Annotated in this window: 53 protein-coding genes and 1 pseudogene; 27 read left to right on the forward strand and 27 right to left on the reverse strand. The window is 69.8% G+C overall.

Features of this window, described 5'->3' with window-relative positions:
• Positions 1-207 precede the first annotated feature (207 nt).
• The 3 genes from ACHAAJ_RS12990 to ACHAAJ_RS13000 all read left to right on the forward strand — a co-directional run bounded on the left by ACHAAJ_RS12990 (position 208) and on the right by ACHAAJ_RS13000 (position 3,099).
• Positions 208-1,089 carry an Fpg/Nei family DNA glycosylase gene (locus ACHAAJ_RS12990; protein ID WP_435728613.1) on the forward strand — a complete coding sequence of 294 codons (882 nt, stop codon included), beginning with the start codon at positions 208-210 and terminating at the stop codon, positions 1,087-1,089.
• 157 nt (positions 1,090-1,246) lie between these two features.
• Positions 1,247-2,434, forward strand: coding sequence for an MFS transporter (locus ACHAAJ_RS12995; RefSeq protein ID WP_435728614.1), 1,188 nt, complete (start codon positions 1,247-1,249; stop codon positions 2,432-2,434).
• Positions 2,431-3,099, forward strand: a complete 669-nt coding sequence (locus ACHAAJ_RS13000) for a FadR/GntR family transcriptional regulator (RefSeq protein WP_435728615.1) — start codon at positions 2,431-2,433, stop codon at positions 3,097-3,099. Before ACHAAJ_RS12995 ends, ACHAAJ_RS13000 begins: the two co-directional genes overlap by 4 nt.
• Here the strand turns inward: ACHAAJ_RS13000 and ACHAAJ_RS13005 are convergent.
• Positions 3,096-3,878, reverse strand: coding sequence for a 2-keto-4-pentenoate hydratase (locus ACHAAJ_RS13005; RefSeq protein WP_435728616.1), 783 nt, complete (start codon positions 3,876-3,878; stop codon positions 3,096-3,098). The genes ACHAAJ_RS13000 and ACHAAJ_RS13005 overlap by 4 nt on opposite strands.
• Before the next feature lie 104 nt (positions 3,879-3,982).
• On the opposite strand from ACHAAJ_RS13005, the gene ACHAAJ_RS13010 reads away from it, so the two are divergent.
• Positions 3,983-4,165 carry a tautomerase family protein gene (locus tag ACHAAJ_RS13010; RefSeq protein ID WP_435728617.1) on the forward strand — a complete coding sequence of 61 codons (183 nt, stop codon included), beginning with the start codon at positions 3,983-3,985 and terminating at the stop codon, positions 4,163-4,165.
• A 201-nt stretch (positions 4,166-4,366) separates the two neighbouring features.
• Here ACHAAJ_RS13010 and ACHAAJ_RS13015 read toward each other — a convergent pair whose 3' ends face one another.
• Both ACHAAJ_RS13015 and ACHAAJ_RS13020 read right to left on the reverse strand, forming a co-directional pair.
• Positions 4,367-5,569: an MFS transporter gene (locus tag ACHAAJ_RS13015; RefSeq protein WP_435728618.1), complete on the reverse strand. Its 1,203-nt coding sequence runs from the start codon at positions 5,567-5,569 to the stop codon at positions 4,367-4,369.
• Between the two features lie 105 nt (positions 5,570-5,674).
• Positions 5,675-6,664 (reverse strand): 2-hydroxyacid dehydrogenase, encoded by a 990-nt coding sequence (locus ACHAAJ_RS13020; RefSeq protein ID WP_435728619.1) that lies wholly within the window; start codon positions 6,662-6,664, stop codon positions 5,675-5,677.
• A 125-nt stretch (positions 6,665-6,789) separates the two neighbouring features.
• Between ACHAAJ_RS13020 and ACHAAJ_RS13025 the strand changes: the two genes are divergently transcribed.
• Positions 6,790-9,312: a S8 family serine peptidase gene (locus ACHAAJ_RS13025; RefSeq protein ID WP_435728620.1), complete on the forward strand. Its 2,523-nt coding sequence runs from the start codon at positions 6,790-6,792 to the stop codon at positions 9,310-9,312.
• Between the two features lie 60 nt (positions 9,313-9,372).
• Here ACHAAJ_RS13025 and ACHAAJ_RS13030 read toward each other — a convergent pair whose 3' ends face one another.
• From ACHAAJ_RS13030 to eat, 5 genes are read right to left on the reverse strand one after another with little or no spacing between them, the layout of a single operon-like run.
• On the reverse strand, positions 9,373-10,179 hold the full coding sequence (locus ACHAAJ_RS13030) for a 3-oxoacyl-ACP reductase (protein ID WP_435728621.1): 807 nt from the start codon (positions 10,177-10,179) through the stop codon (positions 9,373-9,375).
• Positions 10,180-10,222: 43 nt separating this feature from the next.
• Positions 10,223-11,599: an aldehyde dehydrogenase family protein gene (locus ACHAAJ_RS13035; protein ID WP_435728622.1), complete on the reverse strand. Its 1,377-nt coding sequence runs from the start codon at positions 11,597-11,599 to the stop codon at positions 10,223-10,225.
• Complete coding sequence (locus ACHAAJ_RS13040) at positions 11,596-12,342, reverse strand: gamma-glutamyl-gamma-aminobutyrate hydrolase family protein (protein ID WP_435728623.1); 747 nt, start codon at positions 12,340-12,342, stop codon at positions 11,596-11,598. The genes ACHAAJ_RS13035 and ACHAAJ_RS13040 overlap by 4 nt, the downstream gene beginning before the upstream one ends.
• On the reverse strand, positions 12,342-13,739 hold the full coding sequence (locus tag ACHAAJ_RS13045) for a glutamine synthetase family protein (RefSeq protein WP_435728624.1): 1,398 nt from the start codon (positions 13,737-13,739) through the stop codon (positions 12,342-12,344). Before ACHAAJ_RS13045 ends, ACHAAJ_RS13040 begins: the two co-directional genes overlap by 1 nt.
• Before the next feature lie 41 nt (positions 13,740-13,780).
• The gene (gene eat / locus ACHAAJ_RS13050; RefSeq protein ID WP_435728625.1) at positions 13,781-15,217 is read right to left on the reverse strand and encodes an ethanolamine permease; all 1,437 of its coding nucleotides are present in this window, start codon (positions 15,215-15,217) and stop codon (positions 13,781-13,783) included.
• Between the two features lie 224 nt (positions 15,218-15,441).
• On the opposite strand from eat, the gene ACHAAJ_RS13055 reads away from it, so the two are divergent.
• Positions 15,442-16,203: a FadR/GntR family transcriptional regulator gene (locus ACHAAJ_RS13055; protein WP_435728626.1), complete on the forward strand. Its 762-nt coding sequence runs from the start codon at positions 15,442-15,444 to the stop codon at positions 16,201-16,203.
• 164 nt (positions 16,204-16,367) lie between these two features.
• Positions 16,368-16,586 carry a hypothetical protein gene (locus ACHAAJ_RS13060; RefSeq protein WP_435728627.1) on the forward strand — a complete coding sequence of 73 codons (219 nt, stop codon included), beginning with the start codon at positions 16,368-16,370 and terminating at the stop codon, positions 16,584-16,586.
• A gap of 298 nt (positions 16,587-16,884) precedes the next feature.
• On the opposite strand, the gene fdhA is transcribed toward ACHAAJ_RS13060, so the two are convergent.
• The 4 genes from fdhA to ACHAAJ_RS13080 all read right to left on the reverse strand — a co-directional run bounded on the left by fdhA (position 16,885) and on the right by ACHAAJ_RS13080 (position 22,297).
• Positions 16,885-18,105 (reverse strand): formaldehyde dehydrogenase, glutathione-independent, encoded by a 1,221-nt coding sequence (gene fdhA, locus ACHAAJ_RS13065; protein WP_435728628.1) that lies wholly within the window; start codon positions 18,103-18,105, stop codon positions 16,885-16,887.
• A gap of 69 nt (positions 18,106-18,174) precedes the next feature.
• The gene (gene glpK / locus ACHAAJ_RS13070; RefSeq protein WP_435728629.1) at positions 18,175-19,692 is read right to left on the reverse strand and encodes a glycerol kinase GlpK; all 1,518 of its coding nucleotides are present in this window, start codon (positions 19,690-19,692) and stop codon (positions 18,175-18,177) included.
• A 46-nt stretch (positions 19,693-19,738) separates the two neighbouring features.
• Positions 19,739-20,473, reverse strand: a complete 735-nt coding sequence (locus tag ACHAAJ_RS13075; protein ID WP_435728630.1) for an MIP/aquaporin family protein — start codon at positions 20,471-20,473, stop codon at positions 19,739-19,741.
• Between the two features lie 69 nt (positions 20,474-20,542).
• Positions 20,543-22,297 carry a glycerol-3-phosphate dehydrogenase/oxidase gene (locus ACHAAJ_RS13080; RefSeq protein ID WP_435728631.1) on the reverse strand — a complete coding sequence of 585 codons (1,755 nt, stop codon included), beginning with the start codon at positions 22,295-22,297 and terminating at the stop codon, positions 20,543-20,545.
• A 299-nt stretch (positions 22,298-22,596) separates the two neighbouring features.
• On the opposite strand from ACHAAJ_RS13080, the gene ACHAAJ_RS13085 reads away from it, so the two are divergent.
• From ACHAAJ_RS13085 to ACHAAJ_RS13095, 3 genes are all read left to right on the forward strand, one after another.
• On the forward strand, positions 22,597-23,667 hold the full coding sequence (locus ACHAAJ_RS13085) for an extracellular solute-binding protein (protein ID WP_435728632.1): 1,071 nt from the start codon (positions 22,597-22,599) through the stop codon (positions 23,665-23,667).
• 97 nt (positions 23,668-23,764) lie between these two features.
• On the forward strand, positions 23,765-24,802 hold the full coding sequence (locus ACHAAJ_RS13090) for an ABC transporter ATP-binding protein (RefSeq protein WP_435728633.1): 1,038 nt from the start codon (positions 23,765-23,767) through the stop codon (positions 24,800-24,802).
• A gap of 44 nt (positions 24,803-24,846) precedes the next feature.
• The gene (locus tag ACHAAJ_RS13095; protein ID WP_435728672.1) at positions 24,847-26,574 is read left to right on the forward strand and encodes an ABC transporter permease; all 1,728 of its coding nucleotides are present in this window, start codon (positions 24,847-24,849) and stop codon (positions 26,572-26,574) included.
• On the opposite strand, the gene ACHAAJ_RS13100 is transcribed toward ACHAAJ_RS13095, so the two are convergent.
• Both ACHAAJ_RS13100 and ACHAAJ_RS13105 read right to left on the reverse strand, forming a co-directional pair.
• Positions 26,571-28,481, reverse strand: coding sequence for an FAD-binding monooxygenase (locus tag ACHAAJ_RS13100; RefSeq protein WP_435728634.1), 1,911 nt, complete (start codon positions 28,479-28,481; stop codon positions 26,571-26,573). The two genes, ACHAAJ_RS13095 and ACHAAJ_RS13100, sit on opposite strands and share 4 nt — an antisense overlap.
• Before the next feature lie 107 nt (positions 28,482-28,588).
• A complete protein-coding gene (locus ACHAAJ_RS13105) occupies positions 28,589-29,374 on the reverse strand; it encodes an IclR family transcriptional regulator (protein WP_435728635.1) in 786 nt (261 codons plus the stop codon).
• Between the two features lie 38 nt (positions 29,375-29,412).
• On the opposite strand from ACHAAJ_RS13105, the gene ACHAAJ_RS13110 reads away from it, so the two are divergent.
• The gene (locus ACHAAJ_RS13110; protein ID WP_435728636.1) at positions 29,413-29,862 is read left to right on the forward strand and encodes an SRPBCC family protein; all 450 of its coding nucleotides are present in this window, start codon (positions 29,413-29,415) and stop codon (positions 29,860-29,862) included.
• A gap of 52 nt (positions 29,863-29,914) precedes the next feature.
• Here ACHAAJ_RS13110 and ACHAAJ_RS13115 read toward each other — a convergent pair whose 3' ends face one another.
• Positions 29,915-30,580 carry an alpha/beta hydrolase family protein gene (locus ACHAAJ_RS13115; protein ID WP_435728637.1) on the reverse strand — a complete coding sequence of 222 codons (666 nt, stop codon included), beginning with the start codon at positions 30,578-30,580 and terminating at the stop codon, positions 29,915-29,917.
• Positions 30,581-30,599: 19 nt separating this feature from the next.
• Positions 30,600-31,250 (reverse strand): LysE/ArgO family amino acid transporter, encoded by a 651-nt coding sequence (locus ACHAAJ_RS13120; RefSeq protein ID WP_435728638.1) that lies wholly within the window; start codon positions 31,248-31,250, stop codon positions 30,600-30,602.
• A 72-nt stretch (positions 31,251-31,322) separates the two neighbouring features.
• Between ACHAAJ_RS13120 and ACHAAJ_RS13125 the strand changes: the two genes are divergently transcribed.
• Positions 31,323-32,231, forward strand: a complete 909-nt coding sequence (locus tag ACHAAJ_RS13125; RefSeq protein WP_435728639.1) for a LysR family transcriptional regulator ArgP — start codon at positions 31,323-31,325, stop codon at positions 32,229-32,231.
• On the opposite strand, the gene ACHAAJ_RS13130 is transcribed toward ACHAAJ_RS13125, so the two are convergent.
• Both ACHAAJ_RS13130 and ACHAAJ_RS13135 read right to left on the reverse strand, forming a co-directional pair.
• Complete coding sequence (locus ACHAAJ_RS13130) at positions 32,228-33,376, reverse strand: N(5)-(carboxyethyl)ornithine synthase (RefSeq protein WP_435728640.1); 1,149 nt, start codon at positions 33,374-33,376, stop codon at positions 32,228-32,230. The genes ACHAAJ_RS13125 and ACHAAJ_RS13130 overlap by 4 nt on opposite strands.
• 6 nt (positions 33,377-33,382) lie before the next feature.
• On the reverse strand, positions 33,383-33,520 hold the full coding sequence (locus tag ACHAAJ_RS13135; RefSeq protein WP_435728641.1) for a hypothetical protein: 138 nt from the start codon (positions 33,518-33,520) through the stop codon (positions 33,383-33,385).
• 230 nt (positions 33,521-33,750) lie between these two features.
• Here ACHAAJ_RS13135 and ACHAAJ_RS13140 point away from each other — a divergent pair, with 230 nt between their 5' ends.
• On the forward strand, positions 33,751-35,313 hold the full coding sequence (locus ACHAAJ_RS13140) for a carboxylesterase/lipase family protein (RefSeq protein ID WP_435728642.1): 1,563 nt from the start codon (positions 33,751-33,753) through the stop codon (positions 35,311-35,313).
• Positions 35,314-35,323: 10 nt separating this feature from the next.
• On the forward strand, positions 35,324-35,755 hold the full coding sequence (locus tag ACHAAJ_RS13145) for an acyl-CoA thioesterase (protein WP_435728643.1): 432 nt from the start codon (positions 35,324-35,326) through the stop codon (positions 35,753-35,755).
• 30 nt (positions 35,756-35,785) lie between these two features.
• On the opposite strand, the gene ACHAAJ_RS13150 is transcribed toward ACHAAJ_RS13145, so the two are convergent.
• Positions 35,786-36,055, reverse strand: coding sequence for a DUF3253 domain-containing protein (locus tag ACHAAJ_RS13150; protein ID WP_435728644.1), 270 nt, complete (start codon positions 36,053-36,055; stop codon positions 35,786-35,788).
• A gap of 36 nt (positions 36,056-36,091) precedes the next feature.
• On the opposite strand from ACHAAJ_RS13150, the gene ACHAAJ_RS13155 reads away from it, so the two are divergent.
• Positions 36,092-36,421 (forward strand): 2-polyprenylphenol hydroxylase, encoded by a 330-nt coding sequence (locus ACHAAJ_RS13155; protein WP_435728645.1) that lies wholly within the window; start codon positions 36,092-36,094, stop codon positions 36,419-36,421.
• Between the two features lie 21 nt (positions 36,422-36,442).
• Here the strand turns inward: ACHAAJ_RS13155 and ACHAAJ_RS13160 are convergent, their stop codons facing one another.
• The 4 genes from ACHAAJ_RS13160 to ACHAAJ_RS13175 all read right to left on the reverse strand — a co-directional run bounded on the left by ACHAAJ_RS13160 (position 36,443) and on the right by ACHAAJ_RS13175 (position 39,194).
• Complete coding sequence (locus tag ACHAAJ_RS13160; RefSeq protein WP_435728673.1) at positions 36,443-37,267, reverse strand: DNA-formamidopyrimidine glycosylase family protein; 825 nt, start codon at positions 37,265-37,267, stop codon at positions 36,443-36,445.
• Between the two features lie 133 nt (positions 37,268-37,400).
• Positions 37,401-37,946: a YceI family protein gene (locus ACHAAJ_RS13165; RefSeq protein ID WP_435728646.1), complete on the reverse strand. Its 546-nt coding sequence runs from the start codon at positions 37,944-37,946 to the stop codon at positions 37,401-37,403.
• A 133-nt stretch (positions 37,947-38,079) separates the two neighbouring features.
• Entirely contained in the window at positions 38,080-38,658 is a 579-nt protein-coding gene (locus ACHAAJ_RS13170; protein WP_435728647.1) for a sugar O-acetyltransferase, read from the reverse strand.
• Positions 38,659-38,684: 26 nt separating this feature from the next.
• Positions 38,685-39,194: a metallophosphoesterase family protein gene (locus ACHAAJ_RS13175; protein WP_435728648.1), complete on the reverse strand. Its 510-nt coding sequence runs from the start codon at positions 39,192-39,194 to the stop codon at positions 38,685-38,687.
• 180 nt (positions 39,195-39,374) lie between these two features.
• Here ACHAAJ_RS13175 and ACHAAJ_RS13180 point away from each other — a divergent pair, with 180 nt between their 5' ends.
• The 11 genes from ACHAAJ_RS13180 to ACHAAJ_RS13230 all read left to right on the forward strand — a co-directional run bounded on the left by ACHAAJ_RS13180 (position 39,375) and on the right by ACHAAJ_RS13230 (position 49,995).
• Positions 39,375-39,785: a hypothetical protein gene (locus ACHAAJ_RS13180; RefSeq protein WP_435728649.1), complete on the forward strand. Its 411-nt coding sequence runs from the start codon at positions 39,375-39,377 to the stop codon at positions 39,783-39,785.
• A gap of 130 nt (positions 39,786-39,915) precedes the next feature.
• Positions 39,916-40,671, forward strand: coding sequence for an SDR family NAD(P)-dependent oxidoreductase (locus ACHAAJ_RS13185; protein ID WP_435728650.1), 756 nt, complete (start codon positions 39,916-39,918; stop codon positions 40,669-40,671).
• A gap of 117 nt (positions 40,672-40,788) precedes the next feature.
• Positions 40,789-41,283, forward strand: coding sequence for a glutamate-cysteine ligase family protein (locus tag ACHAAJ_RS13190; RefSeq protein WP_435728651.1), 495 nt, complete (start codon positions 40,789-40,791; stop codon positions 41,281-41,283).
• 349 nt (positions 41,284-41,632) lie between these two features.
• Positions 41,633-42,037, forward strand: coding sequence for a LexA family protein (locus tag ACHAAJ_RS13195; protein ID WP_435728674.1), 405 nt, complete (start codon positions 41,633-41,635; stop codon positions 42,035-42,037).
• Positions 42,030-43,376, forward strand: a complete 1,347-nt coding sequence (locus ACHAAJ_RS13200; protein ID WP_435728652.1) for a Y-family DNA polymerase — start codon at positions 42,030-42,032, stop codon at positions 43,374-43,376. The genes ACHAAJ_RS13195 and ACHAAJ_RS13200 overlap by 8 nt, the downstream gene beginning before the upstream one ends.
• 90 nt (positions 43,377-43,466) lie before the next feature.
• The gene (locus ACHAAJ_RS13205; protein WP_435728653.1) at positions 43,467-43,691 is read left to right on the forward strand and encodes a hypothetical protein; all 225 of its coding nucleotides are present in this window, start codon (positions 43,467-43,469) and stop codon (positions 43,689-43,691) included.
• Positions 43,692-43,781: 90 nt separating this feature from the next.
• Entirely contained in the window at positions 43,782-44,765 is a 984-nt protein-coding gene (locus ACHAAJ_RS13210; protein WP_435728654.1) for a GmrSD restriction endonuclease domain-containing protein, read from the forward strand.
• Positions 44,766-44,950: 185 nt separating this feature from the next.
• Positions 44,951-46,450, forward strand: coding sequence for a CoA-acylating methylmalonate-semialdehyde dehydrogenase (locus ACHAAJ_RS13215; protein ID WP_435728655.1), 1,500 nt, complete (start codon positions 44,951-44,953; stop codon positions 46,448-46,450).
• Positions 46,450-47,547: an enoyl-CoA hydratase/isomerase family protein gene (locus ACHAAJ_RS13220; RefSeq protein WP_435728656.1), complete on the forward strand. Its 1,098-nt coding sequence runs from the start codon at positions 46,450-46,452 to the stop codon at positions 47,545-47,547. Before ACHAAJ_RS13215 ends, ACHAAJ_RS13220 begins: the two co-directional genes overlap by 1 nt.
• Positions 47,540-48,499: a 3-hydroxyisobutyrate dehydrogenase gene (mmsB, locus tag ACHAAJ_RS13225; RefSeq protein WP_435728657.1), complete on the forward strand. Its 960-nt coding sequence runs from the start codon at positions 47,540-47,542 to the stop codon at positions 48,497-48,499. The genes ACHAAJ_RS13220 and mmsB overlap by 8 nt, the downstream gene beginning before the upstream one ends.
• Before the next feature lie 128 nt (positions 48,500-48,627).
• On the forward strand, positions 48,628-49,995 hold the full coding sequence (locus tag ACHAAJ_RS13230) for an MFS transporter (protein ID WP_435728658.1): 1,368 nt from the start codon (positions 48,628-48,630) through the stop codon (positions 49,993-49,995).
• Positions 49,996-50,141: 146 nt separating this feature from the next.
• Here the strand turns inward: ACHAAJ_RS13230 and ACHAAJ_RS13235 are convergent.
• The 4 genes and pseudogenes from ACHAAJ_RS13235 to ACHAAJ_RS13250 all read right to left on the reverse strand — a co-directional run.
• Positions 50,142-50,276: pseudogene (locus ACHAAJ_RS13235) on the reverse strand (LuxR C-terminal-related transcriptional regulator); the annotation flags it as partial.
• A 21-nt stretch (positions 50,277-50,297) separates the two neighbouring features.
• A complete protein-coding gene (locus ACHAAJ_RS13240) occupies positions 50,298-50,996 on the reverse strand; it encodes a GAF domain-containing protein (protein WP_435728659.1) in 699 nt (232 codons plus the stop codon).
• Positions 50,997-50,999: 3 nt separating this feature from the next.
• Complete coding sequence (locus ACHAAJ_RS13245) at positions 51,000-51,506, reverse strand: MarR family winged helix-turn-helix transcriptional regulator (RefSeq protein ID WP_435728660.1); 507 nt, start codon at positions 51,504-51,506, stop codon at positions 51,000-51,002.
• Positions 51,507-51,547: 41 nt separating this feature from the next.
• Complete coding sequence (locus ACHAAJ_RS13250; protein ID WP_435728661.1) at positions 51,548-53,278, reverse strand: AMP-binding protein; 1,731 nt, start codon at positions 53,276-53,278, stop codon at positions 51,548-51,550.
• Between the two features lie 282 nt (positions 53,279-53,560).
• Here ACHAAJ_RS13250 and ACHAAJ_RS13255 point away from each other — a divergent pair, with 282 nt between their 5' ends.
• On the forward strand, positions 53,561-54,694 hold the full coding sequence (locus ACHAAJ_RS13255; protein WP_435728675.1) for an acyl-CoA dehydrogenase family protein: 1,134 nt from the start codon (positions 53,561-53,563) through the stop codon (positions 54,692-54,694).
• Positions 54,695-54,711 lie beyond the last annotated feature (17 nt).

Below are 54,711 nucleotides of genomic sequence, written 5' to 3' on the forward strand. Positions count from 1 at the left end.
GGACGGTTGGAGCATTTCCTGGGCGGTTGGGTCAGGGGGTGCAAGACGTACCTCCGGTGTGGTGACTACCAGCCGGACGGGTCGCCGGCCGGTCCCACCGTTCCAACCGCAGGTGAACTGGGTGCCACGAGAAGGTCATCGTGGCTTGGACCGGGCGTGAAGACACGCTACCTATTGCTTCAAGCCGCCGTCCCCTATCGTGGGGCCATGCCCGAGATGCCCGAGGTGCAGGGACTCGTCGACTTCCTGCGGCTGAAACTCGTTCCGCCCGGCGCCGCGCCGGCCGTGATCGCGCAGGTGGAGGTGCTTTCCTTTTCCGTGCTGAAGACCGCGGGCGTGCCGCTGGAGGCGCTGGGCGGCGGGCCGGTGACCGGCGTCGAACGGCGGGGAAAGTTCATCGTCCTGACCGCCGGCGGCGCGCACCTGGTCGTGCACCTGGCCAAGGCCGGCTGGCTCCGGTGGTCCGACGCCCTGAAGCCCGGCCCGCTGCGGCCCGGCAAGGGGCCCATCGCGCTGCGCGTGCGCTTCGCGGCCGACGGCCCGGAGCAGCCGGGGTTCGACCTGACGGAGGCAGGCACCACCAAGTCGCTGGCGGTGTACGTCGTCGAGGATCCGCACGATGTGCCGGGCATCGCGCGGCTGGGCCCGGAGGCGCTCGACGTCGGCCACGAGGCCTTCGCACGCATGCTGGCGGCGCACAACGGCCAGCTCAAGCGCCTGCTGCGGGACCAGTCGGCGATCGCCGGGATCGGCAACGCGTACAGCGACGAGATCCTGCACGCGGCCCGGATTTCGCCCTTCGCCATCGCGTCGAAGCTCGGCCCCGACGAGGTGGCGCGGCAGTTCGAGGCCATGCGCGCGGTCCTGCAGTCCGCGGTCGCCGGCGCATCCGGCCGCCCGGCGACCGAACTCAAGGACTCCAAACGCCGGGCGATGCGCGTGCACGGCCGCACGGGGGAGGCCTGCCCGGTGTGCGGGGACACGGTGAGGGAGGTGTCCTTCGCGGACTCCTCGCTGCAGTATTGCCCGACCTGCCAGACCGGCGGAAAGCCGCTGGCGGACCGGAGGACGTCGAAGTTCCTCAGGTGAGCCGGGCAAGTGCCCAATCGGCGCGCAGGGCGATCCTCAGCCCGGGTACCCGGGCTGCACCGTGCGCCGGAAGGCCCGCTGATCGGATGCCGCGCGGGCCAGAGGGGACGCTCCTCCGAATTGTCCCCGCAAACATCAAACGTCTAATGTTTGGCGCATGGGTTCCGGGATCGGCGAGCAGCCGCGCAAAAGGTGGGCCGCGGGATTCCTGGCGATCGCCGCCGTCGTACTGGTGGGGCTGAATCTGCGCGGAGGCATCGCGTCTGCCGCCCCGCTGTTCCTGGACCTGCAGGAACGGCTCGGCTACGGCCCGTTCGTCGCGTCGCTGCTGCCCACCATTCCGGTGCTGTGCTTCGCGTTCGCCGGCGCGGCCACCGCCCGGCTGGTCCAGCGCGCGGGGCTCGAGCGCGCCATCGGCCTCGCGCTGCTCCTGCTCGTCGCCGGGCTGGCGGTCCGCGCGTTCGAATCCACCGGCGTCCTGCTCGCCGGAACGGTGATCGGCATGTGCGGGCTGGCGATCTGCAACGTCGCGATGCCGTCCTTCATCCGCGTGCACCACGCCCACCGCACGGCGGCCATGACCGCCACCTACACCGTCACCATGTCCGTCGGGGCGACCACTGCCGCGGCCGTCAGCGTCCCCGTGGCCGCGGGGCTCGGCTCGCCGACCCTCGGCTTGGCCGCCTGGGCAATGCCCGCGGCCGCGGCCCTGCTGCTGTTCCTGCCGCTGACCGTCCGCCGCACCCGCGTGCCCGGCCCCGCCACCGGGCACGTCTCGCCGTGGGCGATGCTCGCCACCCGCAAGGGACTGCTGTTCACCTCCGCGTTCGGCGTGCAGGCCCTGCTGGTCTACACCGTGATCAACTGGTTGCCGAACATCCTCATCGAACGCGGGCTGACCCCCGCGGAGGCCGGCTTCATGCTGGGGCTGCTGCAGTTCGTCGGGATCCCCGGCGTGGTGCTGCTGCTGTGGATGGCGGCGCGGACGCGGTTGCTGCGACCGGCGTTCATGCTGGTCTGCCTCTCCTCGCTGGCCGGGTTCACCGCCCTGCTGCTCCTCCCGGCCGGGTTCACCGCCGTGCCCGTCGTCCTGATGGGCTTCGGATTCGGGATCTTCCCGCTGATCATGCTGCTGATCAGCCGCAGCGGCGAGAGCGCGGAGGAGACCACCGCCCTGTCCACCGTGGCGCAGTCCGTCGGCTACCTGATCGCCGCGGCCGGGCCGTTCGGGCTGGGGCTGCTGCACGCCGGTCTGGGATCGTGGACGGTGCCGCTGGCCATCCTGGTGGTGCTGTCGGCCGTGCAACTGGTGCTCGGTTACCGGCTGAGCGGGGCGGGCAAGTGAGCGCGCCGCTGGGGGACGGGGTGACCGCGCTGCTGCGCGAGGCCGTTGCCTCCGGCCGCTGGCCCGTGGGGGAGCGGATCCCGCCGGAGCCGGAGCTCACCGCCGAGTTCGGGGTGTCCCGCGGGACGCTGCGCGAGGCGGTCCGGGCGCTGGCCCACGCGGGCATGCTGGAGGTGCGTCGCGGCGACGGAACCTACGTGCGCGCCGTCAGCGAATTCTGCGGGACCGCCCGGAAGGCCTACGGCCGCCACGCGGACGAACACGTGCTGCAGGTGCGCTTCGCCCTGGACACCCAGTCCGCCAGGCTCGCCGCCGCGCTGTCCGATGGCGCCGCCGTCGTGAGCCTGCGCGGGCTGCTGGAACGGCGTCGTGCGGCGTGGGAGGCCCGGGACTACGCGGCGTGGTCCGGCGCGGACTGGGAATTCCACCTCGCAGTGGCCGAGGCCTCCGGCAACCCGTTGCTGCACGAGCTCTACGCCAGCTTCGGCGACGTGTTCCACGGGACCAAGATGGCGCAGCGGCTGAGCGCGGGGTTCGACGGCCGCCAGCGGGCCGGCCACGAGGACCTGCTGGAGGCCATCGCGGCCGGCGACGGCGACGCGGCGGTGCGCACCGTCATCGCCAACCTGGACTACTGCCTGGGTTGGATGCCCCAGACGCCCTAGCGGCCGGCCGGAATCACCACGGAGCCGAGCGTCGCGAACTCCGCGGCGAACTCGGAATCCGGGCTCATGGCGACGGCGTCCGTCAGCCCGCCGGTCAGCACCAGCGAGCCCGCCGGGATGGTGATGCCGCGGCGGGCCAGCGAATTGGCGGCCAGCGCCAGCGCGGCGGCCGGGTGCCCCTGGACGGCGGCGCCGGTCGCGCGGTCCACCTCGCGGCCGTCGACCTTCACCACGACCTCCTCGGCCGCCAGGTCCAGGTCCCCGACGCCGAACGCCTGCTCCGAGACCACGAAGTACGACGACGACGCGTTGTCCGCGATCACGTCCGGCAGGCGGAAACGGAAATCGCGGAAGCGGCTGTCGATGATCTCGAAGCCCGCGTGGACGGTCGCGACGGCCGCGAGCGCGGTCTCGATGTCCACGTCCGGGCCGCGGAGGTCCTTGCCGAGCCGGAACACGATCTCCGGTTCCACGCGCGGGTGGATCAGGCGGCCGTACGGCGCCGGGGCGCCCGCCGGGATCCGCATCGCGTCCGTGACGACGGCGGTCAGCGGGCTCTCGATCCCCATGCGCTCCTGCTTCGCCCGCGAGGTCAGGCCGAGCTTGACGCCCACCACGCGCTCGCCGCCGGACAGCCGCAGCGCGATGAGTCGGTCCTGGATCGCGTACCCGGTCTCGGCGTCGAGCTCTGGCCACTCGTCGGTCAGCGGCTCGACGTCGGTGCGCGAGCGTTCGGCGCCCAGCAGATATTCGGCGGCGGTGTCGATGGTCCAGGCCATGGCGGGTTCTCCCGTGGTTCGGTGGGTTCGGTGCGGGCGTCTGAAATCAGGATAGGCTCCGGATCAGCCGAACCCGGCGAGTGTGAACCCCCGAGGAGACGTACATGCCGATCATCGAAGTCAAGGTCATTCAGGGCCGCGACCGCGCCGTCCTCGGTGCCGCGGCGAAGGAAATCGCGAAGGCCGCGGCCAAGGCGCTCGACGCTCCCTTGGACACCGTCCGGGTCCACGTCGTCGAGGTGGCTCCAGATCTGTGGGCCGTCGGAGACCGGCTGAAATCGGAGTGACCACACCCCTGACTACCGCTTGCGGGAGCCGGCGCCACATTGGACCCGCACTCCGGCTGGATGGCAAGCCACTAGCCGGCTGACTGCGCGGATTGCCGGGAAACCCCGCAATGTGGAGCCACTATGCACAGCGGCCGCCCAGACCGTGCCGCGAGTCTGGACCAATGTGGCGCCGGCTGTCCGGGGTGACCGGCCGGCCGCCTACCTTTTCTCGGCCAACCGCGCGGCCAGCAGCCCGCCGACGGTGAACGTCAGGGTGGCGGCCAACACCAGGAGCAGGGGAGCGGTCCAGCCGCCGGAGACCGTGTTGAGCCAACCGGCCAGCGGCGGCGCCACCGTGGCGGCCAGATACCCGGTGCCCTGGATGCGGGCCGAGAAGCCGGCGGCCTCGGCATCCGAGCCCGCGATGCGGGGGATGATGGAGAAGATGGCCGTGAAGCCGCCGCCCTGTGCCACTCCACCGATGATGGACCAGAACACGTATGCCTCCGGCGCGACGAGCAGCCCGATCGGCAGGGTAATCCAACAGGCCGCGACGGCGGCCATCGGCACCCACGCCCGGGACCGCGCGGCCAGCAGGGGCACCCCGAGCGCGCCGACGATCGCGGCGACCTGGAAGAGCGACGCCGCCGCCCCCGACGCGGCCAGGCCCAACCCGCGCGTCTCGGACAGCAGGAGCGGCAACCACGTGGTGGTGGCGTAGTAGGACGACGACTGGCCGCAGAACGCGAGGATCAAGAGGGCCACGATCCGCCGGTTCCGGGCCGCCTCGCGCGCCAACTGGGCGGCGGCCCCCGGCCCGTCGGCGGGGTCGGCCGTGGGCCGGCCCACGGTGTCCCGCGGACGTGCGAGTCCGGCGCGGGTCAGCTTCCGCCCCCACACCAGCCAGTACGCCAGGCCAGCGGCCGCCACCACGCCCCACGCGGCGATCGCCACGCGCCAGCCGACGATCTCCGCCAACGGCGCGGTGCCCAGCAGCACGGCCATCGAGCCGACGTTCATCGTCGCGGAGTACACGCCGGTCGCCGCGGACACCCGATTCCAGGGCACGTCGCGCCGGATCAGCACCGGCACCACGATGTTGCCCATCGTCATGGCGGCGCCGATCAGCACCGTGCCGGCCAGGACGACGGCGGAGGGCCCGGTCGAGCGGATCACGGTCCCGGCCAGCACGCCCGCCAGACACAGGAGCACCGTGGCCTCCGGCCCGAAGCGGCCGATGGTGCGCGTGGCAAGCGGGGTGGCGACGGCAAACAGGAACACGGGTAGGCCGGTGAGCAGCCCGGCGCCGATCGCGCTCAGGCCGGTGTCCACCCGGATGTCGCCGATCACCGCGGTGGGCGCGATGATCGGGGCGCGCAGGCTCAGGGCCAGCACCACGATTCCGACGATCACCCACGGCAACGCCGGGCGCAGGCTGGATGGGCGGTCCGTGGCGGGCTCCTTCTTCGGTGGTCTGTAAAAACCCTATGCCACGGCCCGCCCGGGGTAGCGGTCCGTGTCGCCGTCCTACCCGAGCGCCTCGGGATTCACGGCGTGCGGGGGAACGCCGCCGGCCGCCATCGCGATCGCGTTGAGCGCGCTCAGCCGGGACATCTCGGCGCGGACGGAGACGGTCGCGCTGCCGACGTGGGGGAGCAGCACCGTGTTGGGCAGCTCCGCCAGGCCCGGCGCGAGCCGCGGCTCGTCCTCGAACACGTCCAACCCGGCGCCCGCGATGGTCCCGGACCTCAGCGCCTCCACCAGCGCGGCCTCGTCGACGACCGGCCCGCGGGCCGTGTTGATCAGGATCGCCGAGTCCTTCATCCGCGCCAGCACGGATGCGTCCACCAGGTGCCGGGTATCCGCGTTCAGCGGCACGTGCAGGGACAGGAAGTCGCTGGCGGGAACCAGTTCCTCCCAGGAGACCTGCCGCACCCTCCCGGCGAACTCGCCGAGCTCGTCGTCGCCCACCACCCGGTGCCCCGGGGGACGCGGCGCGAACAGAACCTCCATGCCGAAGCCCAGCGCCCGCCGCGCGGTAGCCCGGGCGATGCGCCCGAAACCGGCCAGTCCCAGGGTCCGGCCGGAGACGTCGGAGCCGAGCATCAACTCGGGCTCCCACCCGTGGAAGCGCCCCGCACGCACGAACGCGTCCGCCTCCACCACGCGCCGCGCCGTGCCGAGGATCAGCAGCAGCGCGATGTCCGCCGTCGCGTCCGTCAGCACGCCCGGGGTGTTGCCCACCAAGATGCCGCGCGCGCTGGCCGCGGCGACGTCGATGTTGTTGTACCCGACCGCGAAGTTGGCGACACCCCTGATCTTCGCGGAGGCCAGCAGCGGTGCGTCGATCCGGTCGCCCAGTTGCGTCACGACGACGTCGTACTCCCCGCCCGCGCACAGCGCCGCGAGTTCGTCGTAGCCCGGCGACGCGGGAAGGACGGTGACGTCGCCGGCGGCCGCCAGCAACGATTGCGCCGGTTCGGGAACGGGAGTGGTGACCAGGAAACGTGGGCTCATGAATCCATCCTGCAACATCGGCCACGTGGGGCCTATAATGTGCGTGGGGAAGCACGCGGATGCCACCCATTGGCTGTGCCGGGGGGCTCTGTCTCCGATGGCGCCCTGCTTCCTGGAGACCGTGCATGAACCGCACGCCACAACGGCGCCGCATGACCGCCGTCGCATCCCTGACCCTCGCCTCGCTCGTCGCCGTGCTCCTGCAGGCCCTGCCCGCGCACGCGGAAACCCGCGCCGCCGAACCGCCGAAAGCCACCGAAGCCGCCCCCTGGATGCCGGATCGCGCCGCGGTCACCGACCGGATCATCGTGAAGTTCCACGCCGAGCCCGGCCGCAGCGCCGAGGCCCGCACGCAGGCGTACGGGCGCGCGGCCAAGGCCGTGGGCCTGCAGCGCGCGCAGTCGCCGCGCGAACTGCGTGGCACCGGCAACGGCGCGCGGGTGGTAAGGGTGCCGATGGCGGCCGCGGGTCGGAACATCGCCAAGCTTGTGGCCGAACTGGAGGCGGACCCGGCGGTCGCCTACGCGGAACCGGACACCATCATGTACCCCGCGGCCGCCCAACCCAACGACGAGTACTACGGCTACCAATGGAACCTCTGGGACCACGACGCCGGCATCCGCGCCGCCGACGCCTGGACCGCGACGCGCGGCGAGGGCGTGGTGGTGGCCGTCGTCGACACGGGCATCACCCCCCACCCGGACCTGGACGCCAACGTGCTTCCGGGGTACGACATGATCTCCGACGCTGCGAGCTCACGCGACGGGGACGGCCGCGACGCCGACCCGCGGGACGAGGGCGACTGGTACGAGCCCCTCGACTGCGGGTCCTACGACGCCGCCTCCATCTCCTCGTGGCACGGCACGCACGTCGCGGGGATCGTCGCGGCCCGCGCGGGCGACGGCCTCGGCGTCGCCGGCGTCGCCCCCGGTGCCAGCATCCTGCCCGTCCGCGCGCTCGGCGCCTGCGGCGGCTACACCTCGGACATCGCCGACGGAATCACTTGGGCCGCCGGCGGCGACGTGCCCGGCGTCCCGGCCAACGGCACGCCGGCGCGCGTCGTGAACCTGTCCCTCGGCGGCACCGCGACGTGCTCCGCCACGTTCCAGACGGCGATCGACGGCGCCACGGCGGCCGGCGCCGTGGTGGTCGTCGCGGCCGGAAACGAGACCGCCAACGCGGCGACCAGCAGTCCGGCCAACTGCGGCAACGTCATCGCCGTCGCCGCCAGCGGATCCCGCGGGGCGCTGGCCCCGTACTCCAACTTCGGCGCGCTGGTGGACGTCATGGCACCCGGCGGGGACATGGCCCGGTCCGACTTCGGCGGTGTGCTGTCCACGCTGAACGACGGCGACACCGTTCCGGGCGCGCCGGCCCACTACTTCTCCGCGGGCACGTCCATGGCCGCGCCGCACGTCGCGGGCACGGCGGCCCTGATGCTGGCGGCGGCGCCGTCGCTCACCCCCGCCCAGGTCGAAAGCCGCATCAAATCGGCCGCGCGGGCGGTTTCCTGCGCCAGCGGGTGCGGCGCCGGGCGGCTCGACGCGCCGAGGGCCCTGGGCATCGAAGCGACGCTCGGAACGGCGATGCGGCGCGGCACGACGACGGTGTTCGGCATCCCGAGCGTCGGCCGCACGCTGACCGCGCGGCCGGGGACGTGGGAGCCGGCCGACGCCGCGTTTACTTACCAGTGGTACTCCGACGGATTCCTGGTTTCCGGAGCCACGGGACGTCAGTACGTGGCGACCGAGGACGACTTCGGCACCGACATCACCGTGCGGGTCCGGGCCACCAAGACCGGCTACCGGACGCTCACGCAGCGGTCCGCCGACTTCGGGCCGATCCTGTACCCGCTGGCCACCTCGACGCCCACCGTATCGGGGACACGCACGGTCGGCCACACGCTGCGGGCCGTGCCGGGCACGTGGACCACGGGCACCTCCCTCACGTACCAGTGGTACCGGTCCGGCGTGGCGGTTTCCGGAGCGAAATACGCCACCCACCGCCTCACCGCGTCCGACGCCGGCAAGCGGCTTTCGGTCCGCGTCACCGGAAGGAAAACGGATCACACCACGGCGTCGCGCCTGTCCGCCGCCACCACCGCGGTGGCCAAGGGGACGCTGACGGGGGCCGTGCCGACCATCTCCGGGACGCGCAAGGTGGGGTACGCGCTCAAGGCCGTGCCCGGAACGTGGACCTACCGGACGACGCTGCGCTACCAGTGGTACCGCTCGGGCGTGGCGATCCCCGGCGCGACGTCCCAGTCCTACCGCCTGGCCGGGGCCGACGCGGGCAAGCGGATGGGCGTGCGGGTGACCGGAACCAAGACCGGCTACAACACGCTGTCCCGGTTGTCGGCGGCGACCGCGACGGTGGCCAAGGGGACACTGGTGGGCGCCACCCCCACCGTCTCCGGGACCGCCCGCGTCGGGTACACGCTGAAGGCGGTGCCCGGAACGTGGACGCCCAACACCACCCTGCGCTACCAGTGGTACCGTTCCGGCTACGCGATCCGGGGCGCGACCGGGCAGTCCTACCGGTTGGTCTCGGCGGACCGGTGGCGCACGCTCAAGGTCCGGGTGACCGGCCACAAGTTGGGCTACGTGTCCACCTACAGGACGTCGGCGGCGACCGCCACGGTCCGCTGACGAAAGGAATCCGGAACGGCGGCATGCCGTTCCGGATTCCTTTCGACGCTTTTTAGCTGGTCACAGGGGCGTGACGTACGACCCGGCGATGCCCCCATCGACCATGAACTGGCTCGCCGTGATGAACGAGGAGTCGTCCGAGGCCAGGAACGCCACGGCGGCGGCGAGTTCGTCGGGCTCCGCGAATCTTCCCAACGGGACATGCACCAGGCGGCGGGCGGCGCGCTCGGGATCCTTCGCGAACAATTCCCGCAACAGGGGAGTGTTCACCGGGCCAGGGCAGAGGGCGTTGACGCGGATCCCCTGACGGGCAAACTCGACTCCGAGCTCGCGGCTCATCGACAGCACCCCGCCCTTCGAAGCGGAGTAGGAGATTTGGGACGTCGCGGCGCCCATGACGGCGACGAACGACGCGGTGTTGATGATGGAGCCGCGGCCCTGGGCTTGCATGTACGGAATGACGTACTTGCAGCAGTAGTAGACGCTGGTCAGGTTCACCTCCTGCACCTTGCGCCAGGCATCGATTCCCGTGTCGAGGATGGAGGCGTCGTCGGCCGGGGAGATTCCCGCGTTGTTGAACGCGATGTCGACGCTGCCGTAGGCCTCGTTCGTGGCGCGGAAGACGTCTTTCACGTCGTCCTCCGACGTGACGTCCGTCCGCACGAACATGCCGCCGACGGCGTCCGCGGCCGCTTGGCCGACGTCGTCCGGGCAGATATCCGCGATGACGACCCGTGCCCCCTCGTGGGCCAGGCGCTTGGCCGTCGCGAACCCGATTCCGGAGGCGCCGCCGGTGATGACGGCGGAGCGCCCGGCCAGGCGGTTGCTGACGAGCCCGTTGTACGGTGCGGTTGCGTTCTCGGTCATGCTGGCTTCCTTCGTTAGAGGTGGATGGTTCGGCCCGCGTGGGCTAGTCGGTGGAGATGAAGACGTTCTTCAGCTCGGTGAAGGCGTCGAGCGCGTCGGGGCCCAGCTCCCGGCCCAACCCGGACTGCTTGACCCCGCCGAACGGTGTGGAATAGCGCACCGAGGCGTGGGAGTTGACCGACAGGTTTCCCGCCTCGACGCCGCGGCTGACACGCAGGGCTCGTCCGACGTCGCGCGTCCAGATGGAACCGGAAAGCCCGTAGGCCGAATCGTTGGCGATCCGCAGAGCGTCGGCCTCGTCGTCGAAGGGGACGACCGCGACCACGGGTCCGAAGATCTCCTCCTGCATGGCCCGCGCCCCGGAACCGTTGGGGGTCAAGACCGTCGGTGGGAACCAGAAGCCTCCTCCGGCGGGGGCGGTGCCCTGGAACGCGACCTCGCCGTTGGGACGGCCGTCGCCGCCGTAGACGAACGAGGACACCGCAGCGCGCTGCGCTTCCGAGATTAGGGGGCCCATCTGCGATTCCTCGTCGGAGGGGTCGCCGACGCGGTACGCCTTGACCGCGGGTTCGAGCAGGCCCAGGAACCTGTCGTAGACGCTTCGTTCCACGAGGATCCGGGATCGGGCGCAGCAGTCCTGGCCGGCGTTGTCGAACACGCCACCCGGTGCGCCCGCGGCTGCGGCTTCCACATCCGCGTCGGCGAACACGATGTTCGCGCTCTTGCCGCCAAGCTCCAGGGTGACCCGCTTCACCTGGTCCGCGCAGCCGGACATGATGCGTTTGCCGACTGCCGTGGAGCCGGTGAAGACCACCTTGCGGACGGCCGGGTGCGTGACGAAGCGTTCCCCGACCACGGACCCCTTGCCGGGTAAGACCGTGAAGACGCCCTCTGGGATCCCGGCCCGCAGGCCCAGTTCGCCCAGGCGGACGGCGGTCAGGGGGGTGAGTTCCGCCGGTTTGAGCACCACGGTGTTGCCCGCGGCCAAAGCCGGTGCGAAGCCCCAAGCGGCGATGGGCATCGGAAAGTTCCACGGGACGATGACGCCGACCACGCCCAGGGGTTCGTGGAAGGTCACGTTGACGCCGCCGGAGACAGGGATCTGTGCACCCGCGTGCCGCTCCGGCGCGGCCGAGTAGTAGGTCAATACGTCCCGCACGTTGCCCGCCTCCCAACGGGCGTTGCCGATGGTGTGGCCCGCGTTGGCCACTTCCAAGGCGGCCAGGTGCTCGAGGTCTCTTTCTACTTCCTCGGCGAATCGCCGCAAGAGGCGGGCCCGGTCCGCGGGAGCCACGGCACGCCACGTATGGAACGCTGCCGCGGCGGCCTCGATGGCACGGTCGGTGGCGCCGGCGTCGGCCATCTCGATGTCCTGCAGGGCTTCTCCGGTGGAAGGGTTCAGGACCGTGTGGATACTCATGCGTGGTTCACCTCAAACTGTTGGATGCGGTTGCGCGCGACGTCGACGAAGGCCTCGAAGAGGCGGGGATCGTCAGGGTTCTCCTCCGGATGGAACTGCACGCCCAGCGCCCAGCCGACGGCGGAGACGCACTCCACCGCCTCGATGGTTCCGTCCGATGCCCAGGCGGTGGCGCGCAGGCCCTCCGCCAGGGAATCGATCGACTGGTGGTGGTAGCACGGTGCGCTGGCCCGTTTCCCCAACACCTCGGCGGTGAGGCTTCCGGAAAGTGTGGCGAACTCGACGGTTCCGAAGACCCCCGGCGCGGGCTGGTAGTTGGAACCGGCGGCGAGGTCCGGCACGTGCTGGTGCAATGTGCCGCCGAGTGCGACGTTCAGGATCTGCGCGCCCCGGCAGATGGCGAAGAGGGGCACCCCGGAGTCCAGTGCCGCTCGGGTGAGCTCCAGGTCGTGCCGATCGCGGTCGGTTTGGGAGCGCGTGAGCGGATGTGGGGCGGCCCCGTAGTTTGCGGGATCCACGTCGGCTCCGCCGACGACGATCAGACCGTCCAGCACCTCCAGGACGGCGGGGTCGGTGCCGACGGGCGGCAAGAGGACCGGCGTGCCACCGGCAGCGACGACGCCCGTGACATACTTCCCCGGAACTATCGCAGCCGTGTTGTTCCAGACGCCCCAGGACGCCTCCTGCCAGTAGGTGGTCAGGCCGATGCGCGGCCTGCGGCCCGGTCGGGTTGGTGTTCCCATTAGTGCCGCTCGAATCCGCGGCGGACTTCCCAGTCGGTCACCGCGGCGTTGTACTGCGCGATCTCCACGTCCGCGTAGTGCGTGTAGTGCGCCACGACGTCCTCTCCGAAGACCTCGCGGGCGATGGCCGAGGAACTGAAGAGTTCGCGCGCCTCCGCCATGGTGTGCGGTACGTGTTCGGCGTCCGAGGCGTAGGCGTTGCCCTCCATGATGGGCGGCAGCTCCAGTTTGTTCTCGATCCCGTAGAGGCCGCCGGCGAGCATCGCCGCGAGGGCCAGATAGGGGTTGGCGTCGGCGCCTGGCAGCCGGTTTTCCATGCGGGCGGATGCGCCCTGTCCCACGAGCCGGACGGAGCAGCTGCGGTTGTCCAGCCCCCATGCGACGGCGGTCGGCGCGAACGAACCTTCGGCGAAGCGCTTGTAGGAGTTGATGTTGGGGGCGTAGAGGAGCGTGAATTCGCGCATGGTCGCCAGTACGCCCGCGATGAAGTGGTTGTAGAGCGCCGTGCGCTCGCCGGATTCGGCGTCCCAGAAGGCCAGCGCCCCGTCCAACCCCCTCAGCGACATGTGGATGTGGCAGGAGGAGCCCTCTCGCTCGTTGGGCTTGGCCATGAAGGTGACCGACTGCCCGCGCTGGGCCGCCATCTGCTTGGCGGACAGCTTGTAGAAGGTGTGGTTGTCGGCGGTGGTGACGACGTCGTCGTACTTGAATGCGATCTCGTGTTGTCCGAAGTTGCATTCGCCCTTGGCGGATTCGACCATCATCCCCGCCTCGTACATGGCGTTGCGGATGTCCCGCAACAGGGGTTCGACCCGCATGGACCCCAGAACGGAATAGTCCACGTTGTAGAGGTTGGCGGGCGTCAGATCCAGATAGTGGCCCTTCTGGGCGTCCTCGTAGCTGGTGTTGTAGACCATGAACTCCAGTTCCGTCCCGGCCACGGCCCGCATGCCGTGTTGGGCCGCCCGCTCCTGCTGGGTACGCAACAGGCTGCGCGGTGAAACCGCCACGCGCTCGCCGGTCGTGTAGTTCAGGTCCGATTGGATCAGTGCCGTCTTCTCCAGGTACGGCACCCGGCGGATCGATTCGAGGTCCAGGTCGAAGACCATGTCCCCGTAGCCGGTGTCCCAGCTGGACATCGTGTACCCCTCGACGGTGTTCATGTCCGTGTCGACGGCGAGCAGGTAGTTGCAGGCCTCGGTGCCGTGGTCCAGCACCGAGTCAAGGAAGAAGCGGCCGTGGACCACCTTTCCCTGCAGGCGGCCCTGCATGTCGGTGAAGGCCAGGATGACGCTGTCGATCTCACCGGACCGGATGTCGGCGCAGAGCCGCTCGACGGTGAGCATCCTTTCGCTGCGGGGGTGTTTGGTGGTGGCTTCCGTGGTGGCGTTGCTCATGGGTGCGGTCTTTCCTTTGGAGGGACGGGGCGGCACGGGGGTTATTTAAGGGATTTCTCGGAGTCCTCGAGGAGCGCGAACTCCTCTTCCGGGGCGCTGGCCACCAGGTGGTGGCGGCTGTAGAACCAGAAGTAGGCGATGGCGAGCAGGAAGACGCCGGCGGTGATGCTGGCCGCGTAGACGTCGACCACGAACGTCGCGACCAGCGCGACGACGGCCAGGACCAGCGCGATGCCGGTGGTGACGACGCCTCCGGGAGTCCGGTAGCCGCGCTCTAGGTGGGGCTCCCTGACGCGAAGCATGATGTGGCTGAGGTTCAGCAGCACGTAGGAGACGGTTGCGCCGAAGACGGCGATGTTGATCAGGAGCCCACCGTTGCCGGTCGCGGCAGCGAGGATGAAGCCCACCGTGCCGGGAACAATGAGCGCGACCCACGGGGTGTGTCGCGAGGACGTGACGGACATGAAACGGGGCAGGTAGCCGGCGCGGGAGAGGGCGAACAGTTGCCGGGAGTACGCATAGACGATCGAGAAGAAGCTGGCGACAAGGCCGGCCAGTCCCGCGTAGTTGACGATGTCCGCCAGGACGGAGTCGCCACCGGCAACCGCGCGCAGCGCCTCGGGCAATGGCGAGTCCGATTCGCCCATGGCGGCGGCGCCGGCCGTACCCGGAACGAGCACCAGCATGGCGGCACCGAACACCAGCAGGATCATCATGGCCGCGATGATGCCCCGTGGCATGTCCTTCTTGGGGTTGGAGGATTCCTCGGCGGCCAGGGGAACGCCTTCGACGGCCAGGAAGAACCAAATTCCGAAGACCAGGGCCGCGAGCACGCCGGAGAAACCGAAGGGCAGGAAGGCGCTGGATCCGGTTGAGCCGTCCGGGACGATGTCGAAAAGGTTCGCGGCATTGAAATGGGGAGCCAGGCCAATCACTGTGAGCACCAATGCGACGACGGCGATTGCGGTGATCCCAAACATCACCTTGAGCGCCTCGCCCACACCCCACAGGTGGATGCCGATGAACACCACGTACGTGACCAGATAGACCGGCCAGGAGTTGGTCAGGCCGAAGAGCCCCAGTGCCTCGATGTAGCCGCCGATGAACGTCGCGATGGCCGCAGGGGCCACCGCGTATTCGATCAGGACCGCCATTCCGGTGGCGAAACCGCCGAGTGGTCCTAGCGCCCGCCGGGCGAAGCCGTACCCCGCGCCCGCAGTGGGGAGGGTCGATGACATTTCCGCGAGTCCGTACACCATGCACGTGTACATGAGCCCCATCAGGACGAATGCGATGAGTAGTCCACCCCAACCGCCGACGGCGAGTCCGAGGTTCCAGCCGGAGAAGTCGCCGGAGATGACGTATGCGACCCCGAGTCCGGCCAGCAGGATCCACCCGGCGGCGCCCTTTTTGAGCTGGCGGTGCTTCATGTAGTCGGCGCCTACGGTGCCGTAGTCGATGTGGGATGAGCGTTCCATAGGTCGCCTCGCTGATCGGTGTTATCGGAAGTGCGATGTCCAACTACTCAAGCGTCACCACCACTCAATGGAATGGTTTTAGACCTTTGAATTGTGTCGATTGTGACTCAGGTCGCGGGTTTAGGTCAAGAGGGATTGAAGTATTAGCCACTAAAGGCACGAATGTGAACCATTGACGATGGCTATATGGGTTGGGATTAGTCGCTTAATGACATGCTGGGGGCATGGAGGAGCCGCTGCCCGAATTCCGGGAACCAGATCCGCGATATCGCCTGCTCGGGTCCGTGCGTCGGGGCAATGCCTTCGAGGACACGGTGGAGCACTTGCTGCGCGGCATCAAGCTGGGGATTTTCGCTCCAGGGGAACGTCTGCCCGCGGAGCGGGAGTTGGCGGAGGCGCTGGGCGTTTCGAGGGCAACTCTCCGCGATGCCCTCGCGGAGCTCCAGAAGGCCGCGTTCATCACCATCCAAAGGGGCCGTTACGGCGGGGCCGTGGTGTCGCGGAACATGCCGGCACCCAAGGGCGGACTCTTGGATAGCAGCGACCAGAGGCTCGTGGAGGATGTCCTTGTCTTCCGCGCGGTTGTGGAGCCGGCCGCCGCCGGCCGGGCAGCGTCCTCGGCACTCACCGCGGAACAGCGCACGCGACTGATGCATGCCCTGCGCGAGGTTTCCTCCGCTGAGCCAAACCAATACCGGCCGCTCGACGCCCGGCTTCATGTGGCCATTGCGGAGGCCTCCGGATCGACCATGCTAGCTGGCGCCGTCGCCGAGGCGCGGGCGGCCACTAGCGAACTGTTGGACCGCATTCCGTTCCTCCCACGGAACATCCAACATTCGAATGAACAGCATCAGGCGATCGTCGAAGCGGTACTGGAGGGTGATTCGGTGCGCGCCGAGGCGCTGATGGCGGAGCATCTGGAGGGGACTGCCGCGCTGTTGCGCGGGTTCCTTGCCGACCCGGCGCGCGTCAACTCGACCGGCTAGACGGAGGATGGGCCGAACGCCCGCGCCTGGCTGCACCGGTTGTGCTCCATGAGGATGCCGAGGGCCAGCGTGATGTTGGTGGGGCTGGATGGCTTCGACGATGTCCCGACAGCTTTCGGTCAGATCCGCGATGAGTGTCGCCAACGAAGCGAGACCGAGGCCTGGTGCGCGTAGCGCAGGGCCGCCGGGTGTCCGCGGCGGTATCCGGCACGTTGATCGCCTCGTGGCTGGTGGCGGCCGCCAGGCAGGGGCCGGTTCCGATCTGCGGCGGCCCCGGAATCCAGCGGTGGGCGCTGGACGTCGTCCATGCCGTCCCGGCGGTTGTGGACTGGTCCAGCGAGGCCGCGAACTCGCGGTCCTTGTCTGTCATCTGTCCCCAGTGAACGCCCGATACCCCGGGAAGGCAAGCGACTCCGAACCGGACGTCACGATTCGGACACACAACGTGACCGCAGTCACAAACTCCAGTATCCTTTCGATGGAAGAACCCGAGGGGGAGCGATTGCGCCACCTCGCCAAGGGTCGCCGTCCTGACCACAGCTAGCGCTGGTTCACCAGCCTGGATCGGGACCAAGCTACCCTTCCACCCACCGCAGGGCCCCCACCCGCGGACCGCCGGTACCGACAACGAGGTCGTTCTCCGGACGGATCCGCGGGCAGGGGCCCGCGTGCTGCCTTCCCCTAGTTCTTCACGTAACCGTTCGGGTTGAGCACGTACTTGGTGGCGGCCCCGGCGTCGAACTCGGCGTAGCCCCGCGGGGCGTCGTCCAGGCCGATCGCCTTCGCGTTGACCGCCTTGGCGATCTGGATCCGGTCGTGCAGGATCGCCATCATCAGCTGGCGGTTGTACTTCATGACCGGGCATTGCCCGGTGGTGAAGGACAGCGACTTCGCCCAGCCCGTGCCCAGCGAGATGGACAGCGAGCCGACCTTGGCCTCCTCCGTGGCCGCTCCCGGGTCCCCGGTGACATAGAGCCCCGGGATACCGAGCGCGCCGCCGGCCGCCGTGATGGACATCAGGGAGTTCAACACGGTCGCGGGCGCCTCCTCCGCCTCCTTGCCGTGCCCGTGGCCGCGGGCCTCGAAGCCCACCGCGTCGACGCCGCAGTCGACCTCCGGCACGCCCAGGAGCTGTTCGATCTGGTCCGCGGGATCGCCGGCGCCGACGTTGATGGTCTCGCAGCCGAACGACCGCGCCTGCGCCAGCCGCTCGTCGTTCATGTCGCCGACGATGACGACGGCGGCGCCCAGCAGTTGCGCGCTGGCCGCGGCGGCGAGGCCCACGGGCCCCGCGCCTGCGACGTAGACGGTGGATCCCACGGTCACGCCGGCGGTGGTGGCCCCGTGGAACCCGGTGGGAAGGATGTCGGAGAGCATGGTCAGGTCCATGATCTTCTCCAGCGCCTGGTCCCGGTCCGGGAACTTCAGCAGGTTCCAGTCCGCATAGGGAACCAGCACGTACTCCGACTGGCCGCCGACCCAGCCGCCCATGTCCACGTAGCCGTACGCGCTGCCCGGGCGGTCCGGGTTCACGTTCAGGCAGATCCCGGTCTTGCGCTCCTTGCAGTTCCGGCACCGTCCGCAGGAGATGTTGAAGGGGACGGAGCAGATGTCGCCGACCTTGATGAATTCGACGTCGGGCCCCACCTCGATCACCTCGCCGGTGATCTCATGGCCCAGGACCAGGTCCACCGGGGCCGTGGTGCGTCCGCGCACCATGTGCTGGTCGGACCCGCAGATGTTGGTGGTGACGGTCTTCAGGATGACCCCGTGGGAAACCTTGCGCCCGATGTTCGCCGGATTCACCCCCGGCCCGTCCTGCAGTTCGAAGGTCGGGTAGGGGGTGTCGATGACCTCGACCTTGCCAGGCCCCTTGTAGGCAACGGCTCTGTTTCCTGCCATGGGATTTCATCCTTCTCTTGTTGTGGGTTGTGTATTGGTGTGTTTCCCGGTCCGCAGTGCGGACCGCGGCTATTTGACGTCGTCGTCGACCCAGTCCAGGGTCTTGGTGACGGCCTTCTTCCACAGGCGGTACTGTCGCTCGCGCTCGTTGGATTCCATCACGGGGCTCCAGCGGTTGCCTTCGCGCCAGTTCGCCACGACGTCCGCCTCGCCGTCCCAGAAGCCGACGGCGATGCCCGCCGCGTAGGCGGCGCCGAGCGCCGTCGTCTCCGCGACCTCCGGCCGCACGACATCGACGTCGAGCAGGTCCGCCTGGAACTGCATGAGCAGCTCGTTGGCGACCATTCCGCCGTCGACCCGCAGTTCGGTGAGGTCGACGCCGGAGTCGGCGTTCATGGCGTCGAGCACCTCCTTGGTCTGGAACGCGGTGGCCTCCAGCGCGGCGCGAGCGATGTGGTTCTTGTTGACGAAGCGCGTCAGCCCGACCAGCGCGCCGCGCGCGTCGGCGCGCCAGTGCGGCGCGAAAAGACCGGAGAACGCCGGCACGAAGTACGCGCCGCCGTTGTCCTCCACCTTGTTGGCGTAGTACTCGATGTCCTGGGACTCCTCGAACAATCCCAGGTTGTCCCGCAGCCACTGCACCAGGGAGCCGGTGACGGCGATCGCCCCCTCCAACGCGTACACCTGCGGGGCGTCCCCGATCTTGTAGCAGACCGTGGTGAGCAGGCCGTTCTTGCTGGCCACCGGCTCGGTGCCGGTGTTGAGCAGCATGAAGTTGCCCGTCCCGTAGGTGTTCTTCGCCGTGCCCTTCTCGAAGCACGCCTGGCCGAACGTGGCCGCCTGCTGGTCGCCGAGGATGCCGGCGATCGGCACGTCCGGGACCATGCCGCGCTTGCGGCCGTGGCCGTACACCTCCGAGGACGATTTGATCTCCGGGAGCATCGAGAGGGGGATGCGCATGTCCGCGGCGATGTCCTCATTCCACGTCAGGGAGTCGATGTTCATCAACATGGTGCGGGACGCGTTGGTGACGTCGGTGACGTGCACGCCGCCGTCGGTGCCGCCGGTCATGTTCCAGAGGACCCACGTGTCCGTGTTGCCGAAGAGCAGGTCCCCGCGCTCGGCCGCCTCGCGGGCGCCCTCCACGTTGTCCAGGATCCACGTGATCTTCGGCCCCGAGAAGTAGGTGGCCAGCGGCAGGCCGACCCGGGACTTGTACTTCTCCGGCCCCTCGTCCCCGCCGAGCTCCTCGACGATCTTCTGGGTGCGCGTGTCCTGCCAGACGATCGCGTTGTAGACCGGCTTGCCCGTGGTCTTGTCCCACACCACGGTGGTCTCGCGTTGGTTGGTGATGCCGACCGCCGCGAGGTCGGTGTGCGGGATGTTGCCGCGGGTCAGGGCGAGGCCCACCGCCTCGCGGACGTTGTTCCAGATCTGCTCCGGGTTGTGCTCCACCCACCCGGCGCGCGGGAAGATCTGGTCGTGCTCCAGCTGTCCGACCGAGTGGATGGTTCCCTCGTGCGTGAAGACGATGGCCCGGGAGCTGGTGGTGCCCTGATCGATCGCGAGGACGTACTTGGTGCTCATGGCGCTTCCTTTTCGCTTGCTGTGCGGGTGCGGGTGGGGGCGGGCATCAGGCGACGCCGGCGGCCAGCAGGCCACCGAGGACGCCGCCGATCAGCGGCCCGACGACGGGGACCCACGAATAGCCCCAGTCGCTGGTGCCCTTGCCCTTGATGGGCAGGAGTGCGTGGACGATGCGCGGGCCGAGGTCGCGGGCGGGGTTGATGGCGTAGCCGGTGGGGCCGCCCAGGCTCAGGCCGATGCCGACGACGAGCATCGCCACGGCCAGGGGGCCGAGCTCGTGCGGCGAGTTGGCGAACTGGAGGATGACGAACACCAGCACAAACGTCCCCAGGATCTCGGTGACGAGGTTCCAGCCGTAGGAGCGGATGGCGGGGCCGGTGGAGAAGACCGCGAGCTTCGTGGCCGGATCGGCGTCCTCGTCGAAGTGCTTCTTATAGGCGAGGTAGGCCAGCGCGGCGCCGACCATGGCCCCGACCAGCTCACCGCTGAAGTACACCAGGGTGTTCACGAGGTTCACCGGGACGCCCTCGGCGAAGTTCTCCTGGCCGTTGGCGATGATCCCGACCGTGACGGCCGGATTCAGGTGCGCCCCAGACCTCCAGGCGCCGAAGACGCCGGCGAAGACGCCGAGTCCCCAGCCGAACGCTATGACGATCCAGCCCCCGTTGAATCCCTTGTTCAGGGGTAGGACGACGTTGGCGACGACGCCCGCGCCAAGCAGGATCAGGAGTCCCGTCCCCATCACCTCGGATAGAAAGATTTGCCATAAGGTGACTTCCATTGTCTCCCTCTCTCGCGGACTTCTTTGTCCGTCCCAGCCCGTGGCGCGGTTGCCGCGGGATCCTGCGTATTAGGTGTCCTTGCCCAGTGACGCGAGCGGCGCGACGTCGGTGGCGCCGAGGCGCACGGACTCGGCTGCGGCGTCGTCGGGCTCCCGTTCGGCCGCGGCCTCGGCCTCGGCGCGCGCGGTGTAGGAGGCGACCTCGCCAAGGCGCGTCGCCTCGTCCCAGCCCAGCACGCCGGCCAGGATGCCGGAGATCTCCCCGAGCGCGGCGAGCCCGCGGTCGGCGACCTCGTAGTTCAGCCGCGTGCGGTGGAGCATCGTGTCCTCGAGGTGGAGCGCGCCCTCGTGGCTGGCCGCGTAGTGGATTTCGGCGCGCAAGTAGGCCGGCGCGTGCTCCAACGGCCTGGCAAGCGAGGCGTCCTGTTCGCAGAGCCACACGATGTCCGTGATGAGCGAGCCGTAGCGGTGCAGGAGGTGGTCGACCATCGGCGCGGACCAGCCGTGCTCCTTCGCGTACCGGCGACTGAAGTTGCGTTGAACGTCCAGGTTCACGGCGCCGACCAGCGGAACGTTGCTGGTGACGGAGGGGTTGGCCGCGGCCTCCTCGCCCAGGGCGAAGTCCACGGCGTCCTGGGCCATTACGCGGTAGGTGGTCAGCTTCCCGCCCGCCGTGACCGTCAATCCGGGGACCGGCGAGGCCGTGGTGTGCTCGCGGGAGACCTTCGCGGAGGACGTCCCCTCCTTGGTGCCCGGCTGCAGGAGCGGCCGCAGGCCCGCCCACGTGCCGATGATGTCCTCCCGGGTGAGCGGCTTGGCCAACACGGCGTTGGCGTGCTCCAGGACGTAGTCGATGTCCGCGGACGTCGCGACCGGGTGCTGGAGCTCCTGCTCCCAGGGGGTGTCCGTGGTGCCGATCAGCCAGTACCGCGACCACGGGATGACGAACAAGACACTCTTCTCCGTCTGCAGGATCAGTCCGGCCTCGCCGCGGATGCGCTCGCGCGGGACCACGATGTGGATGCCCTTGGACGCGAGCACCCGCAGCCCGCCGGTGCCGCCCGCGAGTGCCTCCGTCTCCTCCGTCCAGACGCCGGTGGCGTTGATGGTGTTGCGCGCGTGGACGCGGAACGAGTCTCCCCGTTCGAGGTCCCGCAACACCGCGCCGTCGATCCTGCCGGCGTCGTTCCTTGTCATTTCGACGACCTGCGTGCGGCTGGCGGCGTGGGCGCCGTGCGAGGCCGCGGTGCGGATGAGCGTGGAGACCAGCCGGGCGTCGTCGACCGATGCGTCCCAGTAGCGGATGGCGCCGACGGCGGCGTCGTGCCTGAGGTCGGGGAACAGCCGTTCCATGCCGCCGCGCGTGAGGTGGCGGTGGAAGGGGAGTGCGCGCTTGCCCGGGGCGAGGGTCGCGAGGGTGTCGTAGAGGGCGACGCCGGCGCCGACGTACGCGCGCTCCCAGACGCGGTGCTCCAGGGGATAGAGGAAGGAGACGGGGCGGACCAGGTGCGGCGCCAGGCGGTTGATGAGCTGGTCGCGTTCGGTGAGCGCCTCGTGGACCAGGTGGAAGTCCAGCATCTGCAGGTAGCGCAGGCCGCCATGGACCAGTTTGCTGGAGCGGCTGGAGGTGCCGGCGGCCCAGTCCTGGGCCTCGACAACGCCAGTGCTCAGGCCGCGGGTGACGGCGTCGAGCGCGGTCCCCGCGCCGGTCACCCCGCCGCCGACGACGAGGATGTCGAGCGGGTTGGCCGGGGACGAGGCCCGCATCGCCTCCAGCGCTTCGCCGCGGGCCTCGGGCGTCAGTCGTGAGGAGGGGGCGGGCATCGATGGCGTCCTTCCGGTTTGCGTAGAAACACTGTGCTCAACGTCACATTGGACTCCACCCTTGCACAAAGTCTTCCCGGGCGTAAGGGGGGCGGAATGCATGCTTGCCGAGGGCGTGCGCAGGTGTCGCGTCCAAGCGTGGACCGGCGTCTGTCCGCAGTTAATGTCCAAGACGCATCGCGTTGGTGTTGCGGCGGCATCGTTGACCGGTGCGCTGCTCATCCATCCGGCGCATGCGGCTGTTCGCCTCGTCACAATGGCGCGAGCCGTCGGGAAAGACCACGAGAGGGAGTTCTGCCTTGCTGAAAAAAACAGGCTTTCTGACGATGGCGGTTTCGGCCGCCCTGCTCTTGGCCGGCTGCGGCCAGTCCGGCGGCGACGGGGCCGGCGCGGCGGCCGGGGAGGAGGCCGGCGGCACGCTGGTCGTCTCCACGAACTCCAATTCCGAGGGCCGCGGGGAGTGGTTGGAGAAGGCCGCCGAGGAGGCCGGCTTCGACATCCAGATTGTCGGCGCGGGGGGCGCAGACGCCACGAACAAGCTCATCGCCGAGAAGAACAACCCGGTTGCCGACGTCGTCTACGGACTCAACAACGTGTACTTCGAGCAACTCAAGACGGAGGAGGTGCTGGAGCCCTACACGCCCGCATGGTCCGGGGACGTCGACGAAAGCCTCGGCGACCCGGGAGGCGAGAAGGCGTACTGGCCGCTCGTGGAGCAGGCGATCGTCCTGTCCTACAACACCGCGGCCATCTCCCCGGAGGAGGCCCCGACGGACTGGCCGGACCTCTGGACGAAGGACGAGTTCAAGACCCGCTACGAGCGGGTCACCGGCATGGGGGGAGCGACCACGCAACTCGTCATGGCCGGCATCCTGTCCCGATACCAGGACCCGAACGGCGATCTCGGCGTCAGCGACGAGGGATGGCTGCAGATCGAGCAGTATTTCCAGAACGGCGTTCCGCAGGTCAAGGACCTGGACCTGTTTGCCCGCTTCGCGGACGGCGAGGTCGACCTGGGACAGATGCCGTCGTCGTCCATCCCCGGGCGCGAGGAGGCGTACGAGGTGGAATCGGCCTCGGTGGCCCCGGAGATCGGGGTTCCGTATGCGATCGAACAGGTCGGCATCATCGCGGGTTCCGACAAGCAGGAGCAGGCCAAGAAGTTCGTGGACTGGTTCGGGAGCGCAGAGGTGCAGGGCCAATGGGCCCAGGAATTCGACTCGCTGCCGGTGAACGAGGCGGCGCTCGAGGAAGCGAAGCCGGAGATCGTGGAGTTCAACGCCCAGTTCGAGCGCCAGGACATCGACTGGACGTTCGTCCAGGAGAACCTGGGGTCCTGGATCGAGAAGATCGAACTCGAATACATGTAGTAGGACCGACCCGGCGGGGGGGTGAACGGCATCGCGCCGTCCACCCCCGTCCGCCGCACCGCAATCCGCCTCTTCCAGCAACGCCCGGAGACACCCCATGATTCGATTCGAGAACATCCAGGTCACCTTCGACTCCTTCACGGCCGTCGAGGACCTCAACCTCCAGGTCGACCCTGGCGAGTTCTTCACCCTCCTCGGCCCCTCCGGCTGCGGCAAGACGACCGCGCTCAGGACACTGGCGGGCTTCGTCGACCCAGCGCGCGGCGACGTCTACGTGGACGGCCGGAAGGTCACCCGCCTGCCCAGCGACAAGCGGCAGGTGGGCATGGTCTTCCAGAACTACGCGCTGTTCCCCTCCATGTCGGTCTGGGAGAACATCGCCTTCGGCCTCAAGGTCCGCCGAACCGCGGCCGACGAGCGGAACGAGCTGGTGGCGGACATGGCCCGGCGCGTGGACCTCTCCGAGGAGCAGCTCGGCAAGAAGGTTTCCGACCTCTCCGGGGGCCAGCAACAGCGCGTCGCCATCGCCCGCGCCCTGGTGCTCAAGCCCAAGATTCTGCTGCTCGACGAGCCGCTGTCCAACCTCGATGCCCAGCTGCGGCACCAATTGCGCGGTGAGCTCAAGGCGTTGCAGTCGGAATTCGGCATCACCACCGTCTACGTCACCCACGACCAGGACGAAGCGCTGACCATGAGCGACCGCATCGCCGTGTTCAACAAGGGCCGTGTGGAACAGATCGGTACGCCCCAGGAAATCTACGATGCGTCCTCGACCGAGTTCGTCTGCAACTTCATCGGCGACAGCTCAACGCTCACCCCGCAACTGATCCACCAACTGAACGGATCGTCCGGGACGGCACTGAACCCCCGGCGGCTGTCGTACCTGCGCGTGGAGAAGGCGGCATTCGAATCGCCGGCAGGCGGGGCGGCGCACGACGACGGGAGCGTCGCCGTCGACGGCCGCATCACCGCGCGGAACTACCACGGCCTCCACAGCCGCTACACGGTGCGCAGCCACGACGCGGACATCAAGGTCATCTTCAGGGAAAGCGGGCATGCGAGTCCGCAAGTGGGCGAATCCGTCCGGGTGAGGATCAATCCGGCGCACGTCCTGCAGTTTGGACACGCTGCGTGAGTGGCGGAGGCAAGCTGCTGCGCTCGCCGTCGGTCCTGGTGACCATGGGGATCCTGCTGTGGTTCACGGCGGCGTTCCTGGTCTGGCCAAACATCAGCCTGCTGACCGAGACGTTCTTCCCGGACGGCAGGTTCTCCGGACGCGCCGTCGAAAAGCTCCTGTCCTCGGAGCGCGCCATGACTTCCCTGGGCAACAGCTTCCTGTTGGCCGTCGTCCTGTCCGTGAGCGTCAACGCCGTCGGCATCTTCGTGGTCTTGGTGACGCAGTACTTCCGGATCGCCGGTTCGAGGGTTCTGTGGCTCGGCTATGCCACCACGTTCATCTACGGCGGCATCGTCCTCGCGGCGGGGTACAAGTTCATCTACGGTGCGGACGGGATCGTCACCAAACTCCTGGCCGCATCGTTCCCGGGCATGGACCGGAATTGGTTCGAGGGGTTCTTCGCCGTCCTGGTCGTGATGACCTTCGCGACCACCACCAACCACATGCTGTTCCTGGGCGCAGCCATCAAGAACGTGGATTTCCAGACCGTGGAGGCGGCCCGGAATATGGGTGCGACTCCGTGGACCATCCTGCGCCGCGTGGTGCTTCCGACGTTGAAGCCGACGCTCTTCGCCGTCACCATCCTCTCCTTCCTGACCGGGCTGGGCGCGCTCAGCGCACCCCAGGTCCTGGGCGGACGGGACTTCGAGACCATCACGCCGATGATCCTGACCTTCGCCAACTCGTCCACGTCCCGGGACATCGCGGCGCTGCTCGCTCTCATCCTCGGCGTGGCCACCATCGCCATGCTGGCCGTCATGACGCGGCTGGAACGGGGCGGGACCTACTACTCGGTGGCCAAGGTCGCGGCCCCCCTGCAGAAACAACGGATCGAACACCGGGGCGCGAACATCGCGGTCCACGCGGCGGCCTACCTGCTCTTCGCCGTCTATCTCCTGCCGCTGCTGTTGGTGGTGCTGTATTCGTTCATGGACAGCGCGGCCATCAGCACGGGCGTGCTCTCGGCGGAGCGGTTCACCCTGGAGAACTACGCGCGTGTCCTGACGCAGGACGAGGCGCTGCGGCCGTTCATCGTCAGCATTGTCTACAGCGCGATGGCGGCACTGATCGCCGTGGGCGGCCTGCTGTTCGTCACGCGCATCCTGCAGAAGTACCGGGGGTGGGTGACGGGGACCTTCGAATACCTGCTGCACATTCCGTGGATCCTTCCGGCGGCCATGATCGCGCTGGGGCTGCTCATCACCTACGACAGGCCGAACCCGCTGCTCGGGGGCGCCGTCCTCAGCGGGACCGTGTTGATCCTCCTGGTGGCCTTCGTCATCGTGAAGATCCCGTTCACGCTGCGGATGCTCAAGGCCGCGTTCGCTTCCGTCAACGAATCCATGGAGGACGCGGCCGCCATCATGGGGGCGGGCAGCCTCTACACCTTCCGGCGCATCCTGCTGCCCGCGGTGCTGCCCGCCGCAGCGGCCATCGCCGCCCTGAACTTCAACAGCCTGCTCGATGACTACGACACCGCCGTCTTCCTGGCCCACCCGCTGTATCAGCCGCTGGGACTGCAGATCAAGGCGAACACCGATGGCGGCTCCGGCGTCGACGCCATCGCCAACACGTTTGTGTACACGGTGCTGCTCATGATCGTCATGGGATTGACCATGTACCTCGTCTACGGCCGCGCGGGCCGGGGACCGCGTCGGCGCCGGATGGCCGCACGCGCTGACGTCGGTCCGGCGTTAGCCCCCGCGGGGGAGCCACCCGCTGGCGATTAGGCCCGTGGCGCGTCCAGCAGGATGCCGGCGAAGAACTCCGCCAGCTCCCCGTGCGCGTCCAGCGGCAGCACGTTCGCCACGTACTGGTCCGGGCGGACTACGACGACGGCGCCCCGCGCGCGGTCGATCCCGCGGGCGTCGAAGATGTCCTCGGACGTCGGGTCCGGGGTGAACACCTTCTCGTAGTCGACCAGGCCGAACGGGCCCTTGCGCGGCAGCAGGAACTCCGGCAGGTCCGCGACCGAGAGCTCGCGGTGACCCTGCTGCAGCACCGCGCGCACGTCGAAAACCGCATCCGGATCGGCCCCGGCGGGCGTGTGGCGCCGCACCGGCGAGGCAACGCCGTCGGACAGGAAGCGGACGAGGCCGGCAAAGCCGGAATTCTCGGCGGGAGCCGCCGCGTCCCCGAACACGTAGATGCGCCAGCGGCCGTCCGCCTGGGCGACGTGTCCCAGGCCCAGCGGCTTGGCGTCGGCCAGCCGGATTACCGGGGCGGAGTGGAAGCGCTCGCCGACCGGGAAGCCGGACGCCAGATGCTCGTGGGTGCCCCGTCCGGTGATCATGGACGGGGCGTAGTCGGTGCCGAAGCCCGCGGTGAACCGGCCGCCCTCGGTGAAGATCCGCTGGCGTTCGGCGGCGTCCATTCCGCCGGCTTCCGGGTTCCCCGGGTCCTTCGGCTTCGCGGCCATCGCGGAAGACCAGCGGGTGTCGAAGTCGATGAGCTCCTGGGCAATGACCTGCCTCTCCTCGGAGTAGGTGTCCAGCAGGGTCGCCGGGCTGCGGCCCTCCAGCACGGCCGCAAGTTTCCAACCGAGGTTGAACCCGTCCTGCATGGACACGTTCATGCCCTGGCCGGCCTTCGCGGAGTGCGTGTGGCAGGCGTCGCCGGCGATGAACACCCGCGGGGACCGCGTGCCACGCTTGGCGGGCAGGACGTCGTCGAACCGGTCCGCGACGCGCTGGCCGACCTCGTAGACGGACCACCAGGCCGTGTCCTTGACCTCCAGCGTGTACGGGTGGAGGATCCGCTGGGCGGCCTCGATGATCGAGTCCTGCGTGAAGCGGTTCCGCGCCTCGCGGTCGCCCGGGTCGAGGTCTCCGAGGTCCACGTACAGCCGGACCAGGTAGCCGCCCTCCCGCGGGATGATCAGGATGGAACCGCCGGAGGCCGACTGGATGGCGGATTTCAGCCGGATGTCCGGGAAGTCCGTGACGGCGAGGACGTCCATCACGCCCCACGCGTGGTTGCGCGCGTCCCCGCGCAGCTCGATGCCGAGCGAGGTGCGCACGGCGCTGCGGGCGCCGTCGCACCCCACGGCGTACTTCGCGCGGACGGTGACCTCGGTGTCGTCCGCGACCCGGCGCAGCGTTGCCGTGACCGGGTGGTCGCCGGAGTCCGCGACCTCGAGGCGCTCGAGCTGCAGTCCGTAGTCCGGTTCCAACCGGCTGGGGGAGCGGCGCATGTGCTCCAGGAGGTAGTCCTGCATCCGCGCCTGGTTCACGATCACGTGCGGGTATTCGGAGAGGCCGTCGGCGACGTCCTGGATCCGTCCGGTGCGCACGATCCCGTCGCCCTCCGGGCCCCAGAACGCCGTCTCGTTGACCCAGTAGGCCTCGCGGACGAGCTTCTCGGCGAGGCCGAACGCGTTGAACATCTCGACGGTGCGGCAGGCGACGCCGTCGGCCTGGCCCTTGGCGAGCGGTCCCTCGCGGCGCTCGATCACCATCGTGGAGATCCCCGGGAACGCCGCCATTTGGCCCGCGAGGACGATGCCAGCCGGCCCGGTGCCGACGACGAGGACGTCGACCTCCCGGGGAAGCGCGCCGTCGGAGCGGTCCCGCCGTCCGGGCTCCGCCGGGACGTCTTCGGGGTCGCCGGGACGGTAGCCGTCTACGTAGAACTGCATGGTTCTCCTCGGTGGTTTGGGGGGTGATCGCTGAAGGAAACCCTAGTGAGGCGCATGACGCGCATGCCAGCAAATTCTGCACCGCAGAATTCTCGACGGGCGCGCGGTCAGGGTGTTTCGGGCTGGAGGTCCGCGAGAACGGCCGAGCAGGTGGCAAGGAGGTGCGCGACGGCGTCGTCCGCTTGGATGTCCGCGGCGCGGGAGAGCGGCGCGCCGACGGACAGCGCCAACGTGGAGCCGCGCGGCGTTCGGCCGACGACGGCGCCCACGGCCGCGATGTCCGCCTCCGTCCGTCCGAGGTTGACGGCGTAGCCGCGCGCGCGGATGGTGGCGAGCTCGCGCTGGAGCGTTTCGAGTTCCGCGGGCGCGAGGCGGTTGCCGGAGCGCCGGGCGGCGCGGCCGGTGTAGAGGTGGACGACGGCGGCCTCGGGGAGCGACGCGAGGGCCGCCTTGCCGCCGGAGGACGTGTGCGCGGGAAGGACGGTGCCGGTCCGGTCGCCGATGCGGAGCAGTTGCGGACCCTCGGCGCTGGAGAGGAAACGCGCGGTGACGCCGACGCGCTCGACCAGGTTGACGGTCTCGCGCACGGACCGCGCCAGCGCCTCCAGGTGGGGGCGGGCAAACGCGACGATCCCGTGCGTCGCGGCCTGCGCCGCGTCGGGGCGCAGGCGCGGGCCGGCGCAGTAGCGGCGTTGCTCGTCCTGGAGCGCGAAGCCGCGGTAGACGAGGGTGGCCATGAGGCGGTGCGCCGTGGAGGGCGCGACGCCGAGTTCGCGCGCGGCCTCGCCGATCCGCACCCAGTCCCGCTCCTGCAGCAGGACGACCAGCCGCAGCGCGCTGTCTACTGACTCGACGGCGTATTCGGGGCGTTTGACGATGCTGGTTTTCGGCACAGCAGAATTTTACGTCCGCGGGGCGCTAGTGTGGCGGCATGGTCGACGTCACCACGGAAATAACCATTGACCGCCCCGTCCACGAGGTCGCCGCCTATGCGGCCGACCCGCGGACGGCGACCCTCTGGTACGGCAACATCGTCAGTTCGCACCAGCTCACGCCCGGCCTGCTGGCCGTGGGCACCGAGATCGCCTTCACCGCCGTGTTCCTGGGACGGGAGCTGAGGTACACCTACACCGTCAGCGAATACGACGCGGGCTCCCTTCTGGTGATGCGGACGTCCGAGGGGCCCTTCCCGATGCGCACCACCTACCGGTGGGAGGACGCGGGGGAGGGCCGCACGCGCATGACACTCCGGAACGACGGCGAGCCCAGCGGCTTCTCGCGGGCGATGGCGCCGCTAATGGCGCGCCAGATGAAGGCGGCTAACCGCAAGGACCTCGCGGCGCTGAAGCGCGTGCTCGAGGAAGGGCTGGCAGGAACGTGACGGCAAGGGGCTGGGGCGATCCGGTGTCCAGGGTCGTGACGGACCTGGGGCGTTAGGCGCGCGCGGCCATAAACCGCATCACCGGCTTCGCCAGGGACGCCCCGATGTCCTCCTGGGTCCGCTTGTTGCCCCGGACGACGAAGGAGTGGTCGCCGCCCTCGGTCCATTCGACGGTCGCGTTCGCTCCGATGCGCTCGGCGACCGGGTCCAGTTCCTCCGGTTGGGCGAAGGTGTCGCGGGTGCCCTGCAGGAAGAGCATCGGAAGGGCCAGCCCGTAGAGGTGGGCGTCGCGGGGCTTTTCCGGCTTGCCCGGCGCGTGGAGCGGGTACCCGAGGAAGACCAGTCCGGCGGCCGGCATGCCCTCGGCGACGGCCATCGACGCCATGCGTCCGCCGAACGATTTCCCGGCGGCCCACACGTGCTCGTTCTCCGCGCGGGACACCGCCGCGTCCATGGCCTCCCGCCACGCGGCGATGGCCAGCGGCGGCCGGTCCGGGAAGCTCCGGCCCGCCTCGCGGTACGGGAAGTTGAAGCGCAGGGTGGCGACGCCGCCGTCGTTCAGCGCCTCGGTGAAACCCGTCAGGAACGGGTGTTCCATCCCGGCGCCGGCGCCGTGCGCCACCACCACGGACGCGGACGGGTTCCGGGGACGCGCATAGGCGGCCGAGACCGGGGTTCCGTCGATATCCAGGGCAAACTCTTCGCGGTGCGGTCGCATGCGTCCAATCTACGGCGATTCAGCCTGGGGACAAGGCGGGGATCCCGGCGACGAGGCTCCAGGCGATCGCGATCATCACGGCCGCGACGACGGCGTCCAGGACGCGCCAGGCGACGGGCCGGGCGAACAGGCCCCGGAGCGCGCGCGCCCCGTAGCCGACGACGACGAACCAGACCACGCTCGCGACGACCGCCCCGGCCGCGAACACCCACCGGGCCGCACCGTGCGTCGACGCCACCGAACCGAGCAGCACCACCGTGTCCAGATAGACGTGCGGATTGAGCCACGTCAGCGCCAGACAGGTCAGCAGGGCCGTCATCCACGAGGCGCGCCCGACGGTGCCGTCCGCGCCCGCCGCATCGCCCTCCACCGTGAGCGCGGCCGGACGGAACGCCCGGACCAGCGCCAGCGCGGCGTAGCCGAGCAGGAACACGGCCCCGCAGATGCGCGCCGCGGTCATCGCCCACGGGGCGGCCTCAACGAGCGCGCCCATGCCCGCGGTCCCCGCCAGGATGAGGGCGGCGTCGGACAGGATGCAGACCGCGACGACGGTCCCCACGTGGCGGCGCAGGATTCCCTGACGCAGGACGAAGGCGTTTTGGGTGCCGATGGCGGCGATCAGGGAGATCCCGGTTCCGAACCCGGGCAACGCTGAGGAGAGGAAAGGCATGGATCGACCGTACGGTCGCGGTTCCCATGAAGTCCAGATCATTATTTTCGGTATCCATGAGATTCTTTAATGATGGATGTCTCCTCCGAGCAGTTGCGCACCCTGGCCGCGGTCGTGGACACCGGCACCTTCGAGGCCGCGGCCGCCGTCCTGAACGTAACGCCGTCGGCGGTCAGCCAGCGCATCCGACAGTTGGAACGCTGTGCGGGAACGGTGCTGTTGCGCCGGACCAAACCGGCCGGCACGACGGCGGCCGGCGACGTGCTGCTGCGTCTGGCCCGGCAGCTGGAGGCGCTGTCCGCGGACGCCGCGCTCGGGCTCCGGGGAGCCACCGGGGGGCCCGGCGCGGACCGTGCGCGCCTCGCGATCGCGGTCAACGCGGATTCCCTCGCGACGTGGTTCGAGGGCGTCCTCGCGGACATGGCCGCGGACGCGGACCTGGAGCTCGAGGTGCTCCGCGAGGATGAGGGGATCTCGGCCGAACACCTGCGCACGGGCCGGGTCATGGCCGCCGTCACCACCAGTGACCGGCCGATCCAGGGGTGCACCTCCGAGCTGCTCGGAACGCTGGAGTACCACGCCATGGCCACGCCGGAGTTCGCCGCCCGGTGGTTCGGGCCCGCGCGGACGGCGCGGGCCGGCGGCGGCCATCCGCTCGAGCGGGCCCCGGTGGTCCACTACGACCGCAGCGACGGACTGCAGTGGGGCGTCGTCCGTGGCGTCGCCGGCGCGGAAGCCTCCCCGCCGTCGCACTACGTCCCCGATTCGGCCCTGTTCGTCCGCGCCGTGGCCGCCGGGCTGGGATGGGGGATGGTGCCCGCCGGGCAGGCCCCGGACGACGGCTCGCTGGTCATGCTCGACGACGCGTGGTCGCGCCCCGTGCGCCTCTACTGGCAGCGCTGGAAGATCGAGACTCCCGCGTTGTCGCGCGTCTCGGCCGTGGTGTCCCGCGCCGCGTCCCAGTGGCTGGGCCTCGGTTAGACCGCAGCGACGAGGTGCGGATATTCCGCGGAACGGTCCTGGAACTCGAGGATGGCCGGATTGGCGACTTCGCCGTCGCGGATCTCGATCGCGCGCCGGATGGTCTCGCTCGCGTCCCATCCCGCGGGACCCTCGAGCACGGGGCGCAGGAACGGCATCAGCGCCTCGCTGACCTCCCACGTCGCGGAGTTCCACAGGTACGACGGCGTGTGGTCCACGCCGTAGTAGTGGATGTGGTCGCCGACATCGAACATCGGATCCTGGAAGCTGGTGGGCCGGGCCCAACTGAACCCCATGCCCTCGTCGCAGGATACGTCCACGATCAGGCTGCCCGGCCGGAACTCCGCCAGGTCCTCCTCGTTGAGGTAGGTCAGCGGCGCGTTAGGGTCCTGCAGTGTGCAGTTCACGATGATGTCGTGCTCCGCCAGATACGGGGCCAACGGCAGGCGCCCGCGGTCCGTGATGACCTGGCTGAGGTACGGGGCCTCGTCGGCGTGGTCGAACTGCGTGATCCGCACGGAGTGGATGGGGGACCCGACGGCGGCCACGCCGCGGCTGGTGAGGACCTCGACGTCGTGCACGCCATGCGCGCTCAGCGCGGTCACGGCGCCGCGCGCGGTGGCGCCGAACCCGATGACGACGGCGGTGAGCCGGCGACCGTAGACGCCGGTGGTGCCGATCAGCTCGAGAGCGTGGAGCACCGAGCAGTAGCCGGCCATCTCGTTGTTCTTGTGGAACACGTGCAGGCCGAACCCGCCGTCGGACGCCCAGTGGTTCATGGCCTCGAACGCGATCAGCGTCAGCCGCTTGTCGATGGCCAGCTGCGTGACGGCGCGGTCCTGGACGCAGTGCGGCCAGCCCCAGAGGATCTGGCCGTCGCGCAGCTCGGCCAGATCCTCCGGCTGCGGCTTCGGCAGCAGGACGACGTCGGCCTCCGCGATCAGTTCCGCCCGGCTGGCCAGGCGCCAGACCAGCGGCTCGAGCTGTGCGTCCGAGATGCCGAAACGCTCACCGTACCCGTGCTCCAGGATCATGCGCCCGCGCAGGTCCGCGTCGATGCGCTCCAAATGGAGCGGGTGGATGGGCAGCCGGCGTTCATCGGCCTTGCGCGTGGTGGCCAGGATGCCGATGCTCAGGAGCGACACGGGTGCTCAGCGCTTCTTGGTGACGGTGACGATCTCCGAGGCCGCGGCGCCGGCCGCCTTGGCCTTCTTGTCGTTGCGCTTTTCCTTGATGGACTTGGCGGCGACCTTTTTGGCGGACGACTTGTTGGGGGATTTGTTGGCCATGGTGAGCTCCTCGCGGAAGCAAGTGCTACTGCTTCCTTACAGGAGCAAAAGTTGCTCCCTATCGTTGAGAATACGGCACCGCACCCGGACAACGTGCCGTGGCTAGGATGGACGGCGATGGAAAACCCAACGCTGACCCCCAAGCCGACGCGCGCACCCCGGGCGCTGACCGAGGTCCTCAAGCCCTTCGTCGTCGCGGCGTTCGTCGCGCTGCATCCCGGACGCATTCTGTGAAACACAGTCTCCCGGAGACGGACCTGACGGTATCCACGGCGGCCGGCGCGGTGCGCGGGACGATGATCGGCGCCGGCGCTGCCGGTGGTGGCGACCGTGCCGGTGGCGCCGACGGCAGCGTGCGGACGTGGCGCGGCATTCCCTATGCCGCGCCACCGGTCGGACCCCTGCGCTTCCGCGGACCGCAACCGGTGGCTCCGTGGTCCTCGGTGCGCGCCGCCACCCGTTTCGGCGACGCGCCGCCGCAGCTCGTCCGGTCGCGCAACGTGGGCGCCGGCCGGCATCCCGTCAGCGAGGACTGCCTCACCATCAACGTGACCGCCCCGGCCGACCCCGGGTCCGAACCCCTGCCGGTGATCGTGTGCCTCTACGGGGGCGGGTTCCTGATCGGCTCCTCGGCGGCGCCGGTGTACGGCGGCGGGCGGCTCGTCGCCGCCGGCGGCGTCGTCTACGTGTCGCTGAACTACCGCGTGGGCGCCCTGGGCTTCCTGGACCTCACGAGCTACGCGGACGAATCGCACCCCTTCGAGTCCAACGTGGGCCTGCGCGACCAGCTCGCCGGACTGCGGTGGGTCCGGGACAACATCGCGGCCTTCGGCGGCGACCCGGACAACGTGACGCTCCTGGGGCAGTCGGCCGGAGGCACGTCCGTGTTGACCCTGATGGCGGTGCCCCCGGCGGCCGGGCTGTTCCACCGCGCCGTCGCGCTCAGCCCGGCACCGGCGTCGGTCTATGGTTCCGAACGCCACGCGGCCTGGGCCCGGACGTTCGTGCGGACGCTGGGGATCGACGACGAGGACGCGGCCCGCGCGCTGACCCACCTGCCGTGGCGCGAGCTCGTGGGCGCGCTGGACAAGCTCTCGCCGTGGCTCGGCCGGGCGGTGAACCGCGACCCGATGCCGGCGTCGCCCGTGGTGGACGGGGACTTCCTGCCCCGGCGCGTCATTGACGCCTTCCAAACCGGCACCGCGCACCGCGTGCCGCTGATCGTGGGCAGCACCGCCCGCGAGGGCGCGCTCTTCCGCTACCTCAACGCGCTTCCTACGTCGCCGCAGCGGATCGAGCAATCGATCCTGCAGTCCGAACCCGACGCGTGGGACCGGATCCGCGCCGGCTACCCGCGGTTCCCGCGGCGGGACGCGGTGATCGACATGGTCGGCGACGGCATCTTCTGGCACCCCGGCGTGCAGATCGCGCAGGCGCACTCGCGGTTCGCCCCCGTGTGGTCCTACCGCTACGACTTCGACACGCCCGCCCTCCGCCTCGCCGGCCTGGGCGCCACCCATGGGACGGACCTGCCGGCGCTGTTCGGCGAACTCGAAACGGACACCGGGCGGTTCTTCACGCTGCTCGGCGGCCGGGAGGAGGCGGCCCGGCTCAGCGCCCGGTACCAGGGTGCGCTGCTGGACTTCGCCCGGCACGGCGACCCGGGCGGCGGCTGGCCCACGTACGACGACGTCGCGCGCCGCGTGCGTATCTTCGACACCGAGGACCGCATCGAGTCGGATCCCCGCCGCGGGCGTCGCCTCGCCTGGGGCGACTACCGGGGCTTCCTGTAGAAAGGGAGGCATGACGGAAACAGATCCCGCCGCGCCGCGGCCCTTCGAGGCCGCGCTCCAACTGCGCTGGTCGGACCAGGACCTCAACGGACACGTGAACAACGCCCGCATCGTGACGCTGATGGAGGAGTCCCGCGTGCTGTGGACCCGTTCCCTGGCGGTGAATCCCGCGGCCGCGGGAGGGGTTGTGGTCGCCTCGCTGACCGTCGACTACCGTCGCCAGGTGGACTACGGGCCGGAGCTAACCGTGCGGGTGGCCGTGGAGCGCGTCGGGACGAAGTCGTTCACCGTGCGGCACGTCGGGGTGCAGTCCGGAGAGGTCGCCTTCGAGGGTTCCTCCGTGATGGTCGCGATGGAAGCCGGCGGCAGGTCCTCGCGGGCGTTGACGGAGCAGGAGCGGGCGGTGCTCCGGGAGCATCTCCCGCCGGCGCCCGGGAACTGACGCGACGGCGGGGACCGGGCGCCGGCGGCGCTAACCGGACCGGCGGCGGGCGCCCGGTGGAGCGGCGGCGATCCGGAGCGGGCCCCTGGCCGTGCGGCCGTCCACCACCTCGCCGCGTTGCATCACGACCACCACGCCCTCGTCGGCCAGGGCGAACGCCGCCTCGCGCACCTCGGGCATCAGGCGGCGCCATTCGCTTTCGCCCGTGGCCCTCGCGACCTCGGACGGGCAGAAGGTCTTCCCCGCTGCGCGCGAGCGCGCGAACTCGACGACCAGAGCGCGGAGCCCGGAGTCGTCCATGGTGCCCCCTTCGTTGGAAACTGGCATCATCCTCGCATGGACAGCGAACCGGAGGACAGCGAACCGGACCGGTTCTTCGTCCACGGCGGACGGCGGTGGCGCCGCGCCGACCCGAGCCTCCCGGACGCCGTGCGCCGTGAGCTGCTATCACACCTGGGCCGGGCGCGGGCCGACGTGAAGAAACAGAAGCAGGCGGACCATCGGGCGGCGCTCGCCGCTGCCCGCCGCAGGGTTCAGGCGGCCAAGGAGGGACTGGGGGAGCGCGGAGAGCCGTGGTGGGAGCAGTCGCCCGAGGACCGCAGGAGGCGGTGGAACGCGGCACTCGAGGCGCTGGCAGCGCCGCCGTCGTCTGCGCCGCCGTCGTGACCGCCGCCGCGGGGACGCGCGCTACGCCGGGACGGGCTGGCAGGACGGGCAGAAGTAGATGATGCGCTCCGCCGCGCCTGGTGAGCCCGGGCCCGGCGCCTCGCCCAGGTCCGCCCGTTGGATCCGGCTCCGGCACCGCTTGCAGGCCCGGTGTTCGCGCCCGTAGACCCAGGTGGCGGCGTCGCCGGCCGCGGGTCCACCCGTGGTGCTGCGCCGGCTACGATCCTTGTTGGCCTCCAGGAGGGTCTTCGAGAGCGCGACGATCTTCGCCAGGTTTCCCACGGAACCGACGGGCGTCGCCGGGTGGACGCCCGCCAGGAAGCAAATGTCGCTGCGGAAGACGTTGCCGATCCCGGCCAGGTTCCGCTGGTCCAGCAGGGCGACGCCGACGGCCCGCCCGGGCGCCCCCCGCAGCAGCTCCAGCGCACGGCCGGCGTCCCAGTCCGGTCCCAAGAGGTCGGGACCGAGGTGGCCGACCATGTCCTCCTCCTCGGCCGTGGGGCGCACCTCCAGCAGCCCCAGCGAAAAGCCGACGGCGGCGTGGTTCCGCGTTCGCAAGACGCAGCGGGCCGTGTGGGCGGGCCTGCGCCAGCGTTCGAAGGCGCCGTCCGGCGCGCGCCCGTAGACGTGCCACGTGCCCTCCATTTTGAGGTGCGAATGAATGGTGTGGCCGCCCGCGCGGATCAGCAGGTGCTTTCCGCGGGACAGGACCGCCGAGACGGTTTCGCCGGAGAGGTCCGCCACGGCATACCTGGGGACGCGGAAGTCCGTCGACTCCAGCACGCGCCCCTGGATCGCCGCACGCAGGACGGCGGCCTGCCGGTAGACGGTGTCTCCCTCGGGCATCGGGTCCCCCCCTCCGGTCGTTCCGCCGGGTGCGGACACCAGCCAAGGGTACGACGCCGAAAAGGGCGGCCGCGGCGCAAGGCCGGGACCACCCTTTTTCGGCGCCTCTGCGGACGACCTCCTGTGTCGGGGACTACGCGGCCGCGGGGAGCACGAACGCGGAGTCGATGTTGATGGTGACCTTGTCGCCCACCAGGACGCCGCCGGCTTCGAGCGCCGCGTTCCAGGTGATGCCGAAGGCCTTGCGGGAGATCTGCGTGGTGGCGGAGAAACCGGCGCGGGTGGCGCCGAACGGATCGACGGCGACGCCGCCGAACTCGACGTCGAACGTCACCGGGAGGGTGGTGTCCTTGATGGTCAGGTCGCCGGTGAGCTGGAACTCCTCGGTGGTGCCGGTGGCTCCGGTGGACTTGAAGGTCATGTTCGGGAACTGCTCGACGTCGAAGAAGTCGGCGCTCTTGACGTGGCCGTCGCGGTTGTCGTCGTTGGAGTCGAAGGAGGCGGTCTTCACGACGGCCCCGACGGAGGAGGTCTCGAGGGAGTCGCCGACGACCAGCGTGGCGTCCGACTCGGTGAACTGGCCGCGCACCTTGCTGATACCGGCGTGGCGGACGGTGAAGCCGACCTCGGTGTGGGCCTGGTCGAGGTTCCATGTGCCGGGGGTGAAGTTGATCGTCATGGTGACTCCTTCTGTTGGGTACCGGCTGGGACCGGAATTTGTATGCTTATACATATAGTTTTGCACGGATAGATTGAAGTGTCAATGAATTGCGGGAAAATTCTGCCCTACGTTTCGGTGGCGTGCGGGGGGCTCACAGGGAACGCGCCACACGCGCCGGATTGCCGACGACGACCGTGTTGGCCGGCACGTCCTTCGTGACCACGGCGCCGGCGCCGACGATGCTGTTTTCCCCGACCGCGACTCCGGGCAGGATGGTGGCGCCGCCCCCGATCCACACGTTGTCGCCGATGGTGATCGGCCTCGCGGCCTCCAGCTTGTCCCTGCGCGGCTGCGGCTCCAGGGGATGAGTGGGCGTCAGCAGTTGGACGTTGGGCCCGATCTGGCAGTCCTCGCCGATGGTGATGGGGGCGACGTCGAGTGCCGTGAGGTTGTAGTTGACGAACGTGCGCGCGCCGATCGAAATGCGGGTCCCGTAGTCGACGAAGAGCGGCGGCTTGACCTCCGCACCTTCTCCGAGGTTCCCGATCAGTTCGGCGAGGATGGGCCGGGCCGCGGCGGCGTCGCGGGCGTAGGCGGCCAGGTAGTCGTTGGCCAGGCGGACCGCGCGCTGGGCCTCGCGCGCACTGTCCGGATCGTCGGCGATGTAGAGGTCGCCCGCCAGCATGCGTTCACGGTTGGTCCGGGGGTCGCCCGCGAAGTAGTCGGCCATGGTTAAGACCGTACACACGCGGGCGCTCAGGTGGGGCGGGGCAGCGGCACCAGCTCCACGTCGCGGAGCCGGCCCGCATCGGCGACGGCCGTCATGTAGGTGCACACCGGCTGGCGGCGCCGGTCCGTCGGCGATCCGGGGTTGAGCAGGCGAAGACCCCCCGGTGCCGTGGTGTCCCACGGGATGTGGCTGTGCCCGAACACGAGGACGTCAACATCGGGAAAGAGCGCGGCGCAGCGCCTCTCGCGACCGGTGGCGGCACCCGTTTCGTGGACCATGGCGAAGCGGACGCCCTCGATGTCCACCCGGGCCACCTCCGGCAGGCGCGCGCGCAACCCGCCGCCGTCGTTGTTGCCCCAGACGCCGACCATCCGGGCGGATCGCCGTTCCAGCTCGTCCAGCGTGGCGGTGTCCACCCAGTCTCCGGCGTGGAAGACGACGTCGGCCGCCTCGACCGCCTCCCACAGCTCCGGGGGAAGGGCCTTGGCCCGCTTGGGCAGGTGGGTGTCCGCGACGAGGAGGAGGCGCTGGCTCATGCGGGCATCCTCTCACGCCCGCACCCCGGCGTTTCGCCTGAGGTAGATGCCCCACCCCGCGTTTCGACTGAGGTAGATGCTCGAATCGGGCCCGAATCCGACATCTACCTTCGTCGAAACGGGAGGGGAGGGCATCTGGGTCCGTCGAAAGGTGCCGGGTGCGGGACCTAGACTGCAGCAGTGAGACAATTCCTGGCGACCGTGGGTCCCGCGTTGGACCTGCTGGGCTGGGTCACGCTGTTCGGTGCGGTCACCTTCTTCGCCTGGGCCTGGCTGGCCGGCCGCGGAATGCGGCACTGGCGAGTGGCCGTGGCCCGCGTCGCGACCATGGACGGCGAGCGCTGCGTGGTCTGGGAAGCGTCCGACGGCGCGCCCGTCACCCGCCGTCTGGCCGAGGACCAGCTGCCGGGGGTCGGGGACGGCGAAGCGGCCACAGTCTACCAGCGCGGCACGGGCAGGATGCATTGGAGGACGACGCCCCCGGAGAACCATGCGGGCCTGTTGCGGGTGATCGGCTGGGCGATGTTCGGCCTGGCCGTCGCGGCCAACGCCCTCGGACTGCTGGACGCGGCGCTTCTCGACGGCGTGTAGGGCGTCGGCGGACCGGCACGCGGCCCCGCGATCTTCCCGCTACCTTCCCGTGCGAGACCGGGTGGGGCAGACTCGGGGGTGTGGGCCGGCGCGGTCCCCGAATGAACCCCAGGGTGGAGGGAGCCGCAGCATGGCCAGAGTCGTACTGGTCGCGGGAGCGTCGCGCGGCATCGGCCGGGCGGTCGCTGAGGCCTTCGCCGCCGCGGGCGACGTCGTCGCCGCCCACTATTCGTCCAACCGGGCAGCCGCGGAGGCGACCACGGCAGCCCTGCCGGGCCGGGGGCATCTGAGCGTGGGCGGGGACCTGACCGATCCGGACCGGGCGCTCGGCATCGTGGAGGAGACGGTCCGCCGGGCCGGCCGGGTCGACGTGCTCGTCAATTGCGCCGCGGCCGCCATGGTTCCGCATCCGGTCGCCTCCACCGACTACGACGCATGGCGCGCGGCCTGGAAATCCACGCTGGACGTGAACCTCGTGGGGGCGGCCAACCTCGCGTACTGCGCGGCGCGGCAGATGATCGCGCAGGGCGACGGCGGCAGCATCGTCAACATCGGTTCCCGCGGGGCGTTCCGCGGCGAGCCGGAGCACCCGGCGTACGGGGCCAGCAAGGCGGCGCTGCACGCGATGGGCCAGTCGCTGGCCGTGTCCCTGGCCCCGCACAACATCTCCGTGACCTCGGTGGCACCCGGGTTCGTCGCCACCGAACGGACGGCGGACCGGTTGGCCGGCCCGGAGGGCGAAGGCATCGTGGCCCAGAACCCGATGGGACGCGTCGCGAGCCCCGCGGAGGTGGCCACGGCGGTCCACTACCTCGCCTCGGGCGGGGCGGTCTGGGCCACCGGCGCCATCCTGGACCTCAATGGCGCGTCGCACCTGAGGACGTGATGGACGACGTCGGCGGGTAGGGGGACGGGCGGCCGCGCGCGACCACGGACGTCCCCCAGTTGGCCTTCGAGGTCAAGGCGGAGCAGGTCGAGGTGGTCTCGCCGCCGGCGCTCGAGGTTGCGCGATTGGAGGAGGAGATCCGTCTGGGCCGGCGCATCGCCGCGGAGGCCGCTGTCGCGGCGGGCGCCACCGGAGCGGCGTTGGGGACGTCGCCGTTCCACGATCCGGCCCACCGGGTTCGCGAGCTACCGCTACCAGGCCTGGGGCAGGTGGCCGATGACGGGTCCCAGCGACGTGTTCGGGTCAGTTGCGGGTTACCGCGAGCGCATCGGACGGCTGATGGAGTCGGGCGTCCCGCTAGACGAGGGGATGCTGTATTTCGACGCCCGCTTCTCCGCCCGCGTCCCCACCGTCGAGGTGCGCGTCGCCGACGTCTGCCCGGACGCCTCGCACGCGGCGACGATTGCCGGCGTCGTCCGCGCCCTCGTCGAAACGGCCGCCCGCGATTGGCGCTCCGGACGCGAAGCCGTCCCCGCGCCGTCGGACGTGCTGCGCGTCTGGCAGTTCCAGGCCAGCCGGTCCGGACTGTCCGGCGACCTCGTCGACGCGTAGCTCGCGTCCTTCGAACGCCGCGGCGATCTGGCGGACGTCGTCGCCGACGCGGTGGCCCGAACACTGGGGGACGCGGACTCCTGAACGCGTACAGGACCTTGGACAGGAAGGCCTTGGTGCGCCCGTGCCGCGGGTCGTTCAGGACCTGCCGGGGATCGCCGGACTACTGGGCCCCTGGAAGGCTTCCGGGCCTCTTGTTTTGGGCCCGGCGCTAGTGGCGGAGCCCACTGCGGTCATCGTACGCCCGCGTGGCGCACGCCACTGGCACGCGACACTCGTGGACTCCGTTCCCCGGTGGTATTCTGAAAGTTCGAAACTATGTTCTAAGGGGGTGGGTGGCGTGTTCGGAGTGGACCCCGCGCCGCGCGGCGCGCCGGACCCGGAGGACGGCGCGCCGGGCGAGGCGACCGGCTTCCCCTCGCCCGCGCGCGACTACCTCCAGGGCGGGATCGACCTCAACCGCCACCTGATCCGCGACCGCACCTGCACGTTCGTCATGCGGGTCGCCGGGAACTCGATGGCCGCCGCCGGCATCTCCGACGGCGACGAGTTGATCGTGGACCGCTCGCTCGCCCCGCGCGACGGGTCCGTCGTCGTCGCGGTCCTCGACGGCGAGCTGGTGGTGCGCCGCCTGAGGCTCACCGGGCGCGGCGCGCGGCTGGACACGGACGACGGCGGCCCGGGCACCGAACTCGCGGAGCTGGCGGACCTGACGGTCTGGGGCGTCGCGACCCGCTGCCTGCACCATGTCTGACGGGGAGCGGTTCGAGGACCGGGCCGGGGCGCGGCCGCGGGAACAGATCGCGCTGGTGGACGTCAACAACTTCTACGTCTCGTGCGAGCGCGTCTTCGATCCGTCGCTGGAGGGACGCCCCGTCGTCGTCCTCTCCAACAACGACGGCTGCGTGGTGGCGCGCTCGGCCGAGGCCAAGGCGCTGGGCATCAAGACGGGGACCCCGTGGTTCCAGATCTCGGCGTCCGCCGCGTCGTGGGGGCTGGTGGCACGCTCGAGCAACTACGAGCTGTACGGCGACCTGTCGGCGCGGGTGATGGAGGTGATCGGGCGCTTCGGCGTCTGGCAGGAGGTCTACTCGATCGACGAGTCGTTCCTGGGGTTGGCCGGTTCGGCGGCGGACCCCGTGGAGGCGGAGTCGCGGCTGTTGGAGACGGCGCGGACCGTCCGGGCCGCCGTCGCTCGGCACGTCGGCGTTCCGGTGTGCGTCGGGATCGCGCCGACGAAGACGCTCGCCAAGTTCGCGAACCACATCGCGAAGAAGAACCCGAACATGGGCGGCGCCTGCTCGCTGGCCTCGCTGCCGGCGCGGGAGGTGGAGCGCATCCAGTCGCGCGTGCCGGTGACGGAGCTCTGGGGCGTGGGTGCGCGGACCGGCGCGCGGCTCAACGCGATCGGGGTGGACACCATCGGCGACCTGAGGGCCGCGGATCCGCTGGCCATCCGGAAGCGCTTTTCCGTGGTGCTGCAGCGTACCGTCCTGGAGCTCAATGGGACGCCCTGCATCCCCCACGCGGACGAGCGCGCCGACAAGCAGCAGATCATCTTCTCCCGCTCCTTCTCCACGCCGGTCACCAGCGCCGAGGAGATGGATCAGGTCATGGCCGTCTACGCCCAGCGCGGGGCGGCCCGGCTGGCCGCCCAGGGACAGCGGGCCTCGGTGCTGACGGTGACCGCGGGGACCAGCCGCTTCGCCGCGGGAACCGCGTCCTTCCCGTCCGTCAGCGTTCCGCTGCCGGAACCCACGAACGATCCCATCGCCCTCACCCGCGCCGCGGTGGCCGCCATGCGCGGCCGGCTCGAGCCCGGCGCGTCCTACCTGCGCGCCGGCGTGATGTTCTCCGGGCTCTCGCGCGACGTCGCCGGCGGGGGGCAGGAGCTGCTGGACATCTTCGGCGCCGGGAACGGGGACAAGCACGTCGGCGACCTGCTCGGCAACGTCCGCGCCAAGTTCGGCGAGGCGGCGATCGGCCTGGGCCAGGGTGGGCTGGCGGCACCGGCGTCGTGGTCCATGAAAAGGGAGTTCTCCTCCCCGAAGTACACCACCGAGTGGGCCGACCTCCCCGTGGTGCGCGCCTGACGCATCCGACGCCGCCGCGGCCTGTGCAGGGGCCGCTATCCGGCATAGGCTGGGGCTGCAATGGGGGCACGTCTCTTGGGGAGCGAGCGCATGGATCACTATGGGGTATTGGGCGTCGCCAAGACGGCGACGACGGCGGAGGTCAACCGGGCCGCGCGCGAGGCGCTCTGGTCGGGGGACGCCAAGGACATCGACCGGCAGCGAAGCATCATGAACGCGTGGTTCACGCTGCGCAGCGCCAAGCGCCGCAAGGCCTACGAAGGGTGGCTGGCGGGGCACGACGGCGGGGAGCCGCGGCCGCTGCACCCCGCCTGAGCGGGGCCCGACCGAAGGATTCCCCAACTGTCGGTGCCGCGGCCTAGGCTCGTGGCGATGGCATCGGTGGAAACGTTGGGGGAGTAGCCCGTGGGCACAACAGGCGGAGCCAGGCAGTCCGTGTGGGTCAAGGCGCTCACGGGGTCGCTGGCGGTGCTGTTCGTCGGCGGCATCGTCTCGCAGGCCGCGGCGGATGCGCCGGAAGAATTGCCGACGGCGGAACCTTCCGCGCCGTCCACCGCGCCCGCGACTCCGACCGAGCCGGTGCCAGCGACGCCGACCGAGCCGGTGCCAGCGGCGGAGTCGGCGCTGGCCGTGTTGGCGGGGCTGCCCGTCAAGGGGCGGGCCCCGAAGACGGACTATTCGCGGGAGCAGTTCGGGCGGGCGTGGTTGGACGTGGACCGGAACGGCTGCGACACGCGAAACGACATGCTCGGCGCCCAGCTGACCGACATCGTCTACACCAACCACGTGCCGTGCAAGGTGGAGACCGGCACGCTCGCCGACCCTTACACGGGCTCCACCCTCTGGTTCCAGCGCGGACAGGCGACGAGTTCCCAGGTGCAGATCGACCACATCGTTGCCCTGTCCGACGCCTGGCAGAAGGGCGCCCAGCAGCTGGACGGGGGACGGCGCGCGGCCCTGGCCAACGATCCCTTGAACCTACAGGCGACGTATGGCCCCACGAACGCCGCGAAGGGGGCCTCGGACGCGGCTTCGTGGCTGCCGCCGAACAAGTCGCACCGCTGCCTGTATGTGGCCCGGCAGGTCGGCGTCAAACACAAGTACGGGCTCTGGGTGACGTCCGCCGAACACGACGCGATCTCCCGGGTGCTGGCGACCTGCGAAGGGCAGCGCGTCCCGGCCGCGGCGTTCGCGGCCGTGGTTCCGGCGCCCCCGTCCCCGCCCCCGTCACCGGCGCCGTTGTCGTCGGGCGTGCCCGAAGCGGAGACGGGCGTCTCCTTCGAAAACTGCGCTGCCGTTCGCGCGGCGGGCGCCGACCCGATCCGCATCGGCGACCCGGGCTTCTCCACCAAGTTCGACGGCGACGGGGACGGCGTCGGGTGCGAATAGGACGGGTATCCGGCAAACGGTCCCGGGCCGGCGCGACCGCGCCGACGTGGCTCTCGGGCGTTGCCCGTGGTCGACCTCTTGGGATTTAGTAGGAAGTCCGAGTATATTCACTCTGGAAGATGGCGTGGGTCACATCTGGCCTTGATGCCGCTTCGACCACCACCGGCGCAAAGGAGCACTCCACCATGGTTCGCGAGCTAACGCACTACATTGACGGACAGCATGCCGAAGGCGGCTCCGGACGCTTCGGCGACGTCTACGATCCGTGCACCGGCCAGGTCCAGGCGAGGGTGCCGCTTGCCACCGCCGAGGAAGTCCGCAACGCCGTTTCCAGTGCGGAAAAGGGCCAGATTGGCTGGGCCGCCATGAACCCGCAGCGCCGCGGCCGGATCCTGCTCAAGTTCGTCGACCTGGTCAACCAGAACATCGACGAGCTCGCCACGCTGCTGTCATCTGAGCACGGTAAGACGTTCCCCGACGCGAAGGGGGACATCCAGCGGGGGATCGAGGTCGTCGAGTTCGCCGCGGGCGCCCCGCACCTGCTCAAGGGCGAGTTCTCGGACAGTGCCGGGACCGGCGTCGACGTCCACTCCCTGCGCCAGCCCCTCGGCGTCGTCGCCGGGATCACGCCCTTCAACTTCCCCGCCATGATCCCGCTGTGGAAGGCCGGCCCGGCGCTCGCCGCGGGCAACTCCTTCATTCTCAAGCCGTCCGAGCGTGACCCCTCCGTGCCGCTGCGGCTCGCGGAGCTCTTCACGGAGGCGGGGCTGCCCGCGGGCGTCTTCAACGTCGTCAATGGCGACAAGGAAGCGGTCGACGCGTTGTTGGAGGATCCGCGCGTCCAGGCCGTCGGCTTCGTGGGGTCCACGCCCATTGCGCAGTACATCTACGCCACCGCGGCCGCCAACGGCAAGCGCGCCCAGTGCTTCGGCGGCGCCAAGAACCACATGGTGATCATGCCGGACGCGGATCTGGACATGGCGGCGGACGCCCTCATGGGCGCGGGGTTCGGGTCCGCCGGTGAACGCTGCATGGCGATCTCGGTGGCGGTGCCGGTCGGCAAGGCCACCGGCGACGCGCTCGTGGCCAAGCTTCAGGAGCGGGTCGCCGGACTGAAGGTCGGGCACAGCCTGGCCGAGGACTCCGACTTCGGCCCGGTCGTCGCGGCGTCGGCCAAGGAACGCATCGAGGGCTACATCCAGGCCGGCGTCGACGCGGGCGCCACGCTGCTGACCGACGGCCGTGGCCTCGAGGTTGACGGTTACGCGGACGGGTTCTGGGTGGGCCCCACCCTCTTCGACAACGTCACCGAGGACATGTCGATCTACCGCGAGGAGATCTTCGGGCCGGTGCTGAGCGTGCTCCGGGCGGAAAACTACGACGAGGCCCTGCGCCTGTGCAGCGAGCACGAGTTCGGCAACGGCGTGGCCATCTTCACCCGCGACGGAGACTCCGCCCGCGACTTCGCCAGCCGCGTCCAGGTGGGCATGGTCGGCATCAACGTCCCGATTCCGGTGCCGATCGCCTACTACACGTTCGGCGGTTGGAAGGCCTCCGGGTTCGGGGACCTCAACCAGCACGGGGCGGACGCCTTCCGCTTCTACACGAAGACCAAGACCGTCACCACCCGCTGGCCTTCGGGCATCCGCACGGGTGCCAGCTTCGTGATGCCGGAAGGCAGCTGATGACGGCGGACCAGACGGAGGTTCCGGCGGCGGATGTCCCGGCGCCGGAGATATTGTTCGAACGCCGCGGCCGGCTGGGCATTGTCACGCTCAACCGGCCCCGGGCGGTGAACGCGCTGACCGCCGACATGGCGGCGGCGATGCTGGATCAACTCACGCGCTGGGCAGGGGACGACGCCGTGGCCACCGTCCTCGTGCGCGGCGCCGGCGACCGGGGTCTTTGCGCCGGCGGCGACATCGTCGCCATCTACCGGGACATGCTCGACGGGGGCGACGCCACGGCCGCGTTCTGGGCCGTGGAGTACCGGCTCAATGCCCTGATCGCCGCCTATCCCAAGCCGTATGTGGCGTTCATGGATGGGCTGGTGCTCGGCGGCGGGGTGGGCGTCTCCGCCCACGGCTCGGTCCGGGTGGTCACCGAGCGCACCCGCACGGGGATGCCGGAAACCACCATCGGCCTGGTGCCCGACGTCGGCGGCACCCTGTTGCTGTCCCGTTCGCCGGGGGAGTCCGGCACCCACGCGGCCCTCACCGGGGCGCACCTGAACGGTGCCGACGCCCTGTTCCTGGGCCTCGCGGACCATTTTGTTCCGTCCGCGAGCCTGGCGGAGCTCGCCGAGGCGCTGGAGACCGAGCCCGCGGACGCCGCGGTCGGCCGGTACGCCAGCCGGGCCCCGGCGTCGAACCTCGCGGGGCAGCGGGGATGGATCGACGCCTGCTATGCGAGCGACGACGTCGAGGAGATCCTGCGCCGGCTGCGGGCCTCCGGCGCGGAAACCGACGGGGCGTCCGCCGAAACCGCGGACACCATCGAAGCGAAGTCCCCGACCGCCGTGAAGGTGGCACTGGAGTCGCTGCGCCGCGTCCGGGGACTGGGCCTCGAAGAGGCGCTGGAGCAGGAGTACCGCGTGGGCCTGCGGTTCCTCGCCGGTCCGGACTTCCGCGAGGGGATCCGCGCCCAGGTGGTGGACAGGGACCGCAACCCGCGCTGGCGGCCGGCCACGCTGGCCGACGTCGGACGCCACGACGTTGAACGGTACTTCGCGCCGCTGGGCGACCGCGAACTCAAGCTTTCGAAGGAGCACGACCATGCCTGAACCAATGATCCCCGCGGCCAACCCGAGCGGGGCCCCGGCCGGCGCCGTGGCCTTCCTGGGACTCGGCCACATGGGAGGCCCGATGGCCGTCAACCTCGTGGGGGCCGGCTACACCGTAAACGGCTTCGACGTGGTTCCGGCCGCGCTGGACGCCGCCCGGGCACACGGCATCGCCACCGCCGACACCGCGACGGCGGCCGTGGCGGGAGCCGGCGTCGTCATCACCATGCTGCCCAGCGGCAGGCACCTGCTCGATGCCTACCGCGGGACCGGGAGCGAGCCGGGCCTGCTGGCCAGCGCGGCACCGGGAACGCTCTTCCTGGACTGCTCCACGATCAACGTGGACGAAGCCCGGGAAGCCGCGGAACTGGCGCGCCATGCCGGGCACGGGGCCGTGGACGCCCCGGTCTCCGGAGGCGTCGTGGGCGCCGAGGCGGGCACCCTGACGTTCATGGTGGGGGCGCTTGCGGAGGACTTCGAAGCGGTCAGGCCGCTGCTCGAGGTGATGGGCCGGCGCGTGGTCCACTGCGGGGAACACGGGGCTGGACAGGCCGCCAAAATCTGCAACAACATGATCCTCGGCATTTCCATGATCGCGGTGAGCGAGGCGTTCGTGCTGGGCGAAAAGCTGGGTTTGACGCACCAGGCGCTCTTCGACGTGGCGTCCGCCGCCTCGGGGCAGTGCTGGGCGCTGACCACGAACTGCCCCGTTCCCGGTCCCGTGCCGGCAAGCCCGGCAAACCGCGACTACCAGCCCGGATTCGCGGGATCCCTCATGGCCAAGGACCTCAAGCTGGCCCTCAACGCGCTCGAAAGCGCGGGCGTCGCGGCAAGGCTCGGTCCGTTGGCCCACGAAATCTACGAAGGCTTCGCCTCGAACGGCGGCGCCGGCCGGGACTTTTCCGGGATCATCACCGAAATCCGGAGCAACTCGGAACGCCCTTCGTTGTAGGGCGCCTCCCGGCCGGCACGCAAAGGGCCGAAACACCTCCTTTGGGAGGTACTTGGATGTCCATGCTTCTCAATACCGTGAACTGAGTCACATCACGTGCACCGAGGCTGACATCAAAGGAGATCGCCATGACCTCAGTTCCACCGGTTACAACGGCTGTCGCGCAGGCGCCCCCCAGTCCCAAGACCCTCCGCAAGGTCGCGTTCGCCAGCGCGGCGGGAACCACGATCGAGTTCTACGACTTCTTCATCTACGGCACGGCCGCGGCGTTGGTCTTCCCGGTGGTCTTCTTCCCCGCCCTCGGCACGGCCGCGGGCACGGTGGCCTCCTTCGCCACCTTCGCCGTCGCCTTCTTTGCCCGGCCCGTCGGAGCCATCATCTTCGGCCACTACGGCGACCGGATCGGGCGGAAAAAGACCCTGATCACCACGCTGCTGATGATGGGCACCGCCACCGTCATGATCGGCCTCATCCCGGACGCCAACACGATCGGCATCGCGGCGCCCATACTGCTGGTGGCGCTTAGATTCATCCAGGGACTTTCCGTCGGCGGCGAATGGGCCCGAGCGGCGCTCCTCGTGGCCGAATACGCGCCGAAGGGCAAGCGCGGGCTGTTCGGATCGTTCCCGCAACTCGGTCCGTCCGTGGCCTTCGCCTTGGCCAGCGGCACGTACCTGATCACCAACCTGACGCTCGGCGACGACTCCGAGGCATTCTTGACCTACGGCTGGCGTGTGCCGTTCATCCTCAGCGCGGTGCTGGTGATCATCGGCCTGTGGGTGCGGCTGAGCATCGAGGAGACCCCGGTCTTCAAGAACGCCGCGAAGGCGCCCGCCAAGCAGGCCAAGCTTCCCATCTTCGAATCGATCAAGCGCCAGCCGCGTGAAATCCTCTTGGCCGGCGGCTCCCTGACGCTTCTCTTCGCGTTGTTCTACACCGGCACGGCCTACCTCACCAGCTACGCGACGAGTCCCGCCGGCATGCAGCTCTCACGGGTGGAGGTGCTGAGCACCGGGATTGTCGCCGCGGCCTTCATGGCCGCCGCCACCCTGCTCTCCGGCGTGCTGTCCGACCGTTTCGGCCGCAAGAAGGTCATCGCCACCTCGTGCATCGTCGCCGTGCCGTGGTCGCTGATGCTTTTCCCGATCCTGAGCGCCAACAACGTCTTCGCTTTCGGGGTCGGCCTCACCGTCACGCTGGTGATCATGGCTGTCTCCTACGGCCCGGCCGGCGCGCTGCTCCCGGAGCTCTTCGAGACCCGGTACCGCTACACCGGCGCCGGCATGGGCTACAACCTGGCCGGCGTGATCGGCGGAGGCATCGTCCCGCTGGTGGCCGCCCATCTCGCCGGGTCGACCGGAGTGTGGGCGACGGGGCTGCTCTTGGCCGGCATCAGCGTGGTCTGCACGTTCGCGCTCCCCAACAGCGACAAGCGCGGGCTGGAGGACGAGGCGGGGGCTAACCGCCCCGAGCGCGGCGCAGAGGTAGGCGTCTAGGAAACCCCTGGCCGGCCGAAGGGGCCGGCCGCGAAGGGCGGGGACCGCCGGCGCACAGCCGGCGGCTCCCGCCTGAGTTGGCGGCCCCCGCTTCACGTGGGCGCTCTCCCGGGTGCTCCCTGTTTCACGGGGCGGCGCGGGGGCGATTAGGGAATCAAACGCAGGCGGCGGGCCGCGGACACCGCCTCCAGCCGATTGCGCACCGTCAACTTGCACATCGCATTCTGCATGTAGCTCTTGACGGTGACGGCCTTCAGGGCGAGTCGATCACCGGCCTCCTGGTACGAACAACCGAGGGCCGCCTATGCCAGCACGTCCAGCTCGCGGCGGGTGAGCCGAACGGTTCCGGAGTGGCCGCCGGCGGCGGTAGGCGTCAGGTGCCCGCCGATGGCGGCCAGTTGCCTCGCCAGGTCCGGGTCCGGGACGGTGCAGGCCAGCGACCGAAGCTCGGCGTGTGCCTCCCGGACATTCTCCAGCCAGCCCTGGTCCGGGACCGCGGACGGCGTGGCCCGTGCGGTGTCGATGATGGCGACGCGCCGGTCCACTTCGTCGCGGACCCGCAGTTCCTCGGCGACGACGGCGGCCGCCGCCACGGCCTCGCACATCGCGTTTTCGCCCAGCGGAACGTTTTCCCTGCGGGCCATGTAGATCACCGCGCGCGAGCGTCCCTTGACCACCACCGGAACGGCAGCCACCGAGGCGAGCTGTTCGCGCCGGACGGCGACATCGTATTCGTGCGTGATGCCCTCCGACGCGCAGTAGTCCGGGACGACGTAGGGACGGGCCTCCCGGAAGACCCGGCCGCCGAGGCCGGCGCCGGGCACGATGAGGAGCTGGTTCAGGCTGGACGTCGTGTTTCCCAGGAAATCCGTCAGGCGCAACTGTTCCTGGTTGACCAGCCCGGCGAACAACACCGCCGACCTGAACCGGCCGGGAAGCGTGCGCAGGGACGAGCGGAGAAGCTCCCGGTCGTCGGGGCGGGCATAGAGGTTCGTCTGCATGGGTCAGTCCCTGAAATCGCCGGCGTCGCGCCGGAAGGCGCCCAGAATGCGGGTCAGGTGGTCGATGTCCTTCTCCGCGAATCCGGACCGGGCGAACACCTCGGAGTTGAGCGCCGACGTCGACTGCTTGGCCAGCGCCCGCCCTTCCGGGGTGAGCTCGATCAGGGTGGTGCGCCCGTCCGTGGGATGCGGCGCGCGGACCACCAGCCCCGCGTCCTGCAGACGGTCGACGGCATTGGTGACCGACGTCGGGTGGACCTGCAGCAGCGCGCTGGCCTTGTTCATGGGCAGCGCGCCGCTGCGGGCGAAACTCAACAGGGCGAGGAGCTCGTAGCGGGCGAACGTGAGCCCGAACGGCTTCAGGACAGCGTCGATCCGGGCCAGCAGGATCTGCTGGGTACGCATGACGGCGGTGATCGCTGCCATCGGTCCCGCGACATCCGACCAGCCGTGCCGTTCCCAGTTCAGGCGGGCATCGGCGATGGGGTCACGGGGTAGCGGCGTTGCCACGGCACCCCCGGCGTCTGGTCGTGTATCCCATGGCGCCCAGCCTAGCTTTTCGCCGGGGCCTTCAGCCCGGGGAAGTCGGATTCGGAGTACTCCGTGCCCAGCCCGGCCGGGAGCGGCCCGCCGCCGTGGCGCTCCTCTTCGCCGCGCCGCAGTTCCACGCGGCGGATCTTGCCCGAGATGGTCTTGGGCAGGTCCGCGAATTCGAGGCGCCGGATGCGCTTGAACGGCGCCAGGTGCTCGGCGCAGTAGCGCAGGATGTCCTGGGCCAGCTCCGGGCCGGGCTCGTGCCCGGCCGCCAGGACCACGAACGCCTTGGGCACCGAGAGCTTGAGGGCGTCGGGGGAGGGCACGACGGCGGCCTCGGCCACGGCGGGGTGCTCGATCAGGACGCTCTCCAGCTCGAACGGGGACAGGCGGTAGTCCGACGACTTGAAGACGTCGTCGCCGCGGCCCACGTAGGTGATGATGCCGCGCTCGTCGCGGCTCGCCATGTCCCCGGTGTGGTAGTAGCCGTCGCGGAACGCGTCGGCGGTCTGTTCGGGGTCGCCGTGGTAGGCCTTCATCAGTCCGGCGGGACGGGGATCGAGGCGCAGGCACAGCTCGCCGTCGTCTCCCTCCGCCCCTGTCGCCGGATCCACGAGGACGACGTCGTAGCCCGGCAGCGGGCGGCCCATGGCACCGATCTTGATGGGCTGGCCCGGGACGTTGGCGATCTGGACCGTGGATTCGGTCTGCCCGAAACCGTCTCGGATGGTCTGTCCCCACGCGCGCTGGACCTGGTCGATCACCTCGGCGTTGAGCGGCTCCCCGGCGGAGACCACCTTGGACGGCGGGTTCTTGAGCTGCGTCAGGTCCGCCTGGATGAGCATGCGCCACACCGTGGGAGGGGCGCAGAAGCTGGTCACCGACTCGCGGTCCATCTGCTCCATGAGGGACTTGGCATCGAAGCGGTCGTAGTTGTAGACGAAGACGCACGCCTCGGCGATCCACGGCGTGAACACGTTGGACCAGGCGTGCTTGGCCCATCCGGGGGAGGCGACGTTCAGGTGGACGTCGCCGGGCTCCATGCCGATCCAGAACATCGTAGACAGGTGGCCCACCGGGTAGGACGTGTGCGTATGTTCGACGAGCTTGGCCCGGGAGGTCGTGCCCGAGGTGAAGTAGAGCAGCAGGGTCTCGTCCCCCCGGGTGGGCGCGTCCGGGGTGAAGTCCGCGCTGGCGTCGGAGGACTCGGTATACCGCAGGGCCGCGTCGTTCACGGCGCCGTCGCCGACCTCGATCAGGGTGTACTCGCCCGGGACGCCGTCGAACTTCTCGATGTTGGCGCTGTCCACCGCGGCCCACTGGGCGCCCCCGCGCTCCACGCGGTCCTCGAGGTCCGCCCGCCCCATCAGGGTGGTGGTGGGGATCATGACCATGCCGAGCTTGATGCCGGCGAGCATCAGTTCCCAGAGTTCCACCTGGTTGCCGAGCATGATGATCATGCGGTCGCCGCGGCGCACGCCCCGGCCGCGGAGCCAGTTGGCGACCTGCGTCGAGCGGCGGGACAGGTCCGCGAAGCTGCGCCGCGTCGCCGTTCCGTCCTGCTCCACGATGACCAGGGCCGGTTGGTCCGCAGTGGCCGGGTTCGCCGCGATCTGGTCGAACCAGTCCAGGGCGAAGTTGAAGTGTTCGAAGCGCGGCCACTGGAATTCCGCACGCGCCGCCTCGTAATCCGTACGGAGTTCGAGCAGGCGGTCGCGTGCCGCGCGGAATTCCTCAGTGACTGACATGGTGCACCTTTCGAAGTGTTGTCGCGCGGCCGTTGCGAGCCCGCCGCCGTTGCGCGGGAACCGGTGGTTGCTAGTGATCCCGATCACAGGCAATATACTAGGACATCCAAGGGTTTAGGAGAAGCCAACCCGCCGGAGGACCGGACCACGACGAAGGGACACACCGTGCAGTCGTCAACGCGCGCCAGCGGACAGGTTTTGGCGGAAGCGAACGCGCCGGTTGCGGTGGCGCCCGGGGACCAGGCGGGCCAGGGGGTTCCGCCGTTTTCCGACGCCGACCTGATGTACATCGTCGAGTTGCTATCCCCGGAGGAGCAGGTCCGCTATCACGGGGTCCGCGAGTTCCTCCAAGCGCGGATCCGCGCGGCCTCGATCGACTACTGGAACCGCGAAGAGTTCCCCTTCGGCCTGGTCGCCGAACTTGCCGGCCACGGCCTGGGCGGCCTGCAGACGGACGGCAGCTCGAAGCTGTTCACCGGACTCATGTACGTCGAGCTGGCCCGCGCCGACGTCTCGCTCTCGGCCTTCGTGGGCATCCACAACGAGCTGATCGTCGGAATGATCGATGCGCTCGGTTCTCAGGAGCAGAAGGCCCGGTGGCTGCCCGGGCTCACCACCCTGCGGCGGATCGGCGCCTTCGCCCTGACGGAGCCGGACCACGGTTCGGACATCGCGGGCGGACTGGCCACCACCGCGCGGCTGGAGGACGGCGAGTGGGTCATCAACGGCGCGAAGCGCTGGATCGGAGCGGGCACCATCGCGGACTTTGCCCTCGTGTGGGCCCGCGACGTAGCCGACCAGAAGATCAAGGGTTTCATCGTCGAGACGGGCCGCCCCGGATACACGGCCACCAAGATCTCCAACAAGATCGGGCTGCGCATCATGCAGAATGCGGACATCGCGCTCGACGACGTCCGCATCCCCGAATCCAACCTTCTGCCGGGCGCCACGGACTTCTCGAAGGCCAACGACCTGCTGCGCGATTCCCGCGCCTGGGTGGGCTGGCAGGCGGCCGGCATCCAGCTGGCCGCGTTCGACGTCGCGCGGGACTACGCGCTGGGCCGGAAGCAGTTCGGCAGGGAACTGGCGAGCTTCCAGCTCATCGCCCAGCAGCTGGCCGAGATTCTGGGCAACGCGTCCGTCTCCTTGGCGCTGATGGCGCAGGTGGCCCGCATCCAGGAGGAAGGCAGGCTGGAGATGGCCCAGGCGGCCATGGCGAAGTCCACCACCACGCGGCTGGCCCGCTCCACGGTGGCGATGGGCCGGTCGCTCATGGGAGGCAACGGGACCAGCACGGACTACGAGATGGGCAAGCTTTTCGGGGACGCGGAAATCCTGTACACGTACGAGGGAAGCTACGAAATCAATTCGCTGATCGTCGCACGCGCCGTGACGGGGAAGTCCGCGTTCGTTTAGGAATCCGCAAAACCCCG

It is taken from the genome of Arthrobacter arnarulunnguaqae, assembly GCF_051262515.1.
Taxonomy (GTDB): domain Bacteria; phylum Actinomycetota; class Actinomycetes; order Actinomycetales; family Micrococcaceae; genus Arthrobacter_N.

What these genes read in the sequence shown, in the direction of transcription:
- ACHAAJ_RS12990 (WP_435728613.1), top strand. Translation starts at nt 208, where the DNA reads ATGCCCGAGATGCCCGAGGTGCAGGGACTCGTCGACTTCCTGCGGCTG.
- ACHAAJ_RS12995 (WP_435728614.1), top strand. Translation starts at nt 1,247, where the DNA reads ATGGGTTCCGGGATCGGCGAGCAGCCGCGCAAAAGGTGGGCCGCGGGA.
- ACHAAJ_RS13005 (WP_435728616.1), bottom strand. Translation starts at nt 3,878, where the DNA reads ATGGCCTGGACCATCGACACCGCCGCCGAATATCTGCTGGGCGCCGAA.
- ACHAAJ_RS13010 (WP_435728617.1), top strand. Translation starts at nt 3,983, where the DNA reads ATGCCGATCATCGAAGTCAAGGTCATTCAGGGCCGCGACCGCGCCGTC.
- ACHAAJ_RS13020 (WP_435728619.1), bottom strand. Translation starts at nt 6,664, where the DNA reads ATGAGCCCACGTTTCCTGGTCACCACTCCCGTTCCCGAACCGGCGCAA.
- ACHAAJ_RS13025 (WP_435728620.1), top strand. Translation starts at nt 6,790, where the DNA reads ATGAACCGCACGCCACAACGGCGCCGCATGACCGCCGTCGCATCCCTG.
- ACHAAJ_RS13030 (WP_435728621.1), bottom strand. Translation starts at nt 10,179, where the DNA reads ATGACCGAGAACGCAACCGCACCGTACAACGGGCTCGTCAGCAACCGC.
- ACHAAJ_RS13035 (WP_435728622.1), bottom strand. Translation starts at nt 11,599, where the DNA reads ATGAGTATCCACACGGTCCTGAACCCTTCCACCGGAGAAGCCCTGCAG.
- ACHAAJ_RS13040 (WP_435728623.1), bottom strand. Translation starts at nt 12,342, where the DNA reads ATGGGAACACCAACCCGACCGGGCCGCAGGCCGCGCATCGGCCTGACC.
- ACHAAJ_RS13045 (WP_435728624.1), bottom strand. Translation starts at nt 13,739, where the DNA reads ATGAGCAACGCCACCACGGAAGCCACCACCAAACACCCCCGCAGCGAA.
- eat (WP_435728625.1), bottom strand. Translation starts at nt 15,217, where the DNA reads ATGGAACGCTCATCCCACATCGACTACGGCACCGTAGGCGCCGACTAC.
- ACHAAJ_RS13055 (WP_435728626.1), top strand. Translation starts at nt 15,442, where the DNA reads ATGGAGGAGCCGCTGCCCGAATTCCGGGAACCAGATCCGCGATATCGC.
- fdhA (WP_435728628.1), bottom strand. Translation starts at nt 18,105, where the DNA reads ATGGCAGGAAACAGAGCCGTTGCCTACAAGGGGCCTGGCAAGGTCGAG.
- glpK (WP_435728629.1), bottom strand. Translation starts at nt 19,692, where the DNA reads ATGAGCACCAAGTACGTCCTCGCGATCGATCAGGGCACCACCAGCTCC.
- ACHAAJ_RS13075 (WP_435728630.1), bottom strand. Translation starts at nt 20,473, where the DNA reads ATGGAAGTCACCTTATGGCAAATCTTTCTATCCGAGGTGATGGGGACG.
- ACHAAJ_RS13080 (WP_435728631.1), bottom strand. Translation starts at nt 22,297, where the DNA reads ATGCCCGCCCCCTCCTCACGACTGACGCCCGAGGCCCGCGGCGAAGCG.
- ACHAAJ_RS13090 (WP_435728633.1), top strand. Translation starts at nt 23,765, where the DNA reads ATGATTCGATTCGAGAACATCCAGGTCACCTTCGACTCCTTCACGGCC.
- ACHAAJ_RS13095 (WP_435728672.1), top strand. Translation starts at nt 24,847, where the DNA reads ATGGGGATCCTGCTGTGGTTCACGGCGGCGTTCCTGGTCTGGCCAAAC.
- ACHAAJ_RS13100 (WP_435728634.1), bottom strand. Translation starts at nt 28,481, where the DNA reads ATGCAGTTCTACGTAGACGGCTACCGTCCCGGCGACCCCGAAGACGTC.
- ACHAAJ_RS13110 (WP_435728636.1), top strand. Translation starts at nt 29,413, where the DNA reads ATGGTCGACGTCACCACGGAAATAACCATTGACCGCCCCGTCCACGAG.
- ACHAAJ_RS13115 (WP_435728637.1), bottom strand. Translation starts at nt 30,580, where the DNA reads ATGCGACCGCACCGCGAAGAGTTTGCCCTGGATATCGACGGAACCCCG.
- ACHAAJ_RS13120 (WP_435728638.1), bottom strand. Translation starts at nt 31,250, where the DNA reads ATGCCTTTCCTCTCCTCAGCGTTGCCCGGGTTCGGAACCGGGATCTCC.
- ACHAAJ_RS13125 (WP_435728639.1), top strand. Translation starts at nt 31,323, where the DNA reads ATGGATGTCTCCTCCGAGCAGTTGCGCACCCTGGCCGCGGTCGTGGAC.
- ACHAAJ_RS13135 (WP_435728641.1), bottom strand. Translation starts at nt 33,520, where the DNA reads ATGGCCAACAAATCCCCCAACAAGTCGTCCGCCAAAAAGGTCGCCGCC.
- ACHAAJ_RS13145 (WP_435728643.1), top strand. Translation starts at nt 35,324, where the DNA reads ATGACGGAAACAGATCCCGCCGCGCCGCGGCCCTTCGAGGCCGCGCTC.
- ACHAAJ_RS13150 (WP_435728644.1), bottom strand. Translation starts at nt 36,055, where the DNA reads ATGGACGACTCCGGGCTCCGCGCTCTGGTCGTCGAGTTCGCGCGCTCG.
- ACHAAJ_RS13155 (WP_435728645.1), top strand. Translation starts at nt 36,092, where the DNA reads ATGGACAGCGAACCGGAGGACAGCGAACCGGACCGGTTCTTCGTCCAC.
- ACHAAJ_RS13160 (WP_435728673.1), bottom strand. Translation starts at nt 37,267, where the DNA reads ATGCCCGAGGGAGACACCGTCTACCGGCAGGCCGCCGTCCTGCGTGCG.
- ACHAAJ_RS13165 (WP_435728646.1), bottom strand. Translation starts at nt 37,946, where the DNA reads ATGACGATCAACTTCACCCCCGGCACATGGAACCTCGACCAGGCCCAC.
- ACHAAJ_RS13170 (WP_435728647.1), bottom strand. Translation starts at nt 38,658, where the DNA reads ATGGCCGACTACTTCGCGGGCGACCCCCGGACCAACCGTGAACGCATG.
- ACHAAJ_RS13175 (WP_435728648.1), bottom strand. Translation starts at nt 39,194, where the DNA reads ATGAGCCAGCGCCTCCTCCTCGTCGCGGACACCCACCTGCCCAAGCGG.
- ACHAAJ_RS13185 (WP_435728650.1), top strand. Translation starts at nt 39,916, where the DNA reads ATGGCCAGAGTCGTACTGGTCGCGGGAGCGTCGCGCGGCATCGGCCGG.
- ACHAAJ_RS13200 (WP_435728652.1), top strand. Translation starts at nt 42,030, where the DNA reads ATGTCTGACGGGGAGCGGTTCGAGGACCGGGCCGGGGCGCGGCCGCGG.
- ACHAAJ_RS13205 (WP_435728653.1), top strand. Translation starts at nt 43,467, where the DNA reads ATGGATCACTATGGGGTATTGGGCGTCGCCAAGACGGCGACGACGGCG.
- ACHAAJ_RS13215 (WP_435728655.1), top strand. Translation starts at nt 44,951, where the DNA reads ATGGTTCGCGAGCTAACGCACTACATTGACGGACAGCATGCCGAAGGC.
- ACHAAJ_RS13220 (WP_435728656.1), top strand. Translation starts at nt 46,450, where the DNA reads ATGACGGCGGACCAGACGGAGGTTCCGGCGGCGGATGTCCCGGCGCCG.
- mmsB (WP_435728657.1), top strand. Translation starts at nt 47,540, where the DNA reads ATGCCTGAACCAATGATCCCCGCGGCCAACCCGAGCGGGGCCCCGGCC.
- ACHAAJ_RS13230 (WP_435728658.1), top strand. Translation starts at nt 48,628, where the DNA reads ATGACCTCAGTTCCACCGGTTACAACGGCTGTCGCGCAGGCGCCCCCC.
- ACHAAJ_RS13240 (WP_435728659.1), bottom strand. Translation starts at nt 50,996, where the DNA reads ATGCAGACGAACCTCTATGCCCGCCCCGACGACCGGGAGCTTCTCCGC.
- ACHAAJ_RS13250 (WP_435728661.1), bottom strand. Translation starts at nt 53,278, where the DNA reads ATGTCAGTCACTGAGGAATTCCGCGCGGCACGCGACCGCCTGCTCGAA.
- ACHAAJ_RS13255 (WP_435728675.1), top strand. Translation starts at nt 53,561, where the DNA reads ATGTACATCGTCGAGTTGCTATCCCCGGAGGAGCAGGTCCGCTATCAC.